Source organism: Amycolatopsis echigonensis (genome assembly GCF_014174495.1).
Classification (GTDB): Bacteria; Actinomycetota; Actinomycetes; order Mycobacteriales; family Pseudonocardiaceae; genus Amycolatopsis; species Amycolatopsis echigonensis.
The window spans coordinates 1-57,225 of sequence record NZ_JACJHR010000043.1; the positions used below are offsets into that span (position 1 = coordinate 1).

A 57,225-nucleotide genomic window follows, 5' to 3' on the forward strand; every position below is an offset into this window, starting at 1 on the left:
CGTCATTTCCCCTGCTCTCCATCGGTGTATCCGTGTACAGGAAGACGCTGCGGCACCGGCCGCTATTCCGGTCGCCCGGGGCCCGGTCAGAACTCCGTAATATCTCCCTCCGCCGCGGCAGTGACGAACAGTTCCAGCAGCGTCCGCAGGGCCTGCGACGCCGGCCGCTTCGCGGAGACGACGACGGAGAGCGGCCAGGTCAGCGAGGTTTCGGCGAGGGGGAGCGCCACGACGCCCGGGATGGTCAGCCGGGCAGTGCCGGGCAGGACCGCGACGCCGAGTCCGGCGGCGACGTAGCGCGGCACCGCCCGCAGGTCGGCGATATCGGCGGTCACCCGGCGCGAAAGCCCGCGCGCGGCGAATTCCCGGTCGACCGCCAGCCGGTTCCCGAAGCCGCGCGGGCAGTCGACGAACAGTTCGCCGTCCAGCTCCGGCAGCGTGACGGACTCTCGCGCGGCGAGCGGATGGCTGTCCGGCAGCACGGCGTAGTACGGCACGCTGGCCAGCTGCGTCGCGTCGAGACCGCCCAGTTCTGCCCGGGACAGGCCGAGAAGCGCGACGTCGAGCCGGCCGTGGCGGACGTCGTCGGCGAGGCCGGTGGAGCCGGTGAGGGACACCGTCAGGTGCAGGTCGACCAGCGGGTGCCTGCGGTGGAACGCGCCGAGCAGCACCGGCAGATCGAATGCGTTCATGCTGGTCAGCGTGCCGATCCGGAGGCTCCCGCGGAGACCGGCGGACGCCTGCTGCACCACCTCGCGGGCCCGCTCCACCGATTCCAGCGCCGCCTTCGCCTCGGGCAGGAAGAGCGCGCCCGCGGTTGACAGCGCGACCCGGCGGGTAGACCGGTCGAACAGGGTCGCGCCGAGGTCGGTCTCCAGCGCGCGGATCGTCGCCGAGACCGTGGACTGCGTGGCGAACAGCCGCTGCGCCGCCCGCGTGAAGCTCAGCTCCTCGGCGACCGCCACGAAGTACTCCAACTGCCTCGTCTCCATGTCTTAATTATCGCCAAGCACGATAACTCTGACCAGCACTTTTCGTTGGACATGATGAGTGGGGCGAGGGATCGTTGCAGAGGTAGGTTCCCGCTCGGAAGGTCGACATGGTCACCACAGCTCCGCCCGCTTCCACCGCCCCGGCCGGATGGCGCGTCAGCCACGGCTGGGGATTCCGGGTCATCGCTTTCGCGTTCGCCGCGTGCCTCGCGTTCTCCACCGTGCCCACCCCGCTGTACGCGCTTTACCAGCGGCGGGACGGGTTTCCGACGTTTCTGGTCACCGTGATCTTCGCGGCGTACGCGGTCGGCGTGATGGCCAGCCTCTACCTCGCCGGGCACGTCAGCGACTGGCTCGGCCGTCGCCGCGTGATCCTCGCTTCGACGCTCGCCGAGGCCCTGTCGGCGGTTCTGTTCCTGCTCTGGCCGGAGGTGCCCGGCCTGCTGATCGCGCGGTTCGTGTGCGGCGTGGGCATCGGCGCGCTGACGGCCACCGCCACCGCGCACCTGTCGGAGCTGCGGGCGGTGTCCCGGCCGGACCAGGACCTCGGCCGCTCCGGGCTGATCGCCACCGTGGTGAACATGGGCGGCCTCGGGCTCGGCCCGGTGGTCGGCGGCGTCTTCGCGCAGTACATCGGCGGTCCGCTGACCAGCACGTTCGTCGTGTTCCTGATCGTGCTGCTGGCAGCCGCGTTCGCGGTGTGCCTGGTGCCGGAGACCGTCGAACGGCGGGAGGAGCGTCCGGCGTACCGGCCGCAGCGGGTGTCGCTGCCCGCCGGGGCGCGGCCGGCGTTCGTCGGCGCGGCGATCGGGGTGTTCGCCGCGTTCGCGATCACCGGGCTGTTCATGTCGCTCGCGCCGACCCTTCTGGCCGAAGGGCTGCACGAGCACAACCGGATGCTCGCGGGGGTCACCGCGGGCTCGATGCTGGCCGCGGCGGCGGTGGCGCAGGTGGTCTTCGCGCCGATGGCGTCGCGGGCCCAGCTCCGCTTGGGGTACGTGCTGATGCCGCTCGGGCTGGCGGTGCTGTCGGTGGCCGCGTTGCTGCCGTCGCTGGCGCTGTTCCTGGCCGGTTCGGTGATCGCCGGGAGCGGGATGGGGCTCGGGTTCCGCGCTGCCGTCGGGACGGTGGCCGCGCTGGCCGATCCGCTGTCCCGCGGCGAGGTGCTGGCGGGGATCTTCCTGGCGGCTTACGCCGGTCTGGTGGTGCCGGTGCTGCTGGTGGGCATGACGCTGCTGTGGGTGCCGAGCCCGCTCGCGCTGGTCGGGTTCTCGGCCGCGGAGCTGGTGCTGCTGGGGTTCTCCGCGTGGCGGGTGCTGCGGACAGCTTGAGCCGGTTGCCGCTTGAGCCGCCATGGCTTCGGCGGTGCGGGCGCACCGGCGAAGCCATGGCCGCTCGGCTCAGGCGACTTCAGTGCTGCGGGTGCGGGCGGCGCGGGCGCTCCACCGGCCGTCGTGGCGGTCCACGCGGATCGGGTGGCCGAATGCCCGGCTGATGCTGGCCGTCGTCACCGCTTGCTCGATCGGGCCCGACGAAACGACCGCGCCGTCGGCGATCAGCAGCGCGTGGGTCGTCGTTTCCGGCAGTTCCTCCAGGTGGTGGGTGACCACGATGGAGGCGAGCCGGGGATGCGTGCGGGTGAGCAGGTCGATCGTTTCGAGCAACTGCTCGCGCGCCGCGACGTCCAGGCCGGTGGAGGGTTCGTCGAGCAGCAGCAGCCGGGGGTCGCTGATCAGCGCGCGGGCGATCAGGGCGCGGCCGCGTTCGCCTTGGGAGAGTGTCGGCCAGCGTTCGCCGGCCTTGCCGTCCAGGCCGAGCAGAGCGATGAGTTCGTCGGCCTGCTCGAGCTGCTCCGGGGTGGGCTGCCAGCGCGGCGGCGTGTCGATGCTCCCGGTGACGCCGGTCAGCACGACTTCCCGGATGGTGAGCGGCGAACGCAGCGGATGCCGCGGGTCGACGTGTCCGATGCTGCGGCGCAGCGCCTGGAGTTCGACGCGGCCGAGCCGTCCGCCGAGGACGTCGACGGTGCCGGTGGTCGGATGCGTGACCGCTCCGCAGAAGCCGAGGATCGTGCTTTTCCCGGCGCCGTTCGGGCCGAGCAGCGCCCAGTGTTCGCCCGCCCGCACGGTCAGGTTCACGCCGTGCAGGATTTCCTTGCCCTGCCTGCGGAACACGACGTCGGTCAGCCGCAGCACGACCTCGCTCACGAAAGTGCCTCCTTCAAGGCGGTCAGGTGCGTCCGGCTCAATTCCGCCGCCGCGGACGCGTCTTTGCCGGCGATCGCTTCGACGAGCGCCAGATGTGCGGCTTGGTCCTCCTCGGGCGCGGTGATCGGCCGGGCGCGCAGCAGGTCCGTCATCGCGCGGTGGATGCGCGGCACGAAACTGTCGAACAATTCGATCAGCACGTCGTTGTGCGCGGCGACGAGCACGGTGCGGTGGAACGCGGTGTCGGTGTCCACCAGGAGTTCCACGTCCGGGTCGCCGATCGCGCGGGCGGCGAGCGCGCGGCGGATCGCGCGCAGGTCGGTCGGCGTCCGCCGGTGCGCGGCGAGGGCGGCGGCCTCCGCTTCGATGGCGATGCGCGCCTCGATCACCGCGCCGATGGCGGAGCGGCGCAGCACCGCGTCCCAATCCTCGGCGACGTCCAGCGCGGTCACGAAAACCCCGGCGCCCTGGCGGGAATCCAGCACGCCTTTCCCCGCCAATTCGCGGATCGCTTCGCGCAGTGTCGAACGGCCGACGCCCAGTTGCGCGGCCAAAGTCGTTTCCCCGGGCAATTTGTGGCCGAGCCCCCATTCGCCGGAGCGAATGCGTTCCAGAAGGACTTCGGCGGCCTGCGCGGCGAGCGGGTGCCGGTGCACGAGAGGGGGCATCGGGAGGCTTTCTGGTCGGGCGGGGCTTCGGGAGCGAGGCTACTGCTGGACATTCTTCCGGCGCGGTGTCGAGCGTGGAGCGTCACTAGTCTACTTGTCTAAGGGGTGTGAGAATTTCTGACCCGTTCGGGTGGGTTACGGTGTTTCGAGCGCCTTATCGTGCCTCGTCCGGGTAAGGATCGGCCGCATGCGTGCCAGCAAAATGGCTGTCGCGGGCGGAGCGATCGCCGCGGCGGTGTGTGCGGTGGCGTTCGTGGCCGGTCCCGGCGCGAGCGCCGCTCCGTTGCCCGGCGGGTTGGGCCCGTGCGTCGGCGACGCCTGTCCCGACAAATACCGCCGGTCAACAACGGGCCGTTCGCGGGACGGGACAACGGCATCAACGTCTTCGCCGGCGGCGATTTCCTCGTGCGCGAAGGCGCGGCCGAGGCCGAGGGCCGGGTCGTCGTGCTCGGCAGCTTCGACCTGGCGAAGCGGGCCGGCGCGTCCTCGGTCTACAACGTCGGCATCGCGGGCGTCGGCTCGCGCGTGCCTCCGCCGGACGGCGCCGATTTCCTCACCGCCGGCAAGGACGTCACTGTCGCGCCGAACCAGCGGCTGCTCGCGGACGGCGGCGTCGTGCGGTACGGCGGGACTGTTGCCGGGACCGTGACCGGCACGCTCAAGCAGGACCCGAACGCGGCCGACCAATACAAGCAGCTTCGCCCACAGCTGCGGGAAGCCAGCACCTGCTACGGCAACTCCGCGGCGACCGGGACGGCGAAAAACCAGGGCTACCGCACGCTGTTCACCGGCGACGGGAAGTCCGCGCTGCAGGTGTTCACCGTCGACTTCGATCTCACCGGCCCCGGCGGCGGCATGCAGGGCCTGGAGTTCGCCGGCATCCCGGCGGGCGCGACGATTCTCGTGAACCTCGTCGGCGGCAGCCGGGTGATCAACACATACAGCGGCGACCTCGCCGACCGCGAGCCGATCAACCATCTGCGCGAGAAGCTGCTGTGGAACTTCCCGGACGCGTCGAAGGTGAAGATCGCCGGGCAGGCGCAGTTCCAGGGCAGCGTGCTGGTCGGCAACCCGGCCAGCGACACGACGGTCACCGCCTCGGGCACGGCCGGCCGGTTCTTCACCGCGGGCAACCTGCTGCACACGTCCGACGGCGCGGCGGGCGGGCAGGAGTTCCACGCCTATCCGTTCACCGGCGACCTGCCGGACTGCACGACCCCGGCGACCTCCACGACGCCGACCAGCGCCACGTCGACTTCCTCCACCACGACTGAGCCGACCAGCACGACCTCGTCCAGTTCGGCGACGTCCTCGACCAGCTCCACGACGTCGTCCAGCGCGACGGAATCGTCTTCCTCGACCGCGCCGACGAGTTCGTCCTCGGCAAGCAGCACGAGCCCGACGAAGTCCAGCTCGTCGTCCGAGGCCCCGGCGCCGATCACGACGACGAGCGACAACTCCGGCGGCGTCGCACCTGGAACCGGTCCGTCCGACCAGGGCCCGCTCGCCTCGACCGGCACGGATCTCCGCGGCTACCTGATCGGGGGCACTGCGTTGCTGCTCATCGGCGGCGCGCTGGTGGCGGCAGTGGCGGTTCGCCGCAAACGCTCCTGACGAAAGCCGTGAAGGACTCCTTGAGGGAATCTGATTCCCGCAAGGAGTCCTTCACGGACAGTCCGGGCTGGTCCCGAAGGCCTAGCGGGCGGCTGGCGTGCGGGAGGCGCGGTACTCGGCGGCTCGGGCCTCGTAGGAGCGGAGTTCTTCTTCCCGGTCGGGCACGTCACGCGAGGCACCGTCCGGCTGGTCGGCGAAGAATCCCCGCAACGCCTCGTTCGCGTCGGCGGCGAGCTGTCCGGTGCGGGCGAACATCGCTGTCTCGTAGCGGGCCAACGCGGCTTCGACGGTCGGCTCCTCGTGCAGTGCGTGCGCCAACTCGGCACCGTCGAGCAGTGCCAGGTTCGCGCCGTGGCCGCCGAACGGGGCCATCGCGTGCGCGGCGTCGCCGAGCACGGTGATGCCCGGGACCCGTTCCCAGGTCAGGGGAGCGGGCAGCGCGGTGAACGCGCGCGCCACGTAGTCGCCGTCGTTGTCGGTCAGCAGCGGACGCACTGTCGCGCCCCAGCCGCGGAACTCGCGCAGCAGGAACCCCCGCACCGAGGCGCGGTCAGCCAGGTCGACGCCTTCCCTCGCGGCCCAGTCCTCTTCGGCGCGGAAAGCCACGTAGCCGCGGATCACCCCGTTGCTGTTGCGCTGCACGATCACCGCCCGGCCCGCGCCGTCGGTGGTGAACAGCTGCCCGTTGCCGACCAGTGCCGCGACCTCCGGGTGCCGGGTTTCGACGTCGTCGTACCGCACGTCCAAAAAGGACACTCCAAGGTAGTCCGGCATCGCGTCGGTGAGCCGGCGGCGCACCTTCGACCAGGTGCCGTCCGCGCCGATCACGACGTCGGCGTCCACTGTGGAGCCGTGGGCGAAATGCAAGCGGTGGACGCCGTTTTCGGTGGTCAACTCGGTGAGCTTGTGTCCCCAGCGGACGGTCCCGGGCGCGAGGTGTTCGTACAGCATGGTGCGCAGTTGGCCGCGGTCGATTTCCGGGGCGGCGGTGTCGTCGTCGGTGGGGACGAACTCCTTCAGCAGGGTGCCGCGATGGTCGCGTCTGGTCATGGCTTGGCCCTCGGTGCGGGCCAGCGCGCGGAAGGCGGGCAGCAGCCCGGCGTCTTCCAAAGCGATCTGCCCGCTGTCGGCGTGCAGATCGAGCGTGCCGCCAGGATCGCGCGAATCCACGGCGGCGTCGGCGTCGTACACAGTCGCGGCGATGCCGTGTCCGTGCAGGACGTGCGCGGCGAGCAGCCCGCCCGGGCCGCCTCCGACGATGGCGATGCGTGGTGTCTCTTTCATGGTGGTCCCCTCTCGTGCCGGTGTGGTCTGGAGTCAGCATAAGTGGAACAATGCAAAATGTGCAACGGTACAATTTAGTGAGTCATTGCACTCTCGTGCTGTCGCGGCGGCCTCCAGTCCGGCGAGCCCGCTCCCGAGTGCGTACCGAAGCTGTGGGCCGCGTCGCGGCGGCGTGCAGGGCGGTGCCTGCCTGTTCCAGTCCCGGAGGGCAAGAGGGCGCCGGCGGGAGGTCGTCCAGGACCGGAGTGACGAGAGCGGGCGTTTTGTACCGGGCGGGGCCGCCAGGATGTGAAACGCCTTTGCCGCGTCCCGTTGCCGCTCTAGCTTCTGATCGGGTCAGAGGTTTTCGGATTTCCGGGTGACGAGGGGAGCCGGTGCGTGGCCACGGGCGAACTCGCGACGACGACGCTGCCGGTCGGGGCTGGCTGGCTCGGGTCCCGCATCGGCGAGCGCACGGCGCGGGGCGTGGCCGGCACGGTGTCCGGCCTGATCCGCGACGGGGAGGTGCCGCCCGGCACGCGGCTGCCCACCGTGCGGGCGCTGGCCGCGGAGCTTTCGGTCAGTCCCACGACGATCGCCGAGGCGTGGTCGCAGCTGCGGGCGGCCGGGCTGATCGGCACTGGCCGGCGGCGCGGCACGATAGTGCTGGAACCGCCTTCGAGCCCGCCGCCGGAGCGGGCGTTTTCCGGCTGGCAGACGGTCGACCTGGAACACGGCCTCCCGGATCCGGGCTTGCTGCCGCCGCTCGAGGACGCCGTCGCGGCCGGAGTCCACTCGGAACGGTTCGGCGGTCCGGTCAAGAACTCGATCACGCCGCAATTGCGCGCCGCGGTCAAGCCGACGTGGCCGTTCGCCGCCGAATCGTGGACCGTCGCGGCCGGCGGGCAGGACGGGATGGTGCTGGCCTGCCAGGCGGTCGCGCGGCCGGGCGACGTGATCGCGCTGGAAGCGCCGACCATGCCGTGGCTGCGCGAATTGCTGCGCCGGTCGCGGATCCACGTGGTGCCGGTGCGCTGCGACGAGGACGGGCCGCTGCCGTCCTCGCTGGCCGCGGCGCTGGAGCATCGTCCGGTCGCGTTTGTGTACCAGCCGCGCGCGCAGTCGCCGCTGGGTCATTCGGTTCCGGCGGACCGCCTCGCGGAACTCGCCGCGGTACTGTCCGAAGAGGACATCGCGGTGATCGAGGACGACGATTTCGGGCCGTTGGCGTCGGCTCCTTCGCTGAGCCTCGGCACGCACTTGCCCGGCCGCGTATTGCTGGTGCGGTCGTATTGCACTGCGTTCGGGCCTGAACTGCGCAGTTGCGTGATCGGCGGTTCGGCGGCGCTGGTGGAACGGGTGCGGCAGCAGCGCGGCCCGGGGTCGGTGTGGTCGAGCCGGATTCTTCAGGACGCGCAAGCGTTTCTGCTGACTGATCCCGGCAGCGGGGAATTGCTGAACCGGGCCCGGCATCGGTACGCACATCGGCGGACGGCTTTGACGGAAGCTTTGCGGGAGCACGGGATTTCGGTCCAGGCTCGGGACGGGCTGACGTTGTGGGTGCCGGTTCCGGAGGAATCGCGGACATTGATGACCTTGGCGGCCAACGGCGTTTCCGCCGGGTCGGGCACGCGTGCGGGCAATCCGGGGACTCCGCATATCCGCGTGGCGACGGGGCAGTTGCCGGACGATCCGGCTTTGGTGGCGGACCTGGCCCGGATGATCGCCCGGGCTGCCCGGCGGCCTTGATGTCTGGTGTGGACAGTGGCGGTGTGGACAGCTCTGTTGCGGGCAGCTCTGTTTTGGACAGCTCTGTTTTGGACAACGCCGCGTGGGCGTCGCTGACCGGACCCCATGCTGGGTTCGCGGAGCGGGCCGGGCAGGCCGTGCGCTACCCGGCGGATGTTTCGGTCTTTCTCGCGGTGCCGGACGAGCCGTCCGCGGACGTGTGGGACGACGTCGCCGCGCTCGCCGGTCCGGGCGCGGTGGTCCCGGTCTTTTCGCAGGCCGGACCGCCTCCGCCGGACTGGGAGCTGCTGGAGGAGAGGGCCGGGGTCCAGCTGGTGGACGCCGGGGTCGACGCCGCGTCCGCTCCGGAGGCGGTCCGGCTGACGGTGGCTGACGTGCCGGAGATGCTGGATCTGGTCGGTCGGACGAAGCCTGGCCCGTTCTTGCCCCGCACGGTTCTGCTCGGGACGTATCTCGGCATCCGGCACGAGGGGGCGCTGGTCGCGATGGCGGGGGAGCGGCTGCATCCGCCGGGCTGGACGGAGATCAGCGCGGTGTGCACGGATCCGGCTTATCGCGACCGCGGTCTCGCCGGGCGGTTGGTGCGCGCGGTGGCCGCGGGGATCCGCGACCGGGGCGAGACGCCGTTCATGCACGCGGCGGCGGCGAATGTGAACGCGATCCGGCGGTACGAGGGGATGGGGTTTCGGCTGCGGAGGAGGACATCGTTCGGCCGGGTGCGTATTCCGGACGACTGGCGGGCAGCGGCTTGAACGCGCGGGTGCCCGCGCCGGCGAGAACCGGCGCAGGCACCCGAGTCGTTTCAGGAATCACTCAACGGCAAGCCCGGCGGATTGACCTCCGCCTTCTTCACCGCTTCGTTCTCCAGCCCGTACGCGGCGAGCCATTTCGCGTACTGGCCGTGCTGGATCAGGTAATCGATCGCCGCGGCCACCGGTTTCACCAGGCTATTGTCCTTTTTGGTCGTCGCGGCGATCAGGCCTTGCAAGGCAGCCCCGGCTCCGGAGTACGTGCCCGCGCCGCGCGTCGGATTCGGGGTTTTCGCCGTGTGCGCGACGTGGTAGGCGATGCCCGGGTTCGGGGCGAAGTACGCGTCGATCCGGCCGGATGCCAGGGCCAGGTACGTGCTGTTCTTGTCGGCGAAATTGCGCACGTCGAGCTTCTTGCCCTCGGCCGCCAGCTTCCGCTGCCATTCCCGCAGGATCTTCTCCTGGTTGGTTCCGCTGTCTACGGCGACCGTTTTGCCCGCCAGCACCTCGTAGTTCCCGTCGAAGTTCCACGCGTTCGCGCGGTTGGTCTCGAAACCGAGGTTGTCCTCGCGGTAGGCGGCGAAGTCGAAGCCCTGCTGTTTGCGTTGTTCGGTCACGGTGATGTTCGAGAATCCGGCGTCGAACTGGCCGCTTTGCAGGCGTACGAACAGGTTCTGCCACGAAGCGTTCTGCACGTCCGGTTCGAGGCCCAGCACCGCGGCGACGAGACGGCCGAGGTCGGGTTCGGCTCCGGTGAGGGTGCGCTGGTCGGTGCCGACGTAGGCCAGCGGCGGGAATCCGGACGGAAGCGCGCCGACGCCGATCGTCAGCTTGCCTCGGTCGAGGAACTTCTTCGGCAGCTGCGCGCGGATCTCGGCGACGACGGGCACGGTCAGCGAAACCGGGTGCGCGTCCGCGGTGTTCGCGGCGACGGAGACCGTCTGTGAGCCGTTCGCGCTGGTCGACGCCTGGATGTTGCCGCCGCAAGCACCGACCAGGAGCGCGATCGCGGCGACGGCGGGCAGGATCTTGCGGGTTTTCATGCGTTCTCCGAGGTTGCGAGGCCGGCGACTTTCCCGAGGAAGGCTCGGGTCCGGTCCTGGCGGGGGCGGTCGAGGACGGCTGACGGCGGTCCTTCTTCGACGACGCGGCCTTCGTCGAGGAACACGACGTGGTCGGCGATCTCGCGGGCGAACCCGATCTCGTGCGTCACCACGATCATCGTCGTGCCGGACCGGGCCAGCTCGCGGATCACGGCCAGCACTTCGCCGACCAGTTCCGGGTCGAGCGCGGACGTCGGCTCGTCGAGCAGGATCAGCCGCGGTTCGAGCGCGAGCGCCCTGGCGATCGCGACGCGCTGCTGCTGACCTCCGGACAGTTGCCGCGGATACGCGCTGGCCTTGTCCTCGAGGCCAACGCGCGCGAGCAGTTCCTTCGCCCGTGTTACCGCTTCGACGCGGGGCAGCCGTTGCGTGACGAGCGGCGCTTCCACGACGTTGTCGAGGATGGTGAGATGCGGGAAAAGGTTGAAATTCTGGAACACGAACCCGATCCGGGACCGTTGCCGCAGAATGGCGCGCTCGCTCAGTTCCTTGAAACGGTCGCCGTGCACGCGCACGCCGACGAGTTCGCCGTCGATGCTGACGTAGCCGCTGTCAAGGCGTTCCAGATGGTTGACGGTCCGCAACAAGGTCGATTTCCCCGAACCGGACGGCCCCAGCACCACGGTCACCTGCCCGCTGGGCGCGGTGAGGTCGATGCCGTCGAGCACGCGGATTCCGTCGTATGTCTTGACCGCGCCGCGGATGCGGACTTCGGCGCTCATCGGGCAACCCCCAGCGCGCGCAACCGGGCGCGGAACCGCTGAAACGGCGTCGGCGGCACGGTCCGCAGCGCGCCGCGGGAGAAGAAGCGTTCGACGTAATACTGGATCACTGACAGGACGCTGGTGAGAATGATGTACCAGACCGTGCCGACGAGCAGCAGCGGAATGATTTGCCCGCTGTTCGTGCTGGCCTGGGTTTCGACTACGCCGAACAGTTCCAGCAGCGACGTGATGTAGACGACCGAAGTGCCTTTGAGCAGGCCGATCAGCTGATTCGCGTAGGCGGGCACGATGGCGCGGGTGGCCTGCGGCAGGATGATCCGCCGGTATTGCCGGGAGCGCGGAAGTCCCAGCGCGGCTGCTGCTTCGAGCTGGCCTTGGTCCACCGAGAGCACCCCGGCGCGCACGATTTCCGCGGCGTACGCGGCTTCGTTCAAGCTCAGGCCCAGCACCGCGACGACGAAGAAACTCAGCACGTCGGTGGCACTGAAGCTGATGAACGACGGACCGAACGGGATGCCGAGGCTGAGCGTCGAGTACAGCGCGGTCACGTTGGCCAGGAACAGCAACAGCACGATCAGCGGAATCGAGCGGAAGATCCACACGTAGGCCCACGAAACCGCTTGGAGCAGCGGGTTTTTCGACAGCCGCAGCAGCGCGAGCACGATGCCGCCGACGAGCCCGAACACGGCGGCCAGGCCGGTCAGCTCAAGGGTGAGCAGCAGCCCGTCGAGGATCACCGGGCGGAAGAACCAATAGCCGAAAACATCCCATTGGAAGACCGGATTGGTGATCAGCGCGTGCGCCAATTGGGCGAGCAGCACGAGCACGACCGCCGCCGCGACCCACCGGCCAGGACGGCGCAACGGGGCGACTTTCTTCGCGGCCAGCTCGCGCAACCGCGCTTCGCCGGGCGGTTCGGGACCTGCGGACGGCACCGGCACGGCGCACAGCGTGGGAGGAGAACTCACAGTGGCTCCTGGGGATCGCGAAGAGGGCGATCGCCACTGTGACCCGCGGGGTTCCCGGCTGTCGAGTGTCCTCTTGGGACTCCCACATGGTGAGCGCGGTGGTGCGGAAGGAGGTTTTGTACCGGCTTTGTTACTGACTGTCTACTGTGGACTAGCGGAGCAGGTGCCGTTCCAGGAACGGGTTCCGGAACTTCCCGGCCGGGTCCAGTTCGGCCGCCAGTTCCCGGAACTGCCGCACCCCTTGGTGATCCAGATTCAGAACCGCGCCGTGGAACAGCTTTCCCCAATGGGCGCGGACGCCGAAGGGGGCGAGCTTCTCCTCGATCAACGGCAGTACCGCTTCCACCTCCGGCTGCCGCTGCTGCCAGGTGAAATGGATCGCCACCCGGTCGCCGTCGTATGCCGGGCTGAGCCAGTGTTCGTCCCCGGCGACGGTGCGGATTTCCGACACCACCAGCAGCGGCGCGATCCGGTTGCCGATGCTGCGCAACGCCTCGAACGCCGCGGCCGCGTGTGCGCGCGGCACGAAGTACTCGCTCTGCAATTCCGCTCCGACGCTCGGCGCGAAGTCCAGGCGGAAATGCGGCAGCCGGGCGTACCACGGTCCGGGAACTCCGCCTTGCACCGTGGTGTTTTCCGCCGAAATGCCCGCTGCGTGCGCGGGGTGGCGCGGACCGTCGGCGGGAAGGGCGCCGAACAGCGCATCGGGGATCTCCGCCGGGACGCGGTTCTTGAGCAAGACCTGGTCGACCACGTCGCGCGCCCAGTTCGTGAACAGGCTGACGCTGTAGCCCGCCGCCTGGATTTCGTCGAAGTGCGCCAAGGCCGCGGACCACGGGAGAGCGTCGAAGACGTCTTGGCGGGCCGAGAAGGTCGGCTCGAGGTCGAGGGTGAGCCGGGTGAGGACGCCGAGCGCGCCGACGTTCACCACCACTCCGGGGAACTCGGCGTCGGTACGGGAGAAGGTGCGCAGGGAGCCGTCGGCGGTGAGAAGTTCGACCGCGGACACCGCTGCGGCCAGGCCGGGCAGCCGCTGTCCGGAGCCGTGGGTGCCGGTCGCGACGCTGCCGGCGACGCTGATGTGGGGGAGGGATGCCAGGTTGGCCAGGGCGTACCCGGCCTCGTGCAGCTGCGCGACCACGTCGCCGTAGCGGGTCGCGCCGCCGATGGCGACCTTCGCGGCCCCGATTTCCGGTGTGCGGTTGACGGCGGAGAGGTCGAGCTGGAGACCGTCCGGGCTGTCGGCGACGGTGTTGAAGCTGTGCCGGCTGCCGAGGGCCTTGACCCGGGTCGCGTGCGCGACGAGCTCCTGCGCCTCGGCGAGGGTGCGCGGGGCGACGATCTCGCGTGCGCCGTAGGTGAGATTGCCTGCCCAGTTTTCGATCACGAGAGCCAAGCCTAACCGGCCCCGGCGCGGCAGACTGGGGACAGGCTGAGGCGAGGAGACCCGACATGCATTCCGCTGGACTCGTGCTGCACCCGCGCCGCGATTCGAAAGCCGCGGTCGACGCGGTGCTGGGCTGGGCCTCCGGGCGCGGGATCGAGATCCTCGGCATCGTCGACGAGATCGCCAGGGTCGATTGTTCGGCGACCGGCGTCCAGCCCGGTGAGCTGGGGAAACGGTCGGATCTGCTGGTCAGCCTCGGCGGCGACGGCACCATGCTGCGCGCGATGCGGCTCGCCGACGGGCAGCACGCGCCGGTGCTCGGCGTCAATCTCGGGAAGCTCGGTTTCCTCGCCGAGGTCGACGTGCCCGACCTGCCGCTCGCGCTGTCCGCGATCGACCGCGAGGAGTTCACCGTCGAGCCCCGGCTGGCGGTGGACGCGCGGTTCGGCGGCCGGATCGAGACGGCGTTCAACGACGTCGCGGTGGTGCGCGTGCCCGGCGACGGAAGCGCGGTGGTCGCGGTGCTGGTGAACGGTGAACAGTTCGTGAGCTACGCCGCCGACGCGGTCGTGGTCGCGACGCCGACCGGCTCGACCGCGTACAGCTTCTCCGCCGGAGGGCCGATCACAAGCCCCGCCGTGGAAGCGCTGCTGGTCACGCCTGCCGCGCCGCATTCGGCGTACAGCCGCGGCGTGGTGTTGTCGGTGCAGGACACCGTGACACTGGAGGTGCTGCCGTCGAGCGGGCGGCTGGCGGTGGAGGTCGACGGGCAGGTCGCGGGTTACGTGGGGCCTGGCGAAAAGGTCGACCTGCACGCCCGCCCCGGTGCGGCCCGCGTGGTCCGGCTCGGCATGACGACGTTCTACCAGCGCGCCCGGCGCAAGCTGCGGCTCAGCGATTCGGCGGAGATTCCGCTGTCCTGAGCAGGCCGCCCGTTCCCCTGGTAATCGCGCGCTGACCTGCGGTGGTCCCGCTCGGGCTGTGCCCGCTGTCACTTGTCGGTGACATTGCCGTGTCCTATTCGTAATGTCGTGGCGGCTTGGCGGACCCGAACGAGGAGATGGTGGTGCGAGGTGTCCGGTAGACATCGGGACGGATCGAAGTCGTGGCGGCTGCCGGCCGCGGCGGGCGTGCTGGCCGTCGGCGCGCTGGCGGCACCGGTGTGGCTGACCGCGGGCGGGGCGGAACCGGAGCAGGTCCCGGCCGCCGCCGCGGAGATGCACGCGTTCAGCGCGCCACGGCGGGCGAGCAGCGTTCCGTCGACGACCTTGACGCCGCCCACGACGTCTTCCAGCGCTGCTTCCGCGACGACGTCCTCGCCCTCACCGACGAGCACAACGACCTCCCACAGTTCGGAAGCCCCGTCGGCGAATGCGTGTTCGTCCACTTTGGCCGGTACGCAGCCCGCGGTGGCCCAGGCGGGCAATTTCCTCAAGGAGAAGTTCTCGGTGGATTCGGTCGGCGGCCGGGCCGGGCGGTCCGGGGCGAGCGACCATCCGGCCGGTCTCGCGCTGGACTTCATGGTCGACACGAAGACCGGAAACGCTTTGGCCGCTTACGTTCTCGCGCATCAGCACGAGCTCGGCGCGAAGTACGTGATCTGGCAGCAGCGCTACAACGACGGCAGCGGCTGGTCGGCGATGGAGGACCGCGGCGGCGAGACCGCGAACCATGACGACCACGTCCACGTTTCGTTCGAGCGCGGCGCGAAGGTTTCGGTCACCTGCTGACACCCGACTTTCGGAGGTGGGCCGGATTCGTCCGGAAGGGCACACTGTGCGCTGCCGAATGGTCACCCTCCGCACGGGTGGTCTTCCTTCGCTGCGTGAGGAGCTCCGATGGCGGGCAGGTTCTCGATCCGGCTCACTCTCAGCGTCGTCGGGGTGCTGGCCGCGCTCGGCGGCACCACGACGGCCGCAGCCGCCGCCGCGCCGGACGACCCGGTGTCGTGGCGCGTACCTGCTGGTCCCGCTGAGGCGGCCTCGTTGGCGCGCGCCGGGTTCGACGTCGCCGGGACCAGCCCGGGCGTGGCCTACGTGATCGGGAACCAGGCAGTGGCCGGGCAGTTGCGGAACCGGGGTTACGCGCCGGAATTCTTCGACACTGTCTACAAAGGAGTAACGACGCGCGCCGCGGGCGACACGTTCTACGGCGGCTATCGCACTGTTGCCGCTCAGGAAGCGCACCTCGCGAAAGTCGCGGCGGCGCATCCGGACCTCGCGACCGAGTACACGCTCGGGCAGTCGTGGCGGAAGGCCCAGGGCAAGGGCGGCCATGACCTCAAGGCGATCTGCCTGACGAAGAAACAGGACGGCGACTGCACGCTGTCGACGAACTCCCCGAAGCCGAAATTCGTGCTGATGGCGCAGATCCACGCCAGGGAAATCTCGACCGGGGAACTCGCCTGGCGCTGGATCGACTACCTCGCCGACGGGTACGGCAGCGACGCGACCGCGAAGTCCATTTTGGACACCACCGAGGTGTGGGTGGTGCCGATCTCGAACCCGGACGGCGTCGACATCGTCGCGTCCGGCGGGAATTCGCCGAAACTGCAGCGCAAGAACGCGAACACCAGCCGGGGCAATTGCGGCGGGACGAACATCGGCATCGACCTGAACCGCAACTCGTCCTTCCACTGGGGTGCGGACTCGAACTCGCCGTGCGCGGAGACGTATCAGGGCACGGGCGCCGCGTCGGAACCGGAAGTCCAGGCGCTGGAGAAATTCTTCCGCGCGATCTACCCGCAGCAGCGCGGCAGCGACGACAACGACCCGGCTCCCGACACCGCGCGCGGCACGATGATCACATTGCACAGCTACGGGGACGACATCATCGTTCCGTGGGGCTTCACCGCCGACCCCGCGCCGAATGACGCCGCGTTGCGCAAGCTCGGTGCGAAGTTCAGTGCTTCGAACGGGTACCTGGTAGGGACCAACGAGGAGACCGTCGGCTACTCGACGAGCGGCACGACGGACGACTTCACGTACGGCGCGCTGGGGGTCGCCAGCTACACCTTCGAGGTCGGCGCACAGAGCGGCAGCTGCGGCGGGTTCTTGCCGCGGTATTCGTGCGTGGACAGCACGTTCTGGCCGAAAAACAAGGGCGCGCTGATCACCGCAGCCCAATCAGCGGCGGCTCCTTATCGGCAGTGAGGCGGCGCGCCCGGCGTTGCTGGAGGACCGGGGTTGCTGCGCGCGCGTGACTGGTCTTCGCCGTGTCGGCGGCTCCGGTTCCCCGGCCAATCTGGCTCCGAGTACCCCGCCGCGAAGATTCTCAACCGTCGATCGCCGAGGTGTCAGGGAGGCGGGCGGATCGCGGCTCCGGGAGGCATAGTTCCGGCGCGGACCGGGAATCTCGTCGCGCATGAGGATTCTCAACGTGCGTGTTCCGGGGCCGTTGTCGACCGCTGGTGCTGTCCTGGGGATGGTCCGCGGGGCGGCGGGCCTGGTTCTCGGGCCGGGGCGGCGCCGGACGTGGTCGTGTCCCGGCAGGTTGCACATCGAGGCCCACGGAGTGCACGCGGCGGGCGGACAGCTGGTCGCGCGGCGGATCGAGCGGGAGCTGGAGAAGGAACCGGGGGTGCGCTGGGCGCGGGTCAACGCGCCGTCCTCCCGGGTGATCGTCGAGGTGGAGGACCCGGCGCCGGAGCCGGCCGCCCTCGTCGCCGTCGTCGAGCGGGCCGAGAAGATGCCGGAGGAGGCCGAGGAACAGGCGGCCGAGGAGGAATTGCACCATCCGGCCGACGGGGTGCGCGGCACCCGGCTGCTGCCCACGCTGGCCGGGCACGCGGCGGGGCTGGGGTTGTCCGCGATCACCAAGGTGCTGCCGTGGGCGCCGTTGCCGGACGAAATAGCCGCGCTGCCCACCGTGATCGATCTGCACCCGAAGCTGCGGGCCCTCGCCGCCACCCGGTCGGGCAGCCACGAGCGGGCGGATTCCGCGACGTCGATCGCCGCGGCGCTCGGGCAGGGGCTCGCGTCCGGCGGCGGCGAGGGCACGATGCTCGACGCCGCTCAGCGGATCGAACAGTGGCGGGAGGCCCGGGCGCACGAAAAGGCTTGGTGTGAAAGCGAAAACAAGCTGATCACCGGGCCGGACGACGCGGCCGCGGACCCGGTCGCGGTCGAGCGGCCGTGCCCGGTCCCGGACGGCAGCGTGGAAAGCTACGAACGGAAGGTGCTCGCGGCCGGGGCGGCGGCCGCCGCGGTCATGGCGCCGTTCGGGCCGCGGCGTGCGGCCGGCGTCGGGTTCGCTGCTCTGCCGAAGGCCGCGGAGGCCGGTCGTGCGGCGTTCGGCGCGCATCTCGGACGGGTGCTGGCGAAACGCGGCGCGCTCATGATGGATCGGGCGGCACTGCGCCAAATCGGCGAGGCGGACGTCGTGGTGCTCGACGAAGAGGCTCTGGACACCGGGCGGATGGTCCCCGACGAACTGGTCCTGATCGGGGAGGACCACGGCGCGGCCGAGCGGATCTGGGGATTGTTCGACCCGAAACAGCCGCGTGCGGACCAGCGCGCCGACGGATGGCGGCTCGCTCCGGTCCGGGAGCTGGACGTGGGCGAGCAGGGCAAGGCGGAACGGGAAAAACTCGCGAACGAAAGCGCGTTGCTGGGCCTGATGAACGGTGACCGGCTGGAGGCGGTCCTCGGGTTGCGCCGGGAGACGCCGCCGGGCGTGACCGCACTCGTCTCGGCCGCGCGTCGCGCTGGGTTGCCGGTGGTCGCCGCCGACGGCGAGGAGCCCTCGTTCCCGGCCGACCGGACCGTGCCGGGCGGCGCGCGGCTCGCCGCCTCAGTGCGGGAACTGCAGTGCGACGGGCACGTGGTCCTGCTGATCTCGGCCGACCGCCGCGCGCTCGGCGCCGCCGATTGCGGTATCGGGGTGCACCAGGGCGGGGAACCGCCGCCGTGGGGCGCGCACGTGCTCGTCGGCGACGACCTGACGAGCGCCGGTCTGCTGGTCGAGGCGGTGGCGGTGGCCCGGCAGGTCAACCAGGAGAGCATCCGGCTCGCCGCTGGGGCGACCGCGGTCGGGGCCGTCGCGGCGCTGCAGCCGGGCCGGAAGAGTCCGACGGCGCGGAGCCGGCGCGCAGTGGACGGCGGCGCGGCCATCGCGGTCGCGAACGCGCATCGGCGTGCGCGCGGGCTTCGTGCTCCGGCGATGGGCGTGACAGCAGTGCCGTGGCATCTCATGCCCGCCGACATCGTGCTCGACCAGTTGAACAGCGATCACGGCGGACTGTCCGAGAAGGAAGCCGCCAGTCGCGTTCGCGGGGGAGAGGCCGCGGCCGGGAGCACGAGCCTGGCCAGCGCGTTCCTGGCCGAACTAGAGAATCCGCTCACGCCGGTCCTTCTGGGCGGGGCGGCGCTTTCGGCCTCGGTCGGCTCGCCGGTCGACGCGGCGCTGGTGGCCGGTGTCACGGCGCTGTCCGCCTTCATCGGCAGCGTCCAGCAGGTCCGCACCGAACGGGAGCTTTCGGAACTGCTGAGCAAGTCCGCCGTCACGGCCGTCGTCGTGCGCGACGGGACGGAACGCACGGTGGAAGCGGGCGAACTCGTGCCCGGCGACGTGGTCGCGCTCGACGCCGGCGACGTGGTGCCCGCTGACTGCCGGCTGTTGTCGGCGAGCGGACTGGAAATGGACGAATCGTCGCTGACCGGAGAATCCCTGCCGGTGGAAAAGGATCCTGCCCCGGTGGTGGCAGCCGATATTGCTGATCGCACGTCGATGCTGTTCGAGGGCACCACTGTCGCGGCCGGGCAGGCAAAGGCGGTCGTCGTCGCGACCGGGGACGACACGGAAGCGGGCCGAAGCATGGCGCTCGCCCGCGAGAACGCGCCGACCACCGGCGTGGACGCGCGGCTGGCCGAACTCACGCGGAACGCGATGCCGCTGGCGCTGGGGTCGGCGGTGGCGGTCGCCGGTGCCGGGCTCCTGCGCGGAGTTCCCTTGCGGCAGAGCATGTCGGCGGCGGTCAACCTCGCCGTGGCGTCCGTGCCGGAAGGGTTGCCGTTCCTGGTGAACGCGGCTCAGCTGGCCGCCGCGCGACGGCTCGCCGAGCACAATGCGCTGGTGCGCAACCCGCGCAGCATCGAAGCGCTCGGCCGGGTGGACGTGCTGTGCTTCGACAAAACCGGCACGCTCACCGAGGGAAAGCTGACGGTCAACGAAATCGACGACGGCAAGGAGCGTCGTCGCGTGCCCGACCTGACCGACAGCCTGCGCGCGGTGCTGGCGGTCGCGGTCCGGGCGACCCCGCACGCGGACGACCCGTCCGAACTGCCGCACGCGACCGACCGCGCGGTGCTGGAGTCCGCCGAGCACGCGGAGCGCACCAACTGGGAACCGCTGGATTCGGTGCCGTTCGAACCCTCGCGCGGCTACCACGCAGTGCTCGGCCGCACTGACAGCGGAAACCGGGTCAGCGTCAAAGGCGCGCCGGAAGCGGTGCTGCCCCAATGCCGGATGGAATCCTCGGAGCGCAAGAATCTGGTGCGGCGGATGAAAAAGCTCGCGTCCGCCGGGCAGCGCGTGCTCGCTGTCGCCGAACGTCCGCTGGACAAGTCCACAATGGACGATGACGCGGTGCGGGGCCTGGAATTCCGGGGTTTCGTGGCCATCGCGGATCCGGTGCGCGGCAGCGCGGCTCCCGCGGCGGAGGAACTGCGGGCGGCCGGAGTGCAGATCGTGATGATCACCGGCGACCACCCGGACACCGGCGAGGCGATCGCCGGGGAGGTCGCGGAGGACGGGGCCGACCTGACCGTGGTGACCGGTGCGCACCTGGACGAACTGGACGACGACGAGCTGGCCGAGACGCTGCGCGACGTCGACGTGATCGCCCGGTGCAGTCCGGCGCAGAAAGTGCGGGTCATCAAGGCTTATCAGCGGCTCGGGCGGACCGTGGCGATGACCGGCGACGGCGCGAACGACGCGCCCGCGATCCGGCTGGCCGACGTCGGGATCGCGCTCGGCGAGCACGGCGCCCCCGCCGCGAAGGCCGCCGCCGACCTGGTGGTGACCGACGACCGGCTCGAGACGATCATCGCCGCGCTGGTCGAGGGCCGCGCGATGTGGGCGTCGGTGCGCGAAGCGCTGGCCGTCCTGCTGGGCGGGAACCTGGGCGAAATCGCGTTCAGCGTCCTGGGCTCGGCGATCACCGGCCGGTCGCCGCTGACCGCGCGGCAGTTGTTGCTGGTCAATCTGCTCACCGATCTGGCTCCGGCGCTGGCGATCGCGCTGCGCCGCCCGGACGGCGAGGCGGACCTGCTCAGCGAAGGCCCGGAGACCTCGCTCGGCTCGGCGCTGCGCAGGCAGATCGGCTTGCGTGCTGGCACGACCACTCTCGGCGCGACGACGGCGTGGACCCTGGCGCGGTTCACCGGCCGTCGCCGCCGCGCGAGCACCGTCGCGCTGGCTGGGCTGGTCGGTACGCAGCTGGCCCAGACGCTCCTGAGCGGAGGTGCGAACCGGACGATTCTGGCCGCATCGCTGGGTTCGGCGGCGGTGCTGGCGCTGGTGATCCAGACGCCGGGGGTGAGCGGATTCTTCGGCTGTACCCCGCTGGGTCCGGTCGGCTGGACGATTGCGCTGGGCTCGGCAGCGTCGTCTTCGGTGCTGGGCGCGTTGGTCGAACGGCAATGGGACCGGGCGGACTGAGCGGAATCCGGACAGCAACGCCAGTCAGGGACGGAAATCGCCGCACGCCGGGCAAATCGCGGGAAGCCGAGCGTGCGGCGATCAGTCCTCAGTGGACGGTCAGCGGGACGTCGTTCGGCGGTGGCAGGGTGCCGCCGCCGCGGAGCAGGATCGGCCCGACCGGCGCGGGTTTGGCGACCGGCGGCGGGGGCACCGGCGTTGGCGTGGGGGTGGGTTTCGGCGGCGCGGGCTGGGTGATCGCGGTGCCGTGCGCCGGCGGCGGGGGATTCAGCTTGGCGCTGCCGGAGACGTCGACGAGGTCGGCCAGGCCGTGGTCGTCGTCGACGCGGGGCACGCCGAGTTTCGGCAGGCCCAGCAGGTCCAGCACGGTCTTCGGGATGCTCGGATGCCACGACCAGCGGTGGTCGATGCCCGGCCGGACCCGGCCGCCGAACATCAGCAGCGGCACGCGCGGGCCGTAGGCGAGCTGGACGCCGTCCGGGGTGATCTCGACGTTCGGCGTGGCCACGTGGTCGTCGTAGCCGCCCCAGTCGTCCCAGGTCAGCAGGAAGACCGTCGAGTTCCAGAGACCGGCTTGCACGATCGCGTCGACGACCTGCCACACCTTGTCCTCGCCCTGGCTCACGTTCGCGGGCGGGTGCTCGTCATACGGCGAGTCGTGCCAGACCATGGACAGCGCCGGCAGCGCGCCCGCCTTGGCGTCGGCGATGATCTGATCGGACCGCACGATGTTCGGCGACCCCTTGAGCTGCTGGTAGAACTCGACCGGATAGCCGCTGGTTCCGGTGTAGGCCTTCCAGCTCACGCCGTGGTCGCCGGCGAGTCCGGGCAGCGACGGCAGGTCCCACACCGGCTGGGGTTTGCTGCTGGGCGGGTTGCGCAGCGTGGGGGTCTGGCCGCCGACGATGAGCAGATGGTTCGGCGTCGAGTTGGTGCCGTAGCCGGCGCAGTGGTTCTCGACGAACGCGCCGCTCGCCGCGAGCCAGGCGTAGAACGGCAGATCGGCGACGGTGTCGAACTGGACGTGCGCGCCGGTGCTTTGCTTCGTCAGCCAGCGGTAGTAGGCCTTGCGGTCGTGCGGCTGGTCCGACGCGGGCGGATTGGGCGAGGTCGGCCAGCCGGTCGCGACGTTCGCGCCGAACGCCGCCATGGACCGGAAATAGTTGTCGGTGGTGTGGTTCTCCTGGACCAGGACGACGACGTGCTCGACCGGGCTGGCGGCCATGGCATCCCTTTCGGCGTGCGGCTGGGCCCGGCCGGGTTCTCCGGCGGGCCGGTTCCGCTGCATGATCGCCCGTCGCGGGCGCCGCGGCCACCCGAAACCCCGATCAGACCAACGGATCCCGTTGTGCCGCCCGGGTTATCGCGCAGTGCGCCGAACGAGTCCTTCGCCGGGTTCGCGCCCGGTGTCCGGCTGTGGTCGCTCGAGCCGGGACATCCGGCCTGCCGCCTGGCGAGGCGGCAGGCCGGACGGCGTCAGTGCCCTGGGGAGAGCACGGCGGCGGAGGTCCCGCCGCGGCGCGACGGTTCCCCGGCGGCGAGGAGCTCGCCGTGCGGCAGGAACTCGATGCCCGCCGCGACGCCGATACTGCCCGCGTTCTTGAAGCTCTGGCCCAGCGCCTCCAAGCCCTTCGTCGTCGGCTGCGCGAGGAACGCCGGTTCAGCGTCCGTGGTGGCCGCGTTCCGTTGCGAGGCGCGCGGGGCGGCGATCGCGTCCGGCAGCGTCATCCCGAGGTCGATCCGGTTGACGAGGATCTGCAGGACGGTCGTGATGATCGTCGCGCCGCCCGGCGAACCGACCGCGAGGAACGGCTTGCCGTCGTGCAGCACGATCGTCGGCGACATGCTGGAACGCGGCCGCTTGCCCGGCGCGGGCAGGTTCGGGTCCGGGGCCGAGCCCTGCGTCGGGGCGAAGTTGAAGTCGGTCAGCTCGTTGTTCAGCAGGAACCCGCGGCCCGGCACGGTGATGCCGCTGCCGCCGAGCTGTTCGATCGTGTTCGTGTAGGACACGATGTTGCCGCGCCGGTCGGTGACGACGAAGTGGTTCGTGTGCTGCTCGTTGCTGTCCGCCGACGCCGCCGGGGCCGTCGTGCAGCCCTGGCCGGTGGCGTACGGGTCGCCGGGAGCCACCGGGCTCACCCCGGCCTTGGTCGGGTCGATCTTGCACGCGCGCGTCGCGGCGAAGCTCTTCGACAGGAGCTGCTGCTCCGGCACGTTCACGTAGCGCGGGTCGCCGATGTACCGGTTGCGGTCGGCGAAGGCGAGCCGGGTCGCTTCGAGGTAGTGGTGCAGCGCCTGTACCCGGTCCATTGTGGACAGGTTGAAGTTGCCGAGGATGTTGAGCGACTCGCCGACGGTGATCCCGCCGCTGGAGGACGGAGCCATGCCGTAGACGTCGTAACCCCGGTAGTTGACGTGCGTCGGCGCGGTGTCGAGCGCACGGTACGCGCGCAGGTCCGACACCTGCATCGGTCCGGTCATCGGCGTGATTCCGGCACCGGGCGCGACGGGCGGCTTCTGCACCGTGTCGACGAGGTCCTTGCCGATCGAACCGCCGTAGAACGCACCGACGCCCTCGCGTTCGATCTGCCGGTAGGTCGCGGCGAGATCGGGATTGCGCATCACGGAACCGGCCTTCGGTGCGGAACCGCCGGGCAGGAACAGCTGGGCGCTGGGGGAGAAGTGGCCGAGTTTCGTGGCCAGTCCTTGCGTCTGGCTCTCGAATTCGGGGGTGACGACGAACCCGTGCTGCGCGACCTTCTCGGCGGGCTTGAGGTTGTCGGCGAGGCTGAACTTGCCCCAGCGTTGCAGCGCCCGCTGCCACGTGGCGAGCATGCCGGGGACGCCGACGGAGCGGCCGCTTTCGACGGCGGTCTCGAAGGCGTAGGGCTTGCCGGTGGCCGGGTCGATGAACATCGTCGACGAGTCGCCGGCCGGAGTGGTTTCGCGCCCGTCGATGGTGGACACGGTCTTGGTCGCCGCGTCGTAGTAGACGAAGTACCCGCCGCCGCCGAGGCCGGCGACGTAGGGATCGGTCACGCCGAGCGTCGCGGCCACGGCGACGGCGGCGTCCGCCGCGGTGCCTCCGCGACGCAGGACGTCGATACCGGCCTGAGTGGACTCGACGGTGTCGGAGACGACCGCGCCTCCGTACCCGTCGGCGACCGGAGTGCTCGGCGGGGCCGGTCGCGCCGACGCCGCGGGCGCCGAGGCCAGCGCGCAGACGGCGGCGAGCCCGGCGGCCATTGTGGAGGTGAAGATGCGCTTCACATGCATGGCAACCCTTTCTCGACGGTGCGGCCGGACCCCCCGCCGGACACACCGGGCAAGGCGGTGGAACCAGAGGGTTCTGTTTAGCACCCGAGGGGCCGGAATGACATGGTTTGCGCGGCGGCATTCGACCGTCGGCGGCGGTCGCGGTTTGTGGTGTCGGGGTCTGCTCCGGGCGTCAGCGCTGGTCGGCTGGCTTCTCGGGTGGGAAGCCGGGCAGCCGCGGGTACGTCCGGGTGAGATGGGCGCGCGGTATTCGCGCCGGGGGTGTCAGCGCCGGCCGGCTGGCTTCTCCGGCGGCAGCCCGAGCAGCCGCAGGTACATCCGGGTGAGGTCGGCGCGGATCTGGTCCCGCCGCTCGGGGTGCCGGGCCAGCACGGGGGCGAGGGCGGCGACGAGCCCGCCGCCGCCGAGCGAGACGGTGTCCGGGTCCGCGGCGGGGTCGGCGAGGCCGCGCTCCGCGAGCCGCCGGATGTAGCGGCCGCCCCGTTTCATCGGCAGGGCGTGGATCTCCTCGCGGAGTTCGGCCATCGCCGGGTCCGCGATCGCCTGGTGGTCGAGGACGGTGAGGAACGACAGGTTGTCCGCGTACGCGTCGAGATACGCGGTGGTCGTCGCGGCGGCGACCGCCCAGGGGTCGTCCGGGTCGAGGCCGGTCAGCTCTTGCGCTTCGACCAGCCGGTCGCGCACCTGGTGCGCCAGCACCGCGAAGACCTCCTCCTTGTCGGCGAAGTACACGTAGAACGTGGCGCGCCCGACCCCGGCCTCGCGGGTGATGTCCGCGATGGTGGCGAGGGCGAACCCCTTCGTCTCGAAGACACGGCGCGCGGCCGCCAGCAGGGTGTGGCGGGTGGCGCTGTCGGCGCGGTCGAGCTTCTCGCGGACGGCCCAGGTTCCGGATGCCATGGCCGCGAGCATACCTATTGACGTTGACGTCAATGTCAACGCAGGATGAGGGCCCGTCCCGTCCCGAGGAGTGCCCCTTGTCTTCCGTTCTCATCGCCAACCGCGGCGAGATCGCCCTCCGCGTCCTGCGCGCCGCCCGCTCGCTCGGATGGCGCGCGGTGGCGGTCAAGGCCGCCGAGGAAGCCGACGGACCGGTGCACCGCTTGGCCGACGAGGTCGTGGTGCTGGCCGGCGACCGTCCGTACCTCGACGCGGAACAGCTCGTCGCGGCCGCCGAACGCACCGGCTGTGAACTGCTCCATCCGGGTTACGGCTTCCTGTCCGAAAGCGCCGCGCTGGCCGAGCTGTGCGCGACGCGCGGGGTCGGGTTCGTCGGGCCGGACGCGGCGGTAATGCGGGCTTTCGGAGACAAGGCGGATGCGCGGAGGCTCGCCGACGAACTCGGCGTGCCCGTGCTGCGGGCCAGCCTGGACGCAGCGGGCGCGGAAGCGTTCCTCGGCGAGGGACGCGGCGTGATGGTCAAGGCCGTCGCGGGCGGCGGCGGGCGGGGGATGCGGCGGGTCCTCGACCCGGCCGACCTGCCGGGCGCGATCGAGCGTTGCCGGTCCGAGGCGTTGCGGGCGTTCGGCGACGACACCGTCTTCATGGAGGAACTGCTGCCGCGTGCTCGGCACATCGAGGTGCAGATCATCGGCGACGGCACGGGCGCGGTCAGCCACGTGTGGGACCGGGAGTGCAGCCTGCAGCGGCGTCACCAGAAGGTGGTCGAGGTCGCGCCCGCGCGTACGGTCCCGGACGGGTGCCGCGAGCGGCTGCGCGACGCGGCGGTCCGGATGGCCGCGGCCGTGTCGTATCGCGGGCTGTGCACGGTCGAATTCCTGGTCGACGCGGACGACCCGGACCGGTTCGCGTTCCTGGAGGCGAACCCGCGGATCCAGGTCGAGCACACCGTCACGGAGGCGGTCACCGGGCTGGACCTGGTCGCCGCGCAGCTGCGGATCGCGGCCGGCGCCACGCTGGCGGAACTCGGGCTGGAGCAGGACCGGATCCCGCCGGTGCGCGGGACGGCCGTGCAGTGCCGCGTCAATCTCGAAGAGCTGCGGCCGGACGGCACCGCGCACGCGACGGCCGGGCGGATCGAGGCGCTGGACCTGCCCGGCGGGCCGGGGGTGCGGGTCGACACCGCCGCGCACGCCGGGGCGGTCGCGACGACGACGTACGACTCGCTCCTGGCGAAGATCGTCACGCACGTGCCGTCGCCGGACCTGGCCGCGGCGCTCGACGCCGCCCGGTCGGCGGTGGCGGAAGTCCGGGTCGACGGACCGGGGACGAACGTGGACTTCCTCCGGGAACTGCTGTCCCGCGAGGAGGTCCGCCGCGGCCGGGCGACTACGTCCTTTGTGGACGAGCATGTCGCGGAGCTGGTCCCGGAACACCGGCAGGCGGAAGCGGACGGCGACGCGGTGGCGGCGGACTTCGCGGGTTCGGTGGTGTTCGTGGCCGAGCCCGGCACCCGGGTCGAGGCCGGAGACCCGGTCGTGGTGCTCGAAGCCATGAAGATGGAGCACGTCCTCGCCGCGCCGCACGCGGGCGAGGTGCGGACCGTCCACATCGGACCGGGAGACCTCGCGCGGGCCGGGCAGCCGCTCGTCGAGCTGACCGCGGACGCCGGAGGAGGCGGGGCGAGCGCCGGACGGGCCGAGCCGGATCCCGGCCACGTGCGCCCGGATCTCGAAGAAGTCCTGGCCCGCCACCGGATCGGGCTCGACGAGGCGCGGCCCGAGGCGGTCGCGAAACGCCGCCGCACCGGGCACCGCACGGCCCGGGAGAACATCGCGGACCTGTGCGACGACGACAGTTTCCTCGAATACGGCGCGCTCGTGGTCGCCGCGCAACGCGCGCGGCGGACCGAAGAAGACTTGATCGCCAACACCCCGGCCGACGGCATGGTCGCCGGCATCGGCACCGTCAACGGCGAGCACGCCGGCGACGGGCGCTGCGTGGTGCTCTCCTACGACTACACCGTGCTGGCCGGGACCCAGGGGTTCATGAACCACGAGAAGACCGACCGGATGCTGGATCTCGCGGCGCGGCAACGGCTTCCGCTGGTGCTCTTCGCCGAAGGCGGCGGCGGACGGCCGGGCGACACCGACGTCGTCACGGCGGGCGGGCTCGACCTCGACACGTTCGCCGCGATGGGCAGGCTGAACGGGCTCGTGCCGACCGTCGGCATCGCGGCGGGCCGGTGCTTCGCCGGGAACGCCGCGCTGCTGGGCGTCTGCGACGTGGTGATCGCGACCGAGGACGCCACGATCGGGATGGGCGGCCCGGCGATGATCGAGGGCGGCGGCCTCGGCGTGTTCCGGCCGGAGGAGGTCGGGCCGGTTTCGGTGCAGGAGCCCAACGGCGTGCTCGATCTGGTCGCCGCGGACGAGGCCGAGGCGGTGGACCTGGCCCGGCGGTACCTGTCGTACTTCCAGGGCGACCGTCGCGAGTGGACGGCGCCGGACCAGCGGCGGTTGCGGCACGTGGTGCCGGAGAACCGGGTCCGGGTCTACGACGTGCGGCGCGCCATCGAGCTGCTCGCCGACGACGATTCGGTTCTCGAGCTGCGCAAGGGTTTCGGGGCGGGCGTCGTCACGGCGCTCGTGCGGATCGAAGGCAGGCCGATGGGGCTGCTCGCCAACAATCCCCAGCACCTCGGCGGCGCGATCGACGCGGACGCCGCCGACAAGGCCGCCCGGTTCCTGCAGTTGTGCGACGCGCACGGGCTCCCGGTGGTCTCGCTCGTCGACACCCCGGGGTTCATGGTCGGGCCGGATGCCGAACGGACCGCGACCGTGCGCCGGTTCGCCCGGATGTTCGTGGCGGGCGGGCATTTGGCCGTGCCGATGGTGGGGGTCGTGCTGCGCAAGGCGTACGGGCTGGGCGCGATGGCGATGGCCGGCGGCGGGTTCCGGGTGCCGGAGGCGATGGTCGCCTGGCCGAGCGGCGAGGTCGGCGGGATGGGCCTGGAAGGCGCGGTGCGGCTGGGCTACCGCCGCGAACTCGACGCGATCGCCGACCACGAAGAGAAACAGCGGGAGTTCGACCGGCTGCTTGCCGAGAGCTATCAGCGGGGCAAGGCACTGGCCGCCGCGACCGTGTTCGAAATGGACGACGTGATCGACCCGGCCGACACCCGCCGGTGGATCGTCCGGGCGCTGCCGCGCGACCGGAAACCGGGACCCCGCAAGCGCATCGACACCTGGTGACGGAGGAGCACGACATGGATCTCGAGACCTACCTCGACGACGTCCGCGCGCGGCAGGCCCGGGTACGGCCCGCGAACACGCCGGACCGCCTCGTGCTGCCGCTCGGCGAGCTGAGCATTCCCGGGCACGTCGACCATTGGGCGCGGGAGCGTCCCGGCCAGGCCGCGATCGTTCACGAGGGCCGGGCCATCAGCTACGCCGAACTCGCCGACCTCGTCGCACGCGTGGCCGGCTGGCTGGCCGGGGCGGGAGTGCGGCCGGGGGACCGGGTCGCGGTCGACCTGCCGAACTGCCCGCAGTTCACCGTCGCGATGCTGGCGATCCTGCGGCTCGGGGCGGTCCACGTGCCGGTGAACCCGATGTTCCAGCACGCCGAACTCGTCCACGAGCTGGCCGACAGCGGGGCGACGGTTCTCGTCGCGGTCGACTCCGTGCTGCCGGTGGTCGTCGCGGCGCTGCCGGAGACGCAGGTGCGGCGGGTCCTCGTGACGTCGCTGTCCGACACCGCGCCGGACCTGCCGGACGGCCTGGACGCCACGCCGTGGTCGGAAGCGGTCGCACACGCACCCGCACCGGAACATCCGGCCGATCTCGACGCCCTGGCGGCCCTGAACTACACCGGCGGGACGACCGGGTTGCCGAAGGGCTGCCAGCACACCCAGCGGCACATGCTCTACACCGCGGCCACCGCCGCCGCGGCGACCGGGCACACCGTCGAGACCGGGTACGTGCCGCTCTGCTACCTGCCGGTCTTCTGGATCGCCGGGGAGGACCTGGGCATCCTGAACCCGATCGTGCTCGGCGGGACGTCGGTCCTGATGACCCGGTGGGACGCCGGGGCCGCGCTGGCCGCGATCGAGCGGCACGGCGTGACGTCGATGGTCGGCACCGTGGAGAACTACCTCGAGCTGCTGGAGCATCCCGACCTCCCGGCGCGCGACCTGTCGAGCCTGAAGATGCCGATGGCGGTGTCGTTCGTGCGAAAGCTGACGCAGGACGTGCGCGCGGCGTGGCGCGAGGCGGTCGGTGCGCACTCGGTGCTCTGCGAGGCGGCGTACGGGATGACGGAGACCCACACGTTCGACGCGACGCCGTACGGGATGTCCGAAGGGGACAAGGATCTGCTGGCGGAACCGGTGTTCTGCGGGGTGCCGATGCCGGGGACGGACATCGCGGTGGTGGAATTCGGGACGCTGCACCCGCTTCCGCTCGGCGAGGCGGGCGAGATCGTGGTGCGCAGCCCGTCGGTGATGACCGGCTACTGGAACCGCCCCGACGCGACGGCCGCGCAGCTGGACCGCGGCTGGCTGCACACGGGCGACAACGGCCGCCTCGACGAGGACGGCTGCCTGCACTATCTGGGCCGGGACAAGGACCTGATCAAGGTGAAGGGGATGAGCGTGTTCCCGGCGGAGGTGGAACTGCTGCTGACCCGCCACCCGGCTGTTCGCACGGCCGCCGTGGTGCCCGCGGCCGACCCGGAGTCGGGACAGGTGCCGGTGGCGTTCGTGAGCCTCGCCCCGGACGCTTCGGTGTCGGCGGCGGAACTGCGCGCGTGGGCGAAGACGGCGATGGCGCCGTACAAGGTGCCGTTGGTGGAGGTGGTCGGGGAGTTCCCGATGACGGCCACCGGGAAGATCCGGAAGGTCGAGCTGACCGACCGGGCCCAGCGGCTGGCGGACGAGCGCTGAGCGCTGTCCCGCCGCGTGCGGTCCCGTCGCCACGAAGAGCGGCGGCGCTGAACCGCGTTCCCGAGCGAGTCGGTGCCGGCCGAGGCTGGCGACGTCGCGGTCGTTGCCTCCAGTTAACTCGGCAGGCGACCTATCTCACCCCGCCGATCAGGTAAACGTCACCATACCGGGTCTGGCATATGTACGTACATCCCCTATAGTAGTTCTGTAGAAGAACTACTTGAGCGGGAGGCGGCAGTGACGATCGGCCTCGAGCGGGCTCGGCCGGCGGTCGTGCGGGATCATCCGAACGCCGGGTGGTTCGCCGTCGGCGCGGTGTGTTTCGGCGCGTTCATGGGGCAGCTCGACGCCAGCATCGTCACGCTCACCTTCCCCGCGCTGCAGCACGAGTACGGGGCTCCGCTGGCCGCCGTGCAGTGGGTGTCGCTGGCGTATCTGCTCGCGCTGGTGGGATTGCTGGCCGCCGTCGGGCGGGTCGCCGACGCGGTCGGGCGGAAGCTCACCTACGTGCAGGGGTTCGGCGTGTTCACTGTCGCGTCGGTGGCGTGCGGGCTCGCGCCGACGCTCGGCTGGCTGGTCGCGTTCCGGGTGGTGCAGGCGATCGGCGCGGCGATGTTGCAGGCCAACAGTGTCGCGCTGGTGGTGCGCAGCGTGCGCGAGGACCGGGCGCGCGCCGCGCTCGGCGTGCAGGCGGCGGCGCAGGCGCTGGGGCTCGCGCTCGGGCCCGCGGTGGGCGGGCTACTGGTCGACACCGTCGGCTGGCGGTGGGTTTTCCTGGTCAACGCGCCGGTCGGGCTCGCCGGGCTGATCGCCGGGCGGTACCTGCTGCCGCGCACTCGCGAGCGCACGCCGCTGGGCCGGTTCGACGGGGCAGGCGTCGGGCTGCTGGCGACCGCGTCGACGGCGTTGCTGCTGGTGATTTCCGGGGTGTCCGGACTGGAGATGCCCGGGTGGCTGCTCGTCGCGCTGGCCGCGGCGACCGTGTGCGCGGCGGCTGGATTCGTGCTGCGGGAGAAGGCGGCGAGCAGCCCGATTCTGCAGCTGTCGGTGCTGCGGCCGCCGGTGGTGTCGCTGGGGCTGGCCGGGGCGCTGTGCGGCTACCTCGTGCTGTTCGGGCCGCTGACGTTGCTGCCGCAGGTCCTCGGCACGGCGGGCGGCATCGGCGCGGTGCTGACCTGCCTTCCCGCCGGGTTCGCGGTGGCCGCGGTGCTGGCCGACCGGGTGCTGCCGGCGCGGCTCGGCTCCCGCGGACGCACCGTCCTGGGCGCGCTCGTCGCGGCGGCCGGATGCGCGGCGCTGGGACCGGCGTCCGCTCCTTGGGAGGTGGGCGTGTCGCTGGTGGTGGCCGGGCTCGGTCTGGGAGTGTTCATTCCAGCCAACAACTCGGCTGTCATGAGCGCGATCCCGGCGCGGATGTCGGCCACCGGAGGAGGACTGGTGAACATGGCGCGCGGACTGGGGACGGCGCTGGGCGTGGCGCTGGTGACACTGTGCCTGCACACCGGCGGGGAAACGGCGGCGCTGGCAGTGCTGGCCGGAGCCGGAGTCCTGGCCGCGGCGACCGGGCTGGCGGCGCGCCCGGGGCAGGCCCGGTGACGGCGCCCGAACCCGCCCTCGCCGACGTCGTCGCCCGGCTCCGGCGCGCCATGCGGCGGGCCGCGCGCACGGCCGATCCGGACAACACGTTGTCGGTCGCGCAACTGGAATTGCTGTCCTGCCTCTTCGAGAACCCGGGTGCGCGACCGAGCCGGATCGCGCAATTGCTGAAGCTCGCGCCGAATTCGGTGACCACGATGGTGACCGGACTGCGGGCGCGGGACCTGGTCACCCGCACCAGCGGCGGCGACGACCGGCGGACGGTCGCGCTCGAACTCACCGACACCGGCCGCGCCGCGGTAGAGCGGTGGCAGGGGCACAACGCCGCGATCCTGGCCGCGGCGCTGGACGGCGTGCACCCGGCATGGCGGCATTTGATCGCGGCCGCGGTGCCCGCGTTGAACGAACTGGTGGGGGCGATCGACGCGCTGGCGGAATCGGGGCAGCCGCACTGAACCGGCGAGGGTCTTCGGTTGGTTGGGTCGACAGCGGTTTCTGTGCCTCGGTCTTTAACGGCAATGCCAGGAACTTCAGTGGTGCGACGGGCGCGGCCGCCTCGGGGCGAAGGGTTTGGCGGGTCCGGGCTGGCTGACGGCGGGCCGTCTGAAGACTAGGGACATTGCTTGGCGTCCTTTGTGGACGCTCAGCAGCCGGTGCGGCCACGCCGCTCAGGTTCCTGGCAGCGCCCGGGGACAGGCGGGTGTTTCCTCAAGCGTGCGGGACCGCTCCGACACGCGCGCCCCGCGGCCGCAGTGCCGAGAGCGCCCCGGTGAGCGCGAGCCGGCCGGGGCCGGTGAACGCGAGCAGCAGCAGTGCCCAGCAGAACATCGCGGCCGCTTCGCCGCCGTTCTCGATGGGGAAAAGCCCTTGCGGCACATGGACGGAGAAGTACGCGTACGCCATCGACCCGGATCCGATCAGCGCCGCGATCCGGGTGCCGACGCCGAGCAGGACGAGCCCGCCCGCGACGAGCTGGATCAGCGCGGCCCACCAGCCCGGCCAGGCGCCCACCGGCGCCGTGTCGTGCGCGCCGAGCACCCCGAACAGGGTTTTCACGCCGTGGCAGGCGAAAAGAAACCCGACGACGATGCGGAACAAACCGAGCGCGTAATCCCGTGCCGCGTCCAGCCGGTGCATGCTGCCTCCCCATAGGACGACTCGGGCGGACGGCGGCGACGTCCGTTCGGACACCAGTACCGGTCCGCAGAGTGGTCCAGACCTTTCTTGGACCGGTGTCAGGTATACCGGTGACCGGAGTCTCGGCGATACCTGCGAAAGTCAGGTTCCGCCCGATCCGCCGGTTGTGGTAACGGCCGGTGAAGGGGAGAGCGTCCGGTTCGGGGAAGGGGCAGGTCCGGTGAAGGGAATGGGATTCTCGGCGTCTGCTGGCGGTGATCGCGCCGGACGAGGCGAGGCTGCGCCGGGATTCTGCCGAAGCCGTTTTGGGTGAACCGTCGTCCCGAAAACCAGGTCCGGACCTGGTCTTCGGATTCGGTGCTCGTGTTACCGGTTCAGAGCGTGACCACGATCTTGCCGTGGACGTGCCGTCCGGCTTGCATTGTCACGGCTTCGCGGAACTGCTCGACCGGGAAGGTCGCCGCGATCGGCACGGTGAGTTCTCCGGAACGGATCACGTCGGCGATCCGTTCGAGGGAGCCCGGTTTCGCGTCGACCGCGCCCGTCGCGTGCACACCGGGCAAGGCGGGGCCGTCGGCGACGGTGGAGATCCGCTCGGGCGCCACGCCGAGTTCGAGCGCGGCCTCGGCTGCTTCCCGGCCGAACAGGTCGGTCGCCGCGGTGATCCCTTCGGGTGCCAAGGCCCGCACGCGGTCCGGGAGGCCGGGGCCGTACGCCACGGATTCGGCGCCGAGCTCGCGCAGGAAGCCGAATGTGCGCTCGGAAGCGGTGCCAAGCACCCGGGCGCCCGCGAGTTTCGCCAGCTGTACGGCGAAAATGCCCACGCCGCCCGCCGCCCCGCCGATCAGGACGGCGTCCCCGGCGCGGAGCCCGATCGCGGCGAGCGCGGCGGAGGCGGTCAGCCCGGCTACCGGAAGCGTGGCCGCCACCTCGTCGCTGATGCTCTCCGGAGTGCGCCACAGCGTCGTGGTGGGGGTCTTGACCAGCACGAAATCCGCGACGGACCGGCCGATCGCAGCCCCGTGGACCCGGTCGCCCACGCTGAATCCGGCGGCTTCGGCTCCCGCCTCGTCCACCACTCCGGCGAAGTCGCTGCCGAACCCGGCCGGCAGGGTGATGCCGAACCGCGCCGCCATTTCGGGCTTGGCGGCGATCTGCCAGTCCATCGGATTCAGCCCGGCAGCCGTGACCCGGACGCGAACCTCGTCCGGTCCGGCGTGCGGTTCGGGCACCTCCTGGAGTTCGAGTACGTCGAGTCCGCCGAATTGCCGGTAACGGACAGCTCTGCTCATCGGTCTTTTCTCCTCGGCCAGTGATGGGACTTGGTCTCATCACCACCGTACCCGAGTGATGGGACAAAGTCCCGTAGACTTCTCCCCATGGCACGCTGGCAACCGGACGCACCAGGGCGGCTCGCCGCCGCGGCCCTCGACCTGTTCGAGGAACACGGCTACGAGAACACGACCGTGATCGAGATCGCGGAGCGCGCGGGCCTCACCAAGAGCACGTTCTTCCGGTACTTCCCGGACAAGCGCGAGGTGCTCTTCGGCGAAAGCGCGCTGACCGGCCTGCTCGTCGACGCCATCGCCGCGGCACCGCCCGACGCCGAACCGCTCGAGGCGGTGGCGCACGCCTTGGACGTGCTCGGCCAGGAGGTCTTCACCGAGGGCCGTCGCGAGTTCAGCGCCCGTCGGCAGGCCGTGCTCGACGCCAATCCGGAACTGGCGGAACGCGAAGCGCGGAAAAGGATCGGCCTCGTCGACTCGATGATCGAAGCTCTCGAACGCCGCGGAGTCGCCGGGAGGACCGCGCGGGTTGCTGGAAAACTGGGCGCGCTCGCCTGGGAAATCGCCCACGACGAGTGGATCCTCGGGGGTGAGGGCGAGGAGTTCGGTGCGCTGGTACGGCAAGTACTCGCCGAAGTGCGCGTGGTGAGTGGCGCCTGCTGAGGATGCTGTCCGTTCTCGTGGTGGTCGGCGGGATCTCTTCCGTGTGGTTGCCCGGCGGCGGGGTACCGCTGCTCGCTGTTGCCGCTCGCCCGGTCCTCCACATCCCGTCCACGTTGTGGAGCAAGCGGCCAGTTCGCCCTTCGCGGGCTGGTTTTGTCGGGTGGGGTCAGCAGGCTGGGCATGGGCAGCCCCCAAGGGGAGGGGCGGGGTCGAGGTCAGGAACGCGGCGGCCAGCCGGATTCCAGCAGGGCGAACACCGACCCCAGTGCGGCGGCGGGATCCGGTGCGGTGCCGGTGAGGTCCGGGATTTCCAGCACGAACCGCGCCAAGGCACGTACCGCCGGGGCGTCCGGTGGGAGGCCGCTCTCGTCGGCTAGGGCGGCGGCTAGGTCGGGTTCGCAGGAATGCCACAGGCGGCGCGCGTACTCGCGCAGGGCGGGTGTTCGCACGATCAGGTCCCGTTTCGGGGCGTGTTCCGGCGGGAGGTCCGTCGAATACGGGCCGCGGGAGGCGAAGAACCGGTGCAGGGCCGCGAGGATCGGTTCCTCCGGGGAGCGGTTCCGGACCGCGGCGACGATGCCGGCTAGGCGTTCCGAGCCGTCGTCGAAGATCAGGGCTTCTTTGCCGTCCGGGACGTGGGCGAAGAGGGTCGCGACGGAGATGTCGGCTTCTTCGGCGATCTGCGCGACGGTCACCCCGTCGTAGCCATGCTCCAGGAACAGCCGCAGCGCGACCTCGTCCAGCCGTCGCCGGGTTTCGAGCTTGCGGCGTTCGCGACGTCCCGTGTTGACCACGACCCGCAGTCTACCTAAACCTGAAGTGGGTCTAAAGTCAGAATCACTTCAGGTTTAGGAGGGGTGTCATGACGGTGCTGGTAACCGGGGGCAACGCGGGGATCGGCTACTTCGTCGCGGAACAGCTGGCCGAGGCGGGAATCGAGGTGGTGCTCGGCAGCCGGGACGCGGCGAAGGCGGAGGTCGCGCTGAAGGTACTCCGCGAGAGGGTGCCGGGAGCGCGCGCGACGTGGGCGCGGCTGGACCTTGCCGACCTGGCGTCGGTGAAGGGGATCGAGGTCGGGGCGCTCGAGGCGGTCGTGCTGAACGCGGGCGTCTACCTCGAAGGTCCGGACCGTCGGGAGACCAAGGACGGGCACGAGATGACCTTCGGGGTCAACCATCTCGGGCACTTCGCGCTGACGGCGACGCTTCAGGACCGGTTGAAGCCGGGAGCGAGGATCGTGACCATGGGCAGTTTCGCGGCTAAGTCAGCGAAGCTCGATTTCGACGATCTGGAGTGCCAGCGCGACTACCAGCCGAAAACCGCGTACGAGCGGTCGAAGCTCGCGCAAACGCTCTTCGCGTTGGAATTGGATCGGCGGCTGAGGGCAGCAGGCAGCGGCAGGCTGAGTGTCGTTGCTCATCCTGGCGGGGCGTTGGACAGTCTGACTCCGGACCGGCCGCCGCTGCACGTGCGGAGCACGAAACAGAAGCTGAGCCTCGCGCGAATTGCCTTGCAGGGCAAGGACGGCGGCGCGCGGCCGGCGGTGCGTGCGGCGGTCGGTCCGGATGTCCACAGTGGTCAGATCTGGGGTCCGCGCGTGTTCGGCCTCAAGGGGAAGCCTCGGCCGGAGCCGGTGCGCGGACCGTACGCGGACGTCGAGGCCGCTGCTCGGTTGTGGGCAGCGAGCGTGGAGCTGACCGGAGTCGAGCCGGTGTTCAGCTGACGTCGATCAGCACCTTCCCGGTGACGCCCTTCTCCGACGCCTCGTGCGCACGAGCGGTTTCCGCCAACGGGAACCGGTGCACGGGCAGCCCGTGCTCGGGGCCGAGCCGCAGTCCGCCGTCGCGCAGTGCGGCGTTCAGGTCTTCCGCGCCGGCGTGCAGGCGGTCGAAGCCGACGGTGTAGAGCACCAGGAATTGGTACCGGCTGTTGAGGTAAACGTTCTGTCCGAAGTCGACAGTCACGGTACCGGTGCCGCGGTCGTCGCCGTAGGCCGCCACCACCCCGCGCGGGCGGAGTACCGCGGTGTGCAGGGGAGCGTTCACGCCGACGGCGACCTCCACGATCACGTCGACCCCGTCCGGCGCGATTTCCCTGATCGCCGCGGCGACGTCTCCTTCGGTGTACCGCACGACATGCTGGGCGCCGGCGGCGCGCGCGAGCGCGGCCTTGTCCTCGGTGCTGACTGTGGCGATCACGGTCGCCCCGGCCCAGCGCGCCAGCTGGATCGCGGCGTTGCCGACCGCGCCCGCGCCGCCGCTGACCAGGATCGTCTTGCCGGACAACGCATTCGGTGCGAGCCGCTGCGGTCCGTCCTCGGCGACGGTGAGCGCCCGGTGCGCGGTGAGCGCCGGGATCGCGAAAGCGGCGCCCTCGTCGAAACCGACCTCGTCGGGGAGCGGGACGAGCCGGTCCGCCGGAAGCACGGTGTACTCCTGCGCGGTCCCGGACGTCGGCTTGTGCGCGGCGGCCAGCAGCAGCCAGACCCGGTCGCCCACGGAGAAGCCGTCCACGCCGGCGCCGACCGCGTCCACGACGCCGGCCCCGTCCTGGTTCGGCACGGACAACTCCGCCTCGGTGGAGAATCGGGAGCCGGAGCGGGCCTTCCAGTCGGTCGGGTTCACCGCGGACACGACGATCCGCACGCGCACCTCGCCCGGCCCTGGCTCCGGCACGGCGAGTTCGGACAACGTCAGCACTTCCGGGCCGCCGAACCGGCGGTAGGTCACAGCTTTCACCCTCGGTGCAATCCATCGGCGGGCGCGGCTATTCCCGGCGCCCGCCGAGCGGCGGGTCAGCGCCCGCTGAGCCGCGCGACCACCGGGGCGAAGTCCTCGAGGAAAGCGCCGTTCACGCTGTAATAGGACACCCCGAGTTCCTCGCGCCGCCGCTGCAGTTCCTCGGCCATCGAGGCCGGGCCGCCGCGCAGCAGCGTCAGGGAATCGTGCTCGACGAGCGTTTCGATGTCGTGGCCGATGAAACCGCGGATCCACGGCGGGATTTCTTCGCCGACGACGAAAATGTTCATCGCCAGCTCGACCTCCCGGCCGCCTGCCGCGGCGCGGATCTCGGCGGCGTACTGGGCGGTGTCCGCGCGGCTGGCGAGGACGCTGCCGGCGAGGGTGACGATGTCCGCGCGTTCGCCTGCCAGCTGACGGGCTTTCGGCCCGCCCGCGGCGATCATCACCGGCGTGTGCGCGTCGCCGTCGAGCCGGCGCAGGTGCGAGATCGTGTCCGACACCTGGGTCAGCCGTTCCGCGCCGTTTCCGTAAGGCAGGCCCAGTTCGGCGGCAGCCTCGCGCATCGCCGGAAGCCCGGTGCCGATCCCCATCTCGAACCGGCGGTCGGTGAGCACGCTGAGGCTGTGCGCCTCCCACGCGGCCGCGCGCGGCGTGCGCAACGGGCTGGCGTAGACGAACGTCCCGACCCGCAGTTCGGTCGTCACCGCCGCCGCGACGGCCAGCGCCGCGGTCGGCGTAGGGAGGTGGAGGTTGTCCGGCGACAGCAGGGTCGAATAGCCGAGATCCTCGGCGCGGCGGGCGGTTTCGCGCCATTTCGCGCCACCCTCCTGCGCTGCCGCGACGACCCCGAACCGAAATGTTTTTCCCGCCATGGCACCAGACAAGCACGGCTGCCGCACTCGCGCCAGCAAATGCGGCAGCCGGGTGAGTCAGCCGCGCTGGTACTGCTCCCAGGTCAGCTTCGGGTTGACCGCGGGACCGTCGTCCTTGCCGTGGTTGGCGAGGCCGTTCTGCCCGAGGTAGTAGGCGCCGACCTGGTGCTGCGCGCCCGAGGACAGGTCGGGGTCGTTGACCGCGATCGCGTGGATGTGGTAGCCCCAGTCGCCTTGGGCGGGCGTGCGCACCCAGGCCGCGAATCCGACTTTCCGCAGGTCCTTGGCGAATTCGACGCGGGTCGCCGACGACATGTTCGCCACCGATACGTCCAAAGCGCCGCCGCCGTCGTGCGTTCCGGCCGAAGCGCCGACGCCGCCCGGGTTGTACGAACCCTGGGTGAGGCCGACTTCCTTGCCGAACAGCTTCTCCGCCGCCTGGAGCATCGCCTTGGTGCGCGTGTTCAGCGTGACGCCGTGATACGTCACGTGGCTGCCCGCGGACACCACGTTCGACACGGTGTACCGGCCGGCGCCGAGTTTCTCCAGCGACGTCTTGCCGGGCAGGCCGGACGCGTCGAGTCCGGTGTAGCCCAGGGACTTCTGGTACTTCGCGTAGGCGTCGATCGTGGTGGTGCCGAAGTAGCCGTCGACGTACTTGGCGTCCAGCAGCCCCTTGGCCTGCAGCGCCTTCTCGACCAGCAGGACGCTGTCGTGCGCGCCCGGCGTCTGCGTGCTGTCGGCGCGCTGCGGGTCGATCTGGGCCGCCAGCAGCACGGCCTCCATGTTCGCCGCCGGCAGCGCGGCGGCCACGCCCGGAGTGGCGACGGCGACCGTGGCAGCCGCCGCGGCTCCGGCGGTGAGCACTGCGAGTTTCCTGAACATCCGTGTCCTCCCGGTCCTGGTCGGTCCGGGCCGAGCATCGCCTAGCGGGATACACGGGACGTACAAATGCGGCTTGACCTCACTCCAGCCACTCGGTGACGAACCGGTCGTTCTCGTGGATGTGCACCGCCTCGTACGGTTCGGGACCGAGCGAAACGAACTTGTGCGGCGTGTTCGGAGGCACGACGAGCACCTCCCCGGCGGCGCCTTCGCGCTGCTCGCCGCCGATGGTGAACAGCGCGCGCCCGCGCTGGACGACGAAGGTTTCGCGGTAGGGATGCTGGTGCAGGCGCGGCCCGGTGCCGGGCTCGGTGGTGTATTCGCGGATGACGGAGACGCCGGAGCCGACCTCGTAGCCCTCGACGTCCCGGGTGGCGGGTTCTGTCATGGTCGGCAACGTTAGCCCGCCGGACGCGGTTCTTGGCCAGGAATCGGGCGGTTGACCCGGGCGCACGCCTGAGGGCGGTGCGTTGCCCGGAACGTCAGCCGCCGTGCCGCCGGTCGGATGTCTGTCCGGCCAGAACCGGCCAGATCTCTGTCATTCGGTTGACCTCGCCGCCCGCGAGCCGGAAAGGTCGGACAACACGAGGTCTGGGAGGTGCCGTGCGGTACTCAGTCGTGGCAGCGTTGGTGACGGCGGCGGTCGTCGGAGCGGGGACCGTCGCGGCGGCCGCGCCGCAGGCTGCGCTGGTCGGCGATCCGGCGGCGTACGTCGATCCGCTCATCGGCACCGGACGCGGCGGCACTTCGGTCGGCGAGATCAACAACTTCCCGGGCCCGGCCGCGCCGTTCGGCATGATGCAGTTCTCGCCGGACACCGACGGGTCCTACGCCGGCTACCAGTACCACAGCGACAAGATCCGCGGCTTCAGCCTCGACCACGCGTCGGTGGGCTGCAACGCGTTCGGCGACGTTCCGATCCTGCCGGTCACCGGCGACGTCGGAGCGAAACCGTGGGACCGCGTCGAGCGTTTCACCCACGACGGCGAGCAGGCGGAGCCCGGTTATTACGCCGTCACGTTCCCCGATTCCGGCGTGCGCACGGAGCTGACGGCGACCACTCGCACGGGGTTGGCGGCGTTCACCTTCCCCGCCGGTCAGAACGCGCAGGTGCTCGTGAAGGGCGGCGCGAGTCTCGCGGGCAACTCCGCGGCCGGGCTGCGGATCACCGGCGACCACGAGGTGAGCGGGCAGGCGACGACCGGTCATTTCTGCGGGAAATCGAACAAGTACACCGTGTACTACGACATCACCTTCGACCGCCCGTTCACCGCGCACGGCACCTGGGACGGCAACACCGTCCAGCCGGGCAGCGACCAGGTCGACGCGCCGAAAGGCGGAGCGTACCTGACGTTCGGCGACGCTGGCGTGGTCCACGCGAAAGTCTCGATGTCCTATGTGGACGTTCAGGGCGCGAAGAACAACATGGCCGCCGAGGCGCCCGGCTGGGACTTCGCCGCGGTGCGCGGGCACACGAGGGACGCCTGGCGCGACGCACTCGGCCGGATTCGCGTGGCCGGCAAGGATTCCGCACAGCTCAAGACGTTCTACACCGCGCTCTACCACAGTTTGATGCATCCCAACACGTTCAACGACGTGGACGGCCGCTACATCGGCTTCGACAACCAGATCCGCACGCTCCCGGCGGGGCATTCGCAGTATGCCAACTTCTCCGACTGGGATACCTACCGCTCGCTCGCGCCCTTGCACGGCATGCTGTTCCCGAAGGAAGCCAGCGACATGGCGCAGTCGCTGACCAACGACGCGGTCCAGGGCGGCTGGTGGCCGCGCTGGCCGATGGCGAATGGCTACACCGGGCAGATGACCGGCGACAGTTCGGTCGCGCTGCTGTCGAGCCTCTACGCCTTCGGAGCGCGCGATTTCGACGTCAAGACCGCGCTGAAATACCTGGTCAAGGGCGCGACATCGGTGGACGAGACGCCCGGTGCGTACCAGGAACGCCGGGGGATCGCGGACTACCTCGCCCGCGGTTACCTGCCGAACAACGACGCCTCCCGCGGCGACCACGCGCGCGTCGGGGCCTCGATCACGCTGGAATGGGCGATCGACGATTTCGCCATCGCGCAATTCGCGGGCGCGATCGGCGACCGCGGCGTCGCCCGCGACTTTACGAAACGCGGCCAGAACTGGCAGCACCTGTTCAACCCGGCCACCGGCTACCTCCAACCGCGCGGCCAGGACGGCCGGTTCCCGGACGGTCCGGCGTACCAGCCGCCCCCGCCCGGCACGTTCGGCCAGGACGGCTTCGACGAGGGCAACGCCGCGCAGTACACCTGGCTCGTGCCGCAGGACACGGCCGGACTGGTGACCGCGATGGGCGGTCCGGCCGCGGTGTCGCAGCGGCTCGACACGTTCTTCCAGAAGCTCAACGTCGGACCGAACGAGCCGTACATGTGGGCGGGCAACGAGCCGGACTTCGGCGTGCCGTGGCTGTACAACCACGTCGGCCAGCCGTGGAAGACGCAGGAGGTGGTGCGCCGGATCGCGACCACGCTGTTCAGCGCGACGCCGGACGGCGAGCCCGGGAACGACGACCTCGGCGCGCAATCGTCGTGGTACGTCTGGGCCGCGCTGGGGCTGTACCCGTCGACTCCGGGCACGCCGGATCTCACCGTGCACAGCCCGTTGTTCGAGCGCGCGGTGCTGACGCTCCCCGGCGGCCGCACGCTGGACATCCGCGCGCCAGGGGCCTCGACGGCCACGCAGTACGTCCATGGCCTGGCGTTGAACGGGCACCAGTGGGATCGGACATCGCTTCCGCAGGTCCTGGCACGAGACGGCGGGCGGCTCGACTTCGCGCTGTCCGCGCAGCCGGACCGGAATTGGGCGGCGAACACGCAGCCACCGTCCTATCGGGACGGTGAGGAACCGTACGTCGGCTCGGTGGCCAACCAGGTCACCGTCGAGCCAGGCGGCTCCGGCGCCGTCGCGGTCAACGGCCAGCGGCTCGGCGGGCACCTGCGCGCGCTGGACATTTCGGCGTCGGCACCGGCCGGAATCGCCGTGTCCGGCCCGCGTTCGGTGTGGCTCGACAACCAGACCGGGAGCGGGAAAACCGCACTGACCGTGACGGCGGCGGCAGGAACTCCCGCGGGTTACTACCAAGTTCCGGTGACATTGCGCGGGGCCGGACATTCAGTTTCTTCCTCGATAATTGTCCTGGTCGCACCCAAGGGGAGCCTGGCAGGCGCCTTCGACAATGCCGGAATTTCCGACGACGGCGACGCCGGTTCGGCCAATTTCGACGGTGCCGGAAACAGCTATTCGCGGAAAGCGCTCGCCGACGCCGGTCTCGCTCCGGGTTCGACCGGGCACGCTGCGGGCACGACGTTCGTCTGGCCCGCCGCGCCGTCCGGCCGTCCGGACAACGCGGTCGCCGCCGGGCAGAAGCTCGATCTAGGTGGAACTTCAGCCGCCCGCCTGCTTTTCGTCGGTTCGGCGACGAACGGCGACCACCGGGGGAGCGCGACCGTCGCGTTCACCGACGGCACGACGGCGACCGCCGATCTTTCGTTCGGTGACTGGGTGTTGCCGGGCGGAAATACCGAACCAGTGTTCGGCAATACGCTCGTGGCCCGCACCGCGCACCGGAATCAGCCCGGCGGCCAGGGAATCGGCGCCTCGGTTTACGCCACCTCGCCGCTGGAAATCCCGGCCGGCAAGAAGATCGCGACGGTGACCCTTCCGTCCGATCCGGACCTCCACGTTTTCGCACTCGGCCTCGGCTGAGTTTGTCAAGCGGGATTCCCGCGGTGTGATCTGTTCGGCGGATCCGGAATTTCTCGGCGCTCTTCGTCGTAAGTGACTGGCGTGCTCACTACGAAGGGGAGTGGCGTGAACGAAACACGCGAAGCGCCGAATGCCGGGAGCCAGCTGAAGCTGGTGCTCGTGCTGGGCGTTCTGGTGGCACTGGGGCCGCTGTCCATCGACATGTATCTGCCGGCTCTGCCGGACATCACCCGCGAACTGTCGACGACGGAGTCGACGATCCAGCTCACCCTCACCGGAACGGTGCTGGGACTCGGGCTCGGCCAGCTGATCGCCGGCCCGCTTTCCGACGCGATGGGGCGGCGTATCCCGCTCGTCGCGGGAAGTGCGATCCACGTGCTGGCGTCGCTGCTGTGCCTGGTGGCGCCGTCGGTCGAGCTGCTGAGCGCGGCGCGCGTGCTGCAGGGGCTGGGTGCCTCGGCGGGGGCGGTGCTGGCGCTGGCCGTGGTCCGCGATCTCTACACCGATCGCGGCGCGGCGAAACTGCTGTCCAAGCTCATCCTGGTGATGGGCGTTTCCCCGGTCCTGGCTCCGACGCTCGGCAGCGCGCTGCTGGCGTGGACGCACTGGCGCGGGGTGTTCGTGGCGCTCGCCGTCATCGGACTGGCGAGCGGCGTCGCGGCGGCGCTCGCCCTGCCGGAGACCCTGCCGCCCGCGCGGCGGCAGCCGTTCCGGTTCCGGGCGACCATGCGGTCCTACCGGAGCCTGTTCACCGACCGCTCGTTCGTCGGCCTGGTGCTGGTGGCCGGGTTCGCGATGGCCGGGCTGTTCGCGTTCGTCAGCGGCGGGTCGTTCGTGTTCCAGCAGCAGTACGGGCTGGACCAGCAGCAGTTCGGCCTGATGTTCGGGGCGAGCGCGGTGTGGCTGATCGCCGCGACGCAGGTCAACGCCCGGCTGATGAACCGGTTCGAACCGCACCAGGTGCTGATGGTCGCGAGCGTCGCGGCGGCGGTGTCGGCCGCTGTGCTGCTGGTGACCGCGCTGACCGGGTTCGGCGGCATGTTCGGCGTCGCGGTGCCGGTGTGGGTGGTGCTGTTCTTCGCCGGGCTGATCCTGCCGAACGCGCCCGCGGTCGCGCTCGACGCGCACGGCGACAACGCCGGGACGGCGGCGTCTCTGCTGGGCGCGGTGCAGTTCGGCGTCGGCGCGGCGGTCTCGCCGGTGGTCGGCCTGCTGGGCAACAACGCGGTCGCGATGGCCACGGTGATGTTCGGCGGACTGGTGGCGTCCGGGCTGGTGCTGTGGCTCATCGCGCGGCCGTGGCGGGGCCGGGTGGCCGAGCCGGAGACGCTGGCCGACACCCGGGTGCCGGTGGCGGTCGACTAGGGCTGGGGGGTCGTCTCGGTGCTCACATGCTGCGGAGCACCGAGACGACCACGCCGAGCACCGTGGCCCGGTCGCCGTCGATCACGTCGTAGGCCGGGTTGCGGGGCTCGAGGTAGACGTGCCCGTCGCGGCGGCGGTAGACCTTCACTGTGGCCTCCTCGTCGATCATCGCGGCGACGATCTGGCCCGAATGCGCCTCGGACTGCTGCTTCACCACCACGATGTCGCCGTCGCAAATCGCCGCGTCGACCATCGAATCGCCGCGCACGCGCAGTCCGAAAACGGTGCCGCGGCCGGTGAGCCCGCGCGGCAGCTGCATGACGTCGTCCACGTGCTCCTGCGCGGAGATCGGCGTGCCGGCCGCGATGTCGCCGACGACCGGCACCGGCACGGAGTCGCCGTTCTCGCGCGAGGGAAGGTCGCCGAGGAAGGCGCGCACGTCGATCGGGCGGGAGACGGTGGGACTGCGGCGCAGGAAACCCTTGTCCTCCAGCGCGGCGAGATGCTTCGACACCGAGGACGTCGACCGCAGCCCGACCGCTTCGCCGATCTCGCGCGTGCTCGGCGAATACCCGTGCCTGCCCACCCAGTCCCGGATGGTGGCGAGGATGCGCTGCTGCCGTTCGGGCAGGGCCGAAGCGTCGAGGTGGTCGAAGACGTCGTCGTAGGCGGTCACGGGCCCGATCGTAGAGGGCGTCCGGGCCGGTCGCGGGGACCGGGGCGGGTGTTCCCTCGGTTGTTCCACTGTGGATAGTGGATGCGCTTGGTAGACTTTTTCCCTCCGGAGGGTGACGGAGGGGACCGGGATGACGCAGCCGGTGATACGGCCGAAGGTGACGGGGATCGGCATCGCGGTGGCGGTGGTGCTTGCGGTGCTGGAGATTTACGCGGTGCGAGGGGGAATCTGGTCGGTCACCGAAATCGTGAGCGGACGCCACGTCAGTCCGTCCGATTACCTGTTCTCGGGGACCCTGGTGCTGGCGATCATGGTGCTCGTCGGCATCGCGATGATTTTCGCGCGGAGGCAAGCGGTCGGCCGGATTCTGCTGTGGGGCGCGCCGGTGCAGCTGCTGTGCGCGCTAGCCGGGGTGATCCTTGCCCATTCCTGGTGGGACAGCGCCGCGTTCGGCGTGATGACGGTCTTGGCGGTGGTGCTGTGGCTTCCTGCGGTGTCGGCGAAGACGCCTCCGCCGGTGGGATACGGAATGCCTTACAGGGCACCGGTTCCGGGGATGCCACAGTATCCGGGGCAGGTTCCGATGGGGCAGCAGTATCCGCAGCCGGGGCCGGTTCCGCCGCAGTACGGCGCTCCGGGAATGCCGCAGCCGTACCCGCAACAGCCTCAGCAGCCTTATCCGCAGCAACAGCCTTATCCGCAGCAGCCGATGCCGGGGCAGTGGCCCGCATCCGGCCCGCCGCAACAGGGGCGGCCGGGCCAGTGATCACTGTCCGGCGAAGTGCCGCTGCTCGTCCGTGACCTCGGCCAGCACGCGCTTGAACTCCTCGTACTCGCTCCGCCCGAGCCGCCGGGCGTGCCGGTCCTCGATCCCGGCGAGGATGCGGGCCGAGGCCCCGATCACGGCTTGTCCGCGCTCGGTCGGGCAGACGAGTTTCGCGCGCCGGTCGGCCGGGTCGGGACGGCGTTCGACGTAGCCGAGCGTTTCGAGTTCGTCGACCATCGCGCCGATGACCTGCTTGCGCCGTCCGGACAGCCGGGACAGCTCGGTCGCGCGGGCGCCGTCCGGGCCGAGGTAGGCGAGCACCGCGCCGTGCCGAGGGCTCAGGTCGCCGAAGCCTTCCGCGGCCAGTGCGGTGAACAGTTCCCGCTGCACGGCGAACAGCAACCGCCCGGCGAGCATCCCGAGGTCGGGACGGGCGGGCATTCCGGAGTCGGGCACGGCGAAGATCGTAGCCCGCGGCCGGACGCGGGTCAGGACCGCCGGGGCAGGACGCAGAATTCGTTGTCCTCGGGGTCTTTCAGCACGATCCAGTGGTCGTTTTCCGGATCCTCCACGACTTTCGCGCCGAGGGTGACGAGGCGGGCGACCTCGTCGCGCTGTTCCACCGTGTCCGGCGCGATGTCCAGGTGCAGCCGGTTCTTGACGGTCTTCCCCTCGGGCACCGGCTGGAACAGCAGCGACGGGCGGCCCGGTGCTTTCAGCTCGACGTAGGTGAGTCCATGGCTGTCCGGCCACCGCTCGGCCTTCGGGTAGCCCAGCGCTTCCCGCCAGAATTCGGCGAGCGCGTCGGCGTCCCGGCAGTCGACGGTGACGGCGATCAGGTGGCTGCTCATGATCGGGGAGTTACCCGCGATCGGCCGCGGTTATGCCCGCGGCCCGGTCCGTCCGGAACGGACAATCAATGCGGGTGGGCGAAAAGCGTGCCGAGACCGGGTCCGGCGGCCGGTCGCCCGAGCAGGGTGAGGCAGTGCCAGAGCGTCACTTGGGTGGCGGTCAGCACGGGTTTTCCCGCGCGGTTTTCGAGTTCGGCGAGCAGCGGCGCGGTGTGCAGGGCGGTTTCGGGGACCAGGACGGCTTGGGCGTCCGAGGAGGCGGCGGAATCGACCAGGCCGCGGATGCGGTCGCTGTCCCAGGCGGCGAGATCGCGGTCCGAACCGGCGTCGGCGGAGACGGCGTGCACGGTGGCGATGTCTTCCTCGGCGAGGAACGCCGCGAACGCGTCGGTGATGTCCGGCGCGTACACCGAGGCCAGCGCGACCCGCTCCAGCCCGAGCCGGCGCGCGGCCGCGAGGAACGCCAGCGACGTGCTGCTCGCCGGAACGCCCAGCGCGTCCGTCAGCGCGTCGGTCTGGGTCTTGGCCACGGCGACGCCGTCGAGGAAACTGCAGCTCGAGCACGCCCAGCTGACCACCCGCGGGGACGTCGTGAAGGTCGCCGCCGTCCGGACCAGCCGGTCCGGCTCGCTCAGCTCGCGCACGGCGGTCTGGACGTTCTCCCGGTCGACCGTGCGCCGAGCCCAGGGCACGTAGGCGAACTCGACGCCGGGCCGGGCGTCGAGGCAGCCGGCCAGGGCGGTGAAGTCGTCCTCGGCGCAATCGCGAGTGGGATACAGCAGACCGATCATCTCGGGCAGTGTCGCACTCGTTCGCCCAGTCGGCAGAACTTCCGGAGGCGGGGCCGGAGCAGGTCTCCGCCGCGGGCGGGGCCGGGAGCGGCTCGGGGCCGCTCCCGCTGAAGTCCGGCGTGCCTTGTTTCGGGGACTCGTACCGCAGCAGGGAGGAGGTCGAACCGGTGCGCTCGAGGGAGATCGTCCTGCTGCCGTTCCGGTACCGCAGCGCAGGCGGACAGCCCGGCCGCCTTGGCCAGCCCGTTGTTGTACTTCATCCAGATCTTGTCACCGATGCGCCCGCAGCGGCATCGTCCCGCCGTCCTTCTCGATCGTGCCGCCCGCGCTGTCGTGGTCGAGCTGCAGATCGATCTCCGCCGTCGCCGCTCTTGACGTGGATCGCGACCCAGCTCTTCATCTCGTCTGCGACGGTGTCGGCGACTGTCGCGGCGTCGAACGGCTTGACCGCGGACTCGCGGCCGCGCTGGCCACCGACTAGGCGGGAGTGCCTCCGGCGCAGGCGGTGCACACGAGGACACGGGTCAGGAGCCGGGGCCGGAGTAGATTTCCTCCGCGGGCGGGGCCTGCACCGGGACGGGCTGGTCCCAGCCGCTGAACTCCATCGTGCCTTGCTTCGGGGACTCCAGCCGCAGCACGCGGTGCGGTTCGACGGCCTCGATGAAAACCGTGGTGCTGTCGTTCTCGTACCGCAGCGCGAAGGTGCCTGCCACGTCGGCGGGCTGGCCCGTCCCGAAGCCGGGCTGGTCGATTTCGCTGGCCATGCCGCTGACGAAGACGTCGAAGTCCAGGAAGAGCTTGAGCCCCTCGCCGAATCCCTGGGCCATCGGGGAGTCCATCGACACCCACTTGTCGTCCAGCGGCGAGCGGGCCCCGGCGGGCCGTCCGGAGATCTTGGCCATCCCGCGGGTGAACTTGATCCAGACCTTGTCGCCGACGCGGACCAGCGGCACCACCGCGCCGTCCTTCTCGATCGAGCCGCTCACGCTGTCCCGGTTGATCTGCATGTCGAACGTCGTGCCGCCGTCGCTGCCTTTGGCGTGGACCGCCGTCGCCTTCTTCATCGCGGCCTTGATAGCCGCGGCGTCGAGCGGGTCGGCGGACGGCGCCGCCGACGAGCTCGCGGCCGGGCTCGTCGAAGCGGCCGCGCTGGCCAGCGATTGGGCGGCGTTTCCGCCGGAGCCGGAACAGGAGGTGCAGACGAGCGCGGCGGCGGCCGCCAGGACGCCGTAACGCAGGAGAAGACGGTGCGAGACCGGGCGAATCATGCGGTTTCCGTTCGGACAGGCCCAGGACGCTCCCGGGCGCATCCGCTTATCGCCCGTTCCGGCGGTCTGTTACGGCTTGTCGGTCTCCGTCATGATTTCGTGACGCGCGGCCTGGTCCACAGTGGACGAAGGCCTCGCGCTCCCGGACGGAACGCGAGGCCGTCCGGTCAGGAGCCGGGGCCGGAGTAGATTTCCGCGGCGGGCGGGGCCTGAGCCGGGACGGGCTGGTCCCAGCCGCTGAACTCCATCGTGCCTTCCGACGGGGACTCGAGCCGCAGCAAGCGGTGCGAGCCGGCGGCTTCCAGGAAGATCGTCCTGCTGCCGTTCTGGTACCGCAGCGCCGGAGCGCCCGCCACGTCGGCGGGTTCGGGCGCGGAGTAGCCGGGCTTGTCGACGTCGTCGGCCATCGAGCCGACGAAGACGTCGAAGTCCATGAACAGCTTGAACACCTCGCCCAACCCCTGGGCGAGCGGGGGAGTCGAGCGACACCCACTTGTCGTTCACCATCGCGGCCTTGAGGTGTCGCCGACGGTCGCGGCATCGGGCGGGGCGTCGAGCGGCTTGACCGGCGAACTCGCGGCCGCGCTGGCCAGCGACTGGGCGGCGTTGCCGCCGGAGCCGGAGCACGAGGTGCACGCGAGTGCCGCTGCGGCCCGGGCACATCCGCTTACCGCCCGACTCGGTGGTTTGTTACGGCTTGTCCGGTTTCGCCACGGAGTCGTGGCGCCCGGCGCGGTCCACAGTGGACGCGCAGGATCAGCTGGCGGCGCGGGTCGCGGCGTAACCGGGGTGCGGCAGCCGTTGCGGGCGGCCGTTCGGGTGGTACTCGAAGTGCCACCATTCGTTGTCGTACACCCGCATACAGGCCGAACCGTCCACCGTGGACTTCGAGCCACTGCGCGCCTTCGTACGGCCGCACGTCGAGCGCGACGCCTTGCACGTGCTGCGATTGCGCGGGCGGGAGCGTGAGGTGCAGGGCGAGTTCGTGCGAACCGGCGCGCTGGACCTCGGCGTGGAAGAGGTCGGCCTGCGTCGCGGCGTCCCGGTGGCCGGAGGTCAGGCCGAGCAGGATTCCGTGCCGCCACAAGGCTTCGGTGCGCGCCGCGGTGAACGCGGCGTATGTGCCCGGCGTGAGCCCGGCGAGGTTTTCGGCCGGATAGCGGGCTGCCAGCGCCCACTGGCACGCGACGTGCCGCGCCCGGCCCCGCGCGACCACCCACGCGACCGGCACGAAAAGCACCGCGAGCACGTGGGTGATCACTCGGTAGATTCCGGTCACTGCAACGCCTTCACGACCGCGGCAGCGGCCTGCGCGATCAGGTTGTCGTCGGTCTTCGCGTCTTGGTGCGCGCGGTCGGACAGCACGGCGAGCACGATCGGCGCGCGGTGCGGCGGCCACAGCACGGCGATGTCGTTGCGCGTGGCGTAATCGGCGGTCCCGGTCTTGTCCGCGACCTGCCAGTCCGCGGGCACGCCGGCGCGGATCACGTGCGCGCCGGTGGTGTTGGCGCGCATGATCTTGGCGAGCACGGCCTGCTTGTCCGCCGGGAGACCCGAGTCGAGCGCGACGGCGCGCAGGTCCTTGGCCCAGACTCGCGGGGTGGTCGTGTCCCGGACGTCACCAGGGCTCGTCTCGTTGAGAGCGGGCTCGATGCGGTCCACGCGGGTGACCGTATCCCCCAGCCGGCGGACCTCCGCGGCCAGCCCGGCGGGACCGCCGATTTCGCGGAACATGAGGTTATCCGCAGTGTTGTCGCTGTAACGCAGCGCAGCGTCGAGGACGCTCTGTAACGAAATCTGCTCCCCGATGTGCTTCTCCGTAATCGGGGAATGGGGCACGAGATCGCTTTGCCGAATCGTGACCGTCCGGGTCAGATCGTCCCCGCGGTGCAGGATCGCTGCCGCGTTGAACACCTTGTGCGTGGAAGCGTAGGCAAACCGGTCGTCGGCGTGATAAGCGACCTCGCGGTCGTCGCCGGTGTCGATCGCGTAGACGCCGAGCCGGGCGTCGAAAGCCTTCTCCAGCGCGGCGAAATCCGGCTGGGCGACCGTCTTGGCCGCGACCGGCGCGGCTGAACCCGCCGGGCCGTCCGGTGTTGCCGGTGTGGCACAAGAGGCTAGCGTGGCCAATGCGAACACCGCCAGGGCCGTCCTGCGGAACACGGGGTTCTCCCTCCGAAGTCGATCAACTCCTCCGAAGCGTGCCCTCGGCCAGTTCATGCGGTCCAAGACACTTCTGTGCGAGTTGATGCGAATCTGGCATAAGCTCTGGTCGTGGACCTGGTCGGCTGCTGCAAGGCGTTCGTGAGCGTGACCGAGGCGGGGAGCTTCACCGGCGGCGCGGCGGTCGCGCGGATTCCGCAGCCGGTGGCGAGCCGCCGGATCGCCGCGCTCGAGAAGCACCTGGGGGAGCGGCTGTTCGACCGGTCGACGCGGCGCGCGCGGCTCACGCCGTTCGGCCGGGACCTGCTGCCGTCCGCGCAACGCCTGGTCCGGCTCGCCGAAGCGATGGAACACGACGCTCAGCGCGCGCGTCGGCGGCCCTTGCGGCTGGCGGTTCCGGACACGTCGACCACTCGCGATCTCGCCGAGCTCGAGGCGCAGGCGCGGACGGTCGAGGTCTTCCTGGAATTCCGCGTCGCCGGGCCGGCCGAGCGGGCCGAGCTGGTGCGGACCCAGGAGGTGCGGGCCGCGCTCGTCGCGGTGCCGCCGGAGGACGGGGTGTGGACGGTGCCGCTCGGGCTGGCCAGCGAAGCCGAGCCGGACGAAGCCGTGGTGCACCTGGAAACGCTGCGCGCGGGCCGTTCGGCCAGGGCGCGCCGCCGGGTGTGGATGCAGCCGGAGGACGACGTGCCCCACGTCCGCGACCGGATGTTCCGCGCGCGGGACGCGGCCGGGCTGCTGCCGGCGCAGGTCGAGGTCGCCGGGACGCTGACGACGGCCGCGGCGAGCGTGATCGGGTCGGCGGACCTGCTGCTGTGCTCGGCGGATCAGGCGCGGGAACTGGGGCTGGCGTGGCGTCCGGTGGGCGGCGTCCGGCTCGCGCGGGGCTACGACGTGGCGGCCGGGCTCGGTGACGACGTCGACCGGGTGCGGACGCCCCTGCGCGCGGCGATCGCCCGCTGTCTCGGCGCGGGCGTTGCGGCAGACTGACGCCGTGAACACTGAGGCGCTGCTGGCGCGGCTGCGCGACGAGCTCGCCGAAGGCGGGCTGCGGGGTTCGTTCCTCGTCCGCGACCTCGGGTCCGGTCGCGAGATCGGGATCGAGCCCGACCTGGAGTTCGCGACCGCGTCGCTGGTCAAGGTTCCGCTCGTGGCGGTGACCCAGGACCGGATCCGGCGCGGCGAACTCGACGGCGCGCAGCAGGTGGAGGTCGAACCCGGCCGGGCCGAGAACGCGGGGCCGACTGGGCTGGCGCGGTTCCGGCATCCGGCGCGGGTGGCGCTGGACGACCTGATGTACCTGGCTTCGGCGATCAGCGACAGCGCGGCGGCCGACGCGCTGTTCGCCCTCACCTCGCCCGCGGAGGTCGCGCGGACGGTGCGGGAGTGGGGCATCACCGGCATCTCGGTGCGGCATTCGCTGAGCGAACTGAACGACACTCCGCTGGAACGGTTCGACGCGACCGAAGCGCATCTCGCGCATTCGCTGGCGATCGGCGCGGTGACCGAGGGACGCGGACATCCGGTGCGGCAGCTGGATGTTTCGCGGGCGAGTTCCGGGTCGGCGCGCGCGTTCGCCGACTTGCTCACTGCTTTGTGGACACCGTCCACAATCGACCCGGACACCTCCGCGCGCGTGCGGCAGCTGATGGGCGAAAACCTGCTGCGCCAACGATTGGCGCCGGATTTCGCGTCCGATTCCGCGAAGTGGTCCTCGAAAACCGGGACGCTGGTGAACTTGCGGCACGAGATCGGCGTGGTGGAGCACTCGGACGGGCAGGCGTTCGCGGTCGCCGCGCTCACCGAATCCCGGGTGCCCGCGGCGGTCCAGCCGGAGGCCGAGATCCTGATGGCGCGGGTCGCGCGGGCGTTGCGCGACCATTTGCGGGCTCGCGGGTGACCGGCCGGATCCGCCCTCGCGGCGGATCCGGCCGGGTTCCGCGTCAGGCCAGGCCCAGCAGCGTGAGGATGAGAACGATTCCGTGCGTCTGCATTTCCCGCACCTCCCTCCCGGATTCAGGCACGGAAAATCCCTGCCGCGAAATGCTTGCGTTTCGCGGTTGATTCGGGTTTCCGTGATTCTCGGCGAACCGCCCGGAACGAGCGGCGTGCACCCAGAATGCGATCCGGGAACGAGTGCGGACAAGGGGTTTCCTGTTTCCTCGGAAAGCAGGAAACAGCGCCGCCGGACTGGGGCCGGGCGGCTAGCGGAGGGTGGGGTCGCCCCAGGCCAGAGCGGCGGGTCGGGTGGTCCGCGCGGAGGGGCCCGCCGGGGAGACTCCGGCCGCGGGACGGCGGATCTCCAGCCGCAGCCGCCTTATGCCGGTGACGTCGAGTTCGGTGTGCCGGGGGCTGCCGAAAGCGGAATGGTCGAGGTGGCGGATTTCCCCGTCGAGCCGGACGCAGAACAGCCCGGTCTGGAAAGCCGCGTCCTCGGCGTCGTCGAGCACTCCGGCGACCGCGGTGAAATGCGCGTAGGCGCCGCCGAGGTCGATTTCCGCGAACGCCCACGCCCCGGAAGTCGGCCCGGCGGTGCGGAAAACGACGCTGTGCTCGTAGCCGATCCCGTCGATCCGCGCCGCGCCGGCGGTGATGTCCGCGCTTTTCTCGCGCCACGGCAGTTCGGTCGCCAGCACGGGCCCGGGTGCGGAATCCGGTGCCCCGCGCCAGATCCCGCGCACCGGCCGCTCGTTCTGGCTGCGTCCGGTGATCGCGGAGACCAGTCCGGCGACGCCGTCGTCGGTGAAGTCCGGAATCAGGTAATGCGTAGTGGAATACGGCGTGAGAAACGCCGGGATGTCTTCGACGGAAGCGTCGGGAAGCACCACCGGCAGGATCCGGCTGGTCTCGCGCTCCAGGTCGCGGGTGAGCGCGTCGCGCATGATCCGCGCCTCGAACTGGGAGCCGCGGCCCTCGTCGAAGGGCGCCTCGCCGTCCGCGCGCCGTTTGTAGTTCGGCGACGCGACCACCAGCACGAAATCGGCGGCGCGGATGTTCCGGATCGCCCAGGCCGACCAGTCGAGCCGGGAGGCGTCGTCCCACTGGTCCAGCCGGACGTCGAGCCCGATCCGTGCGCGCAGGAACGTGGCGAAGGTCCCGACCAGCCGGTAGTGCTCGGCGGCGGTGTCGTGGGCGTAGCTGATGAAGATCCGGGGTGCGGCGGGGGCGGACATCGGGCTCCTCGAATTCCGGCTGGCAGCGACCGGTCCAGTTTCGGGTCCGGCGCCCGGTCGCGGGTTTTCGGCCACAAAGTGTCCAGAATCTGTCCCTTGTCGGCGTCTCCGCCGCCGGTATCGTCGTGGTCCGAGGTCGGGATCGCCAGGACGCGGAAATCGACGGGGGAGCGCTGGCCAGGTGTACCACTACGACGTTTTCATCAGTTACGAACGGCGAGCCGACGCCGTCTCCAAGTGGGTGCGCAACCATTTCCACCCCCGTTTGTGCGAGCTGCTCGACGGCAACCTCGACCGGGACGTCCAGGTGTTCTTCGACGAGTCGGTGCGGGTCGGCGGAAAGTGGCCGGACGAACTGCGCTCCGCCTTGCGGCACACGAGGATCCTGGTTCCGGTGTGCTCCCCGAAGTACTTCCACAACGAGTGGTGCCTCGCCGAGTGGGCCTCGATGGAACGCCGCGAAGAACTGGCCGGAGGCGACCGTCCGGCCACTCTGATCTACCCGGTCATCTACTGCGATTCGAAAAACTTCCCGCCGTACGCGCACGAACGCCGGATGAAGAACTTGACCGAATGGAACCATCCCTACGAGCAATTCCAGGTCTCGGCGAAATACATCGGGTTCCATGACCAGATGAACCGCATCGCGACGGAGCTCGAGGAATTGCTCAGCGCGGCTCCGGCGTGGCGGCCGGACTGGCCGGTGCTCACTCCCCGGCCGGACGCGCCGCCCGCTTCCCGGTTCCCGAGGCTCTGAGCGATGACGGGCGTCGTGATCACTTTCTACTCCTACAAGGGCGGCGTCGGGCGCAGCTTCACGCTGGCCAACATCGCGGTGCTGCTGGCCCGCTGGGGACATCGCGTGCTGTGCGTCGACTGGGATCTCGAAGCGCCGGGGCTGCGCGAGTACTTCCGGCCGTGGCTGGACCGCGATCCGGTGGGCGGAGTAGTCGATCTCGTCGCCGACTTCCGGGCAGGCGCCGTCCGGCCGGACCGGCACATCCTCCCGGTCGATCTGGACCACGTGCCCGGCACGCTGGATTTCCTTTCCGCGGGCGCCGACGGTCCCGACTATCCGGGGCAGGTGCAAGGAATCGACTGGGAAGGCCTCTACGACGAGGAGTTCGGCGAGTATCTCGAACGCTGCCGGGAGGCGTGGACCTCGGATTACGACTACGTCCTGCTCGACAGCCGCACGGGAATCTCCGACGTCGGCAGCATCTGCACCGCGCATCTCCCGGACCGGCTGGTCGTGCTCTACACCGCGAACACGCAGAGCGTCCGCGGTGCGGTCGACGTCGCCCACCGCGCGAACGTCGCGCGGAACGCCCTGCCGTACGACCGTCCGCAGCTCCCGGTGCTGCCCGTGCTCTCGCGGTTCGACACGCGCGAGGAGTACGACCGGTCGGAAAGCTGGCGGCAGATCTGTCTCGACGAGACGCGGAGCCTGTTCGACAGCTGGCTGGACCAGGACGTTCCGCCCGCGGTGATCGCGCGCCACCTCACGCTGCCGTACGTGTCGTACTGGACCTTCGGCGAGCAATTGCCGGTGCTGCAGGAGAAAAGCCCGGGCGCGGACCAGATCGGCTTCGCCCTCGAAACGGTCGCCGCGGTGATCGCGCATTCCTTCGACCGCACCGAACTGCTGGCCGAAAACCGCGACGCCTACGTGGCGGCGGTGCGGACCCGGACGCAGACCTTTGCCTACGACATCCAGGTCAGCATGCCCCGGTCGAGTCTCGAAGTGTCCCAGGATCTGGTGGCGGAGCTGGAGAGTCTCGGCATCCGGGTGGGGCGGTCGCTGTCGGGCGACCGGTCCTGGCTCGGCCGCGCGGAAACCGACGCCCGGCACCTGTGCCTGGTGATCGACGGCAAGGCGAGCCGGTGGCAGCTGGCGGAGGTCGAGCTGTTCCTGCACCGCACGCTCGGCCAGGACCGCAGGCTGATCCCGGTGCTCACGGAAGGAACCGACTCGCGCGAGCTGTCCGGTTATCTCGGCAACCTGCGACACCTGCGCCTCGGTCCGGTGCACGGACCGGCGAAGGTCGCGCGCAGCCTCGCCGACGAGATCGGCGCCGGACGGGCCCTGGTCGACACCGGCCAGGCTGACCTGATTTCCCTGCTGCGGAAAGCCGAGCGCACGCGGCTGCGTCCCGCACTGTGGGACCTCGTGGGCGAGTTCGCCAGCGAACTGCCGGTCGCGGTCGGAGCTGGGGACAGCGCGCGGGCACAGGAACTCGGCGCGGACCTGGCCGTGCTGCTGCGCCCGCGCGCCGACGACGACGGCGCGGTGCCGCCGCCTCCTCAGGTCCGGAAAGCCCTGGCCTGGGCCCAGCAAGTGCTCGACGTGCGGGTGAACGGCAGCTAGCCGCACCCGCCCGATCCCAGAAAAGCCCCGGCCGCGCCCGCGTCCGGGACGCCCCGAGGAAGGACGGCGGATGCACGAACGACTGAGCCACAAGCAGTCCGCGGCGATGATCGCGCTGATGGTGCACGGCCGGGAGGTGTCGAACCCGCAGCTGCGCGAAACCGCGGGCTTCGCGCTCGACGGGAAGGACCGGCTCAAGCTCAACGAACGCTACGTCAGCAGCAAGAAATCGGGCCGCGCGTTCGTGCACCAGCTCACCGACGACGGCTGGGACTGGTGCGAGGAGGAACTGGCCGCGCTGACCCCGCCGCAGCCGGTGCGGAGCACGTTGACTGTGGTGGCTTACCAGGCGCTGCACGGGTTCTTCGAGTATCTGCGGCTGCACAAGGTCTCGCTGAAGGAGGTGTTCGCGGGCAGCGACGCGCCGCAAGCGGCGGATCTGGAGGAGCTGATCCGGACCGCGTACCGGAAACTCGCCCGTTCGCCGCGCGACTGGGTCGGACTGGCGGACCTGCGGCCGTTGCTGGGCGACGCCGCGGTCGCCGAGGTCGACGCGGTGCTCAAGCAGCTGAGCCGGACCGGGCAGGCGCATCTGGTGCCCGAGTCCAACCGCAAGGCGCTCACCGCCGAGGACAAGGAAGCGGCCGTGCGCATTGGCGGTGAGGACAA

Annotated in this window: 50 protein-coding genes (1 of these 50 only partly in view); 22 read left to right on the top strand and 28 right to left on the bottom strand. The window is 70.7% G+C overall.

The features are described from left to right. Positions 1-86: 86 nt before the first annotated feature. Positions 87-992 (bottom strand): LysR family transcriptional regulator, encoded by a 906-nt coding sequence (locus H5411_RS26790; RefSeq protein ID WP_101438929.1) that lies wholly within the window; start codon positions 990-992, stop codon positions 87-89. A gap of 107 nt (positions 993-1,099) precedes the next feature. Between H5411_RS26790 and H5411_RS26795 the strand changes: the two genes are divergently transcribed. Further along, positions 1,100-2,323, top strand: a complete 1,224-nt coding sequence (locus H5411_RS26795) for an MFS transporter (protein ID WP_101438930.1) — start codon at positions 1,100-1,102, stop codon at positions 2,321-2,323. Between the two features lie 69 nt (positions 2,324-2,392). Here H5411_RS26795 and H5411_RS26800 read toward each other — a convergent pair whose 3' ends face one another. Both H5411_RS26800 and H5411_RS26805 read right to left on the bottom strand, forming a co-directional pair. Continuing rightward, positions 2,393-3,199 carry an ABC transporter ATP-binding protein gene (locus tag H5411_RS26800; protein ID WP_101438931.1) on the bottom strand — a complete coding sequence of 269 codons (807 nt, stop codon included), beginning with the start codon at positions 3,197-3,199 and terminating at the stop codon, positions 2,393-2,395. Continuing rightward, positions 3,196-3,867, bottom strand: a complete 672-nt coding sequence (locus tag H5411_RS26805) for a FadR/GntR family transcriptional regulator (protein ID WP_101438932.1) — start codon at positions 3,865-3,867, stop codon at positions 3,196-3,198. Before H5411_RS26805 ends, H5411_RS26800 begins: the two co-directional genes overlap by 4 nt. A gap of 303 nt (positions 3,868-4,170) precedes the next feature. Between H5411_RS26805 and H5411_RS26810 the strand changes: the two genes are divergently transcribed. Beyond that, a complete protein-coding gene (locus tag H5411_RS26810; RefSeq protein ID WP_312878622.1) occupies positions 4,171-5,481 on the top strand; it encodes a choice-of-anchor A family protein in 1,311 nt (436 codons plus the stop codon). Positions 5,482-5,562: 81 nt separating this feature from the next. On the opposite strand, the gene H5411_RS26815 is transcribed toward H5411_RS26810, so the two are convergent. Further along, the gene (locus H5411_RS26815; RefSeq protein WP_101438933.1) at positions 5,563-6,765 is read right to left on the bottom strand and encodes an FAD-dependent oxidoreductase; all 1,203 of its coding nucleotides are present in this window, start codon (positions 6,763-6,765) and stop codon (positions 5,563-5,565) included. Positions 6,766-7,143: 378 nt separating this feature from the next. On the opposite strand from H5411_RS26815, the gene H5411_RS26820 reads away from it, so the two are divergent. After that, on the top strand, positions 7,144-8,493 hold the full coding sequence (locus H5411_RS26820) for an aminotransferase class I/II-fold pyridoxal phosphate-dependent enzyme (protein ID WP_101438934.1): 1,350 nt from the start codon (positions 7,144-7,146) through the stop codon (positions 8,491-8,493). 23 nt (positions 8,494-8,516) lie between these two features. Continuing rightward, entirely contained in the window at positions 8,517-9,245 is a 729-nt protein-coding gene (locus H5411_RS26825; protein ID WP_312878623.1) for a GNAT family N-acetyltransferase, read from the top strand. A 50-nt stretch (positions 9,246-9,295) separates the two neighbouring features. On the opposite strand, the gene H5411_RS26830 is transcribed toward H5411_RS26825, so the two are convergent. The 4 genes from H5411_RS26830 to H5411_RS26845 form a co-directional block, all read right to left on the bottom strand. Beyond that, complete coding sequence (locus H5411_RS26830) at positions 9,296-10,285, bottom strand: transporter substrate-binding domain-containing protein (RefSeq protein ID WP_183125404.1); 990 nt, start codon at positions 10,283-10,285, stop codon at positions 9,296-9,298. After that, on the bottom strand, positions 10,282-11,067 hold the full coding sequence (locus H5411_RS26835; protein ID WP_183125405.1) for an amino acid ABC transporter ATP-binding protein: 786 nt from the start codon (positions 11,065-11,067) through the stop codon (positions 10,282-10,284). Before H5411_RS26835 ends, H5411_RS26830 begins: the two co-directional genes overlap by 4 nt. Beyond that, a complete protein-coding gene (locus H5411_RS26840; protein WP_183125406.1) occupies positions 11,064-12,038 on the bottom strand; it encodes an amino acid ABC transporter permease in 975 nt (324 codons plus the stop codon). The genes H5411_RS26835 and H5411_RS26840 overlap by 4 nt, the downstream gene beginning before the upstream one ends. A 151-nt stretch (positions 12,039-12,189) precedes the next feature. After that, positions 12,190-13,425 carry an FAD-binding protein gene (locus tag H5411_RS26845; protein WP_183125407.1) on the bottom strand — a complete coding sequence of 412 codons (1,236 nt, stop codon included), beginning with the start codon at positions 13,423-13,425 and terminating at the stop codon, positions 12,190-12,192. 65 nt (positions 13,426-13,490) lie between these two features. Here H5411_RS26845 and H5411_RS26850 point away from each other — a divergent pair, with 65 nt between their 5' ends. Continuing rightward, the gene (locus H5411_RS26850) at positions 13,491-14,348 is read left to right on the top strand and encodes an NAD(+)/NADH kinase (protein WP_101438940.1); all 858 of its coding nucleotides are present in this window, start codon (positions 13,491-13,493) and stop codon (positions 14,346-14,348) included. Positions 14,349-14,416: 68 nt separating this feature from the next. Here H5411_RS26850 and H5411_RS49040 read toward each other — a convergent pair whose 3' ends face one another. Next, positions 14,417-14,812 (bottom strand): hypothetical protein, encoded by a 396-nt coding sequence (locus H5411_RS49040; RefSeq protein ID WP_312878624.1) that lies wholly within the window; start codon positions 14,810-14,812, stop codon positions 14,417-14,419. A 22-nt stretch (positions 14,813-14,834) separates the two neighbouring features. On the opposite strand from H5411_RS49040, the gene H5411_RS49045 reads away from it, so the two are divergent. The 3 genes from H5411_RS49045 to H5411_RS26865 all read left to right on the top strand — a co-directional run bounded on the left by H5411_RS49045 (position 14,835) and on the right by H5411_RS26865 (position 21,084). Then, positions 14,835-15,155: a hypothetical protein gene (locus H5411_RS49045; RefSeq protein WP_312878625.1), complete on the top strand. Its 321-nt coding sequence runs from the start codon at positions 14,835-14,837 to the stop codon at positions 15,153-15,155. A gap of 108 nt (positions 15,156-15,263) precedes the next feature. Beyond that, positions 15,264-16,577: a M14 family zinc carboxypeptidase gene (locus H5411_RS26860; protein WP_183125408.1), complete on the top strand. Its 1,314-nt coding sequence runs from the start codon at positions 15,264-15,266 to the stop codon at positions 16,575-16,577. Between the two features lie 211 nt (positions 16,578-16,788). Beyond that, on the top strand, positions 16,789-21,084 hold the full coding sequence (locus H5411_RS26865) for an HAD-IC family P-type ATPase (protein WP_183125409.1): 4,296 nt from the start codon (positions 16,789-16,791) through the stop codon (positions 21,082-21,084). 88 nt (positions 21,085-21,172) lie between these two features. On the opposite strand, the gene H5411_RS26870 is transcribed toward H5411_RS26865, so the two are convergent. The 3 genes from H5411_RS26870 to H5411_RS26880 all read right to left on the bottom strand — a co-directional run bounded on the left by H5411_RS26870 (position 21,173) and on the right by H5411_RS26880 (position 25,260). Continuing rightward, positions 21,173-22,309, bottom strand: coding sequence for an alkaline phosphatase family protein (locus H5411_RS26870; RefSeq protein WP_183125410.1), 1,137 nt, complete (start codon positions 22,307-22,309; stop codon positions 21,173-21,175). A gap of 251 nt (positions 22,310-22,560) precedes the next feature. Beyond that, a complete protein-coding gene (gene ggt, locus H5411_RS26875) occupies positions 22,561-24,360 on the bottom strand; it encodes a gamma-glutamyltransferase (protein ID WP_183125411.1) in 1,800 nt (599 codons plus the stop codon). A 264-nt stretch (positions 24,361-24,624) separates the two neighbouring features. Continuing rightward, positions 24,625-25,260, bottom strand: coding sequence for a TetR/AcrR family transcriptional regulator (locus H5411_RS26880; RefSeq protein WP_208637484.1), 636 nt, complete (start codon positions 25,258-25,260; stop codon positions 24,625-24,627). A 77-nt stretch (positions 25,261-25,337) separates the two neighbouring features. On the opposite strand from H5411_RS26880, the gene H5411_RS26885 reads away from it, so the two are divergent. The 4 genes from H5411_RS26885 (at position 25,338) to H5411_RS26900 (ending at position 32,256) form a co-directional block, all read left to right on the top strand. Beyond that, positions 25,338-28,514 carry a carboxyl transferase domain-containing protein gene (locus H5411_RS26885; RefSeq protein ID WP_220817518.1) on the top strand — a complete coding sequence of 1,059 codons (3,177 nt, stop codon included), beginning with the start codon at positions 25,338-25,340 and terminating at the stop codon, positions 28,512-28,514. Between the two features lie 14 nt (positions 28,515-28,528). Beyond that, complete coding sequence (locus H5411_RS26890; protein ID WP_183125414.1) at positions 28,529-30,205, top strand: AMP-binding protein; 1,677 nt, start codon at positions 28,529-28,531, stop codon at positions 30,203-30,205. 237 nt (positions 30,206-30,442) lie between these two features. Further along, on the top strand, positions 30,443-31,801 hold the full coding sequence (locus H5411_RS26895) for an MFS transporter (protein WP_183125415.1): 1,359 nt from the start codon (positions 30,443-30,445) through the stop codon (positions 31,799-31,801). Continuing rightward, positions 31,798-32,256, top strand: a complete 459-nt coding sequence (locus tag H5411_RS26900) for a MarR family winged helix-turn-helix transcriptional regulator (protein ID WP_101438949.1) — start codon at positions 31,798-31,800, stop codon at positions 32,254-32,256. The genes H5411_RS26895 and H5411_RS26900 overlap by 4 nt, the downstream gene beginning before the upstream one ends. A 253-nt stretch (positions 32,257-32,509) precedes the next feature. Here the strand turns inward: H5411_RS26900 and H5411_RS26905 are convergent, their stop codons facing one another. Together H5411_RS26905 and H5411_RS26910 are read right to left on the bottom strand one after the other, a co-directional pair. Then, positions 32,510-32,938: a DoxX family protein gene (locus H5411_RS26905; protein WP_101438950.1), complete on the bottom strand. Its 429-nt coding sequence runs from the start codon at positions 32,936-32,938 to the stop codon at positions 32,510-32,512. Positions 32,939-33,312: 374 nt separating this feature from the next. After that, positions 33,313-34,230 (bottom strand): NADP-dependent oxidoreductase, encoded by a 918-nt coding sequence (locus tag H5411_RS26910; RefSeq protein ID WP_101438951.1) that lies wholly within the window; start codon positions 34,228-34,230, stop codon positions 33,313-33,315. Between the two features lie 87 nt (positions 34,231-34,317). On the opposite strand from H5411_RS26910, the gene H5411_RS26915 reads away from it, so the two are divergent. Further along, complete coding sequence (locus H5411_RS26915) at positions 34,318-34,887, top strand: TetR family transcriptional regulator (protein ID WP_101438952.1); 570 nt, start codon at positions 34,318-34,320, stop codon at positions 34,885-34,887. 215 nt (positions 34,888-35,102) lie between these two features. On the opposite strand, the gene H5411_RS26920 is transcribed toward H5411_RS26915, so the two are convergent. Continuing rightward, positions 35,103-35,681: a TetR/AcrR family transcriptional regulator gene (locus tag H5411_RS26920; RefSeq protein ID WP_208637486.1), complete on the bottom strand. Its 579-nt coding sequence runs from the start codon at positions 35,679-35,681 to the stop codon at positions 35,103-35,105. Positions 35,682-35,749: 68 nt separating this feature from the next. Here H5411_RS26920 and H5411_RS26925 point away from each other — a divergent pair, with 68 nt between their 5' ends. Next, positions 35,750-36,610 (top strand): SDR family NAD(P)-dependent oxidoreductase, encoded by an 861-nt coding sequence (locus H5411_RS26925; protein ID WP_101438954.1) that lies wholly within the window; start codon positions 35,750-35,752, stop codon positions 36,608-36,610. Here H5411_RS26925 and H5411_RS26930 read toward each other — a convergent pair. The 4 genes from H5411_RS26930 to H5411_RS26945 form a co-directional block, all read right to left on the bottom strand. After that, positions 36,603-37,625: an NADPH:quinone reductase gene (locus tag H5411_RS26930; RefSeq protein ID WP_101438955.1), complete on the bottom strand. Its 1,023-nt coding sequence runs from the start codon at positions 37,623-37,625 to the stop codon at positions 36,603-36,605. The genes H5411_RS26925 and H5411_RS26930 overlap by 8 nt on opposite strands. Before the next feature lie 56 nt (positions 37,626-37,681). Continuing rightward, positions 37,682-38,500 (bottom strand): LLM class flavin-dependent oxidoreductase, encoded by an 819-nt coding sequence (locus H5411_RS26935; protein WP_101438956.1) that lies wholly within the window; start codon positions 38,498-38,500, stop codon positions 37,682-37,684. A 57-nt stretch (positions 38,501-38,557) separates the two neighbouring features. After that, on the bottom strand, positions 38,558-39,385 hold the full coding sequence (locus tag H5411_RS26940; RefSeq protein ID WP_101438957.1) for a peptidoglycan-binding domain-containing protein: 828 nt from the start codon (positions 39,383-39,385) through the stop codon (positions 38,558-38,560). A gap of 79 nt (positions 39,386-39,464) precedes the next feature. Next, positions 39,465-39,773 carry a cupin domain-containing protein gene (locus tag H5411_RS26945; RefSeq protein ID WP_101438958.1) on the bottom strand — a complete coding sequence of 103 codons (309 nt, stop codon included), beginning with the start codon at positions 39,771-39,773 and terminating at the stop codon, positions 39,465-39,467. Positions 39,774-39,988: 215 nt separating this feature from the next. On the opposite strand from H5411_RS26945, the gene H5411_RS26950 reads away from it, so the two are divergent. Together H5411_RS26950 and H5411_RS26955 are read left to right on the top strand one after the other, a co-directional pair. Then, complete coding sequence (locus H5411_RS26950) at positions 39,989-43,135, top strand: GH92 family glycosyl hydrolase (RefSeq protein WP_312878626.1); 3,147 nt, start codon at positions 39,989-39,991, stop codon at positions 43,133-43,135. Positions 43,136-43,240: 105 nt separating this feature from the next. Beyond that, positions 43,241-44,500 carry a Bcr/CflA family multidrug efflux MFS transporter gene (locus H5411_RS26955; RefSeq protein WP_312878627.1) on the top strand — a complete coding sequence of 420 codons (1,260 nt, stop codon included), beginning with the start codon at positions 43,241-43,243 and terminating at the stop codon, positions 44,498-44,500. Between the two features lie 22 nt (positions 44,501-44,522). Here H5411_RS26955 and lexA read toward each other — a convergent pair whose 3' ends face one another. Further along, positions 44,523-45,176, bottom strand: a complete 654-nt coding sequence (lexA, locus tag H5411_RS26960; RefSeq protein ID WP_183125417.1) for a transcriptional repressor LexA — start codon at positions 45,174-45,176, stop codon at positions 44,523-44,525. Positions 45,177-45,288: 112 nt separating this feature from the next. On the opposite strand from lexA, the gene H5411_RS26965 reads away from it, so the two are divergent. After that, the gene (locus H5411_RS26965; protein ID WP_183125418.1) at positions 45,289-45,942 is read left to right on the top strand and encodes a hypothetical protein; all 654 of its coding nucleotides are present in this window, start codon (positions 45,289-45,291) and stop codon (positions 45,940-45,942) included. On the opposite strand, the gene H5411_RS26970 is transcribed toward H5411_RS26965, so the two are convergent. The 7 genes from H5411_RS26970 to bla all read right to left on the bottom strand — a co-directional run bounded on the left by H5411_RS26970 (position 45,943) and on the right by bla (position 51,015). Next, positions 45,943-46,398, bottom strand: a complete 456-nt coding sequence (locus tag H5411_RS26970) for a MarR family winged helix-turn-helix transcriptional regulator (RefSeq protein ID WP_312878628.1) — start codon at positions 46,396-46,398, stop codon at positions 45,943-45,945. 32 nt (positions 46,399-46,430) lie between these two features. Next, positions 46,431-46,793: a VOC family protein gene (locus tag H5411_RS26975; RefSeq protein ID WP_183125419.1), complete on the bottom strand. Its 363-nt coding sequence runs from the start codon at positions 46,791-46,793 to the stop codon at positions 46,431-46,433. Between the two features lie 65 nt (positions 46,794-46,858). Next, a complete protein-coding gene (locus H5411_RS26980) occupies positions 46,859-47,584 on the bottom strand; it encodes a maleate cis-trans isomerase family protein (RefSeq protein ID WP_183125420.1) in 726 nt (241 codons plus the stop codon). A gap of 524 nt (positions 47,585-48,108) precedes the next feature. Next, positions 48,109-48,852: a hypothetical protein gene (locus tag H5411_RS26985; protein WP_183125421.1), complete on the bottom strand. Its 744-nt coding sequence runs from the start codon at positions 48,850-48,852 to the stop codon at positions 48,109-48,111. A gap of 167 nt (positions 48,853-49,019) precedes the next feature. Beyond that, complete coding sequence (locus H5411_RS26990) at positions 49,020-49,301, bottom strand: hypothetical protein (RefSeq protein WP_183125422.1); 282 nt, start codon at positions 49,299-49,301, stop codon at positions 49,020-49,022. Positions 49,302-49,519: 218 nt separating this feature from the next. Beyond that, positions 49,520-50,131 (bottom strand): D-alanyl-D-alanine carboxypeptidase family protein, encoded by a 612-nt coding sequence (locus H5411_RS26995; protein ID WP_416333173.1) that lies wholly within the window; start codon positions 50,129-50,131, stop codon positions 49,520-49,522. Continuing rightward, complete coding sequence (gene bla / locus H5411_RS27000; RefSeq protein WP_183125423.1) at positions 50,128-51,015, bottom strand: class A beta-lactamase; 888 nt, start codon at positions 51,013-51,015, stop codon at positions 50,128-50,130. The genes H5411_RS26995 and bla overlap by 4 nt, the downstream gene beginning before the upstream one ends. A gap of 105 nt (positions 51,016-51,120) precedes the next feature. On the opposite strand from bla, the gene H5411_RS27005 reads away from it, so the two are divergent. Together H5411_RS27005 and H5411_RS27010 are read left to right on the top strand one after the other, a co-directional pair. Then, positions 51,121-52,005, top strand: a complete 885-nt coding sequence (locus H5411_RS27005; RefSeq protein ID WP_220817535.1) for a LysR family transcriptional regulator — start codon at positions 51,121-51,123, stop codon at positions 52,003-52,005. A 4-nt stretch (positions 52,006-52,009) separates the two neighbouring features. Next, positions 52,010-52,915 carry a serine hydrolase gene (locus tag H5411_RS27010; protein WP_183125425.1) on the top strand — a complete coding sequence of 302 codons (906 nt, stop codon included), beginning with the start codon at positions 52,010-52,012 and terminating at the stop codon, positions 52,913-52,915. Positions 52,916-53,219: 304 nt separating this feature from the next. Here H5411_RS27010 and H5411_RS27015 read toward each other — a convergent pair whose 3' ends face one another. Further along, on the bottom strand, positions 53,220-54,188 hold the full coding sequence (locus tag H5411_RS27015; RefSeq protein WP_183125426.1) for an SEFIR domain-containing protein: 969 nt from the start codon (positions 54,186-54,188) through the stop codon (positions 53,220-53,222). A 181-nt stretch (positions 54,189-54,369) separates the two neighbouring features. Between H5411_RS27015 and H5411_RS27020 the strand changes: the two genes are divergently transcribed. The 3 genes from H5411_RS27020 to H5411_RS27030 form a co-directional block, all read left to right on the top strand. Continuing rightward, positions 54,370-54,945 carry a toll/interleukin-1 receptor domain-containing protein gene (locus tag H5411_RS27020; RefSeq protein WP_101441218.1) on the top strand — a complete coding sequence of 192 codons (576 nt, stop codon included), beginning with the start codon at positions 54,370-54,372 and terminating at the stop codon, positions 54,943-54,945. Between the two features lie 3 nt (positions 54,946-54,948). Further along, on the top strand, positions 54,949-56,556 hold the full coding sequence (locus H5411_RS27025; protein WP_183125427.1) for a KGGVGR-motif variant AAA ATPase: 1,608 nt from the start codon (positions 54,949-54,951) through the stop codon (positions 56,554-56,556). A 70-nt stretch (positions 56,557-56,626) separates the two neighbouring features. After that, positions 56,627-57,225, top strand: partial view of a hypothetical protein gene (locus H5411_RS27030; protein WP_220817522.1) — the 5' portion only. The gene runs 28 nt beyond the window's last position; 599 of the gene's 627 nt are visible here — the first part of the coding sequence; its start codon is at positions 56,627-56,629; its stop codon lies off the right edge, out of view.

Excerpts from the sequence above, each read along its gene's own strand:
- H5411_RS26805 (WP_101438932.1), bottom strand. The coding sequence starts at position 3,867 with ATGCCCCCTCTCGTGCACCGGCACCCGCTCGCCGCGCAGGCCGCCGAA.
- H5411_RS26850 (WP_101438940.1), top strand. The coding sequence starts at position 13,491 with ATGCATTCCGCTGGACTCGTGCTGCACCCGCGCCGCGATTCGAAAGCC.
- H5411_RS26910 (WP_101438951.1), bottom strand. The coding sequence starts at position 34,230 with ATGAGCAGAGCTGTCCGTTACCGGCAATTCGGCGGACTCGACGTACTC.
- H5411_RS27015 (WP_183125426.1), bottom strand. The coding sequence starts at position 54,188 with ATGTCCGCCCCCGCCGCACCCCGGATCTTCATCAGCTACGCCCACGAC.
- H5411_RS26865 (WP_183125409.1), top strand. The coding sequence starts at position 16,789 with ATGAGGATTCTCAACGTGCGTGTTCCGGGGCCGTTGTCGACCGCTGGT.
- H5411_RS26860 (WP_183125408.1), top strand. The coding sequence starts at position 15,264 with ATGGCGGGCAGGTTCTCGATCCGGCTCACTCTCAGCGTCGTCGGGGTG.
- H5411_RS26915 (WP_101438952.1), top strand. The coding sequence starts at position 34,318 with ATGGCACGCTGGCAACCGGACGCACCAGGGCGGCTCGCCGCCGCGGCC.
- H5411_RS26890 (WP_183125414.1), top strand. The coding sequence starts at position 28,529 with ATGGATCTCGAGACCTACCTCGACGACGTCCGCGCGCGGCAGGCCCGG.
- H5411_RS26880 (WP_208637484.1), bottom strand. The coding sequence starts at position 25,260 with ATGGCATCCGGAACCTGGGCCGTCCGCGAGAAGCTCGACCGCGCCGAC.
- H5411_RS26985 (WP_183125421.1), bottom strand. The coding sequence starts at position 48,852 with ATGATTCGCCCGGTCTCGCACCGTCTTCTCCTGCGTTACGGCGTCCTG.
- H5411_RS26795 (WP_101438930.1), top strand. The coding sequence starts at position 1,100 with ATGGTCACCACAGCTCCGCCCGCTTCCACCGCCCCGGCCGGATGGCGC.
- H5411_RS26815 (WP_101438933.1), bottom strand. The coding sequence starts at position 6,765 with ATGAAAGAGACACCACGCATCGCCATCGTCGGAGGCGGCCCGGGCGGG.
- H5411_RS26940 (WP_101438957.1), bottom strand. The coding sequence starts at position 39,385 with ATGTTCAGGAAACTCGCAGTGCTCACCGCCGGAGCCGCGGCGGCTGCC.
- H5411_RS26905 (WP_101438950.1), bottom strand. The coding sequence starts at position 32,938 with ATGCACCGGCTGGACGCGGCACGGGATTACGCGCTCGGTTTGTTCCGC.
- H5411_RS26870 (WP_183125410.1), bottom strand. The coding sequence starts at position 22,309 with ATGGCCGCCAGCCCGGTCGAGCACGTCGTCGTCCTGGTCCAGGAGAAC.
- H5411_RS26980 (WP_183125420.1), bottom strand. The coding sequence starts at position 47,584 with ATGATCGGTCTGCTGTATCCCACTCGCGATTGCGCCGAGGACGACTTC.
- H5411_RS26790 (WP_101438929.1), bottom strand. The coding sequence starts at position 992 with ATGGAGACGAGGCAGTTGGAGTACTTCGTGGCGGTCGCCGAGGAGCTG.
- H5411_RS26835 (WP_183125405.1), bottom strand. The coding sequence starts at position 11,067 with ATGAGCGCCGAAGTCCGCATCCGCGGCGCGGTCAAGACATACGACGGA.
- H5411_RS27025 (WP_183125427.1), top strand. The coding sequence starts at position 54,949 with ATGACGGGCGTCGTGATCACTTTCTACTCCTACAAGGGCGGCGTCGGG.
- H5411_RS26935 (WP_101438956.1), bottom strand. The coding sequence starts at position 38,500 with ATGGCGGGAAAAACATTTCGGTTCGGGGTCGTCGCGGCAGCGCAGGAG.
- ggt (WP_183125411.1), bottom strand. The coding sequence starts at position 24,360 with ATGCATGTGAAGCGCATCTTCACCTCCACAATGGCCGCCGGGCTCGCC.
- H5411_RS26830 (WP_183125404.1), bottom strand. The coding sequence starts at position 10,285 with ATGAAAACCCGCAAGATCCTGCCCGCCGTCGCCGCGATCGCGCTCCTG.
- H5411_RS26945 (WP_101438958.1), bottom strand. The coding sequence starts at position 39,773 with ATGACAGAACCCGCCACCCGGGACGTCGAGGGCTACGAGGTCGGCTCC.
- H5411_RS26925 (WP_101438954.1), top strand. The coding sequence starts at position 35,750 with ATGACGGTGCTGGTAACCGGGGGCAACGCGGGGATCGGCTACTTCGTC.
- H5411_RS26975 (WP_183125419.1), bottom strand. The coding sequence starts at position 46,793 with ATGAGCAGCCACCTGATCGCCGTCACCGTCGACTGCCGGGACGCCGAC.